The organism is Ethanoligenens harbinense YUAN-3, from assembly GCF_000178115.2.
In the GTDB taxonomy this organism is placed as follows: Bacteria; Bacillota; Clostridia; order Oscillospirales; family Ethanoligenentaceae; genus Ethanoligenens; species Ethanoligenens harbinense.
The window spans coordinates 799,013-856,683 of the sequence record NC_014828.1; the positions used below are offsets into that span (position 1 = coordinate 799,013).

The 57,671-nt window shown below is 56.5% G+C and carries 46 protein-coding genes, 1 tRNA gene and 1 riboswitch (1 of these 48 cut by a window edge); of the genes, 30 read left to right on the plus strand and 17 right to left on the minus strand.

Going from position 1 to position 57,671, the window contains the following annotated elements; all coding sequences use genetic code 11:
* Nucleotides 1–420 precede the first annotated feature (420 nt).
* The 4 genes from ETHHA_RS03745 to ETHHA_RS15785 all read left to right on the plus strand — a co-directional run bounded on the left by ETHHA_RS03745 (nt 421) and on the right by ETHHA_RS15785 (nt 3,358).
* A complete protein-coding gene (locus ETHHA_RS03745) occupies nt 421–1,266 on the plus strand; it encodes a fumarate hydratase (protein WP_013484676.1) in 846 nt (281 codons plus the stop codon).
* A gap of 15 nt (nt 1,267–1,281) precedes the next feature.
* Nucleotides 1,282–1,845, plus strand: coding sequence for a Fe-S-containing hydro-lyase (locus ETHHA_RS03750; protein WP_013484677.1), 564 nt, complete (start codon nt 1,282–1,284; stop codon nt 1,843–1,845).
* A 17-nt stretch (nt 1,846–1,862) separates the two neighbouring features.
* Entirely contained in the window at nt 1,863–3,035 is a 1,173-nt protein-coding gene (locus ETHHA_RS03755; protein WP_013484678.1) for an NAD(P)-dependent malic enzyme, read from the plus strand.
* A gap of 170 nt (nt 3,036–3,205) precedes the next feature.
* On the plus strand, nt 3,206–3,358 hold the full coding sequence (locus ETHHA_RS15785; protein ID WP_013484679.1) for a hypothetical protein: 153 nt from the start codon (nt 3,206–3,208) through the stop codon (nt 3,356–3,358).
* Between the two features lie 319 nt (nt 3,359–3,677).
* On the opposite strand, the gene ETHHA_RS03765 is transcribed toward ETHHA_RS15785, so the two are convergent.
* From ETHHA_RS03765 to ETHHA_RS03790, 6 genes are all read right to left on the minus strand, one after another.
* A complete protein-coding gene (locus tag ETHHA_RS03765; protein WP_041686637.1) occupies nt 3,678–5,072 on the minus strand; it encodes a hypothetical protein in 1,395 nt (464 codons plus the stop codon).
* A 575-nt stretch (nt 5,073–5,647) separates the two neighbouring features.
* Complete coding sequence (locus ETHHA_RS03770) at nt 5,648–6,583, minus strand: ROK family protein (protein ID WP_013484681.1); 936 nt, start codon at nt 6,581–6,583, stop codon at nt 5,648–5,650.
* A gap of 95 nt (nt 6,584–6,678) precedes the next feature.
* A complete protein-coding gene (locus tag ETHHA_RS03775) occupies nt 6,679–9,063 on the minus strand; it encodes a glycoside hydrolase family 31 protein (protein WP_013484682.1) in 2,385 nt (794 codons plus the stop codon).
* Nucleotides 9,064–9,247: 184 nt separating this feature from the next.
* Nucleotides 9,248–10,138, minus strand: a complete 891-nt coding sequence (locus ETHHA_RS03780) for a carbohydrate ABC transporter permease (RefSeq protein ID WP_013484683.1) — start codon at nt 10,136–10,138, stop codon at nt 9,248–9,250.
* Nucleotides 10,138–11,001 (minus strand): carbohydrate ABC transporter permease, encoded by an 864-nt coding sequence (locus ETHHA_RS03785; protein ID WP_013484684.1) that lies wholly within the window; start codon nt 10,999–11,001, stop codon nt 10,138–10,140. Before ETHHA_RS03785 ends, ETHHA_RS03780 begins: the two co-directional genes overlap by 1 nt.
* A 50-nt stretch (nt 11,002–11,051) precedes the next feature.
* Complete coding sequence (locus tag ETHHA_RS03790; RefSeq protein ID WP_013484685.1) at nt 11,052–12,356, minus strand: ABC transporter substrate-binding protein; 1,305 nt, start codon at nt 12,354–12,356, stop codon at nt 11,052–11,054.
* Nucleotides 12,357–12,828: 472 nt separating this feature from the next.
* Between ETHHA_RS03790 and ETHHA_RS03795 the strand changes: the two genes are divergently transcribed.
* From ETHHA_RS03795 to ETHHA_RS03815, 4 genes are all read left to right on the plus strand, one after another.
* Nucleotides 12,829–13,884 (plus strand): substrate-binding domain-containing protein, encoded by a 1,056-nt coding sequence (locus ETHHA_RS03795; RefSeq protein WP_013484686.1) that lies wholly within the window; start codon nt 12,829–12,831, stop codon nt 13,882–13,884.
* A gap of 54 nt (nt 13,885–13,938) precedes the next feature.
* Nucleotides 13,939–15,609, plus strand: a complete 1,671-nt coding sequence (locus ETHHA_RS03800) for a glycoside hydrolase family 13 protein (protein ID WP_013484687.1) — start codon at nt 13,939–13,941, stop codon at nt 15,607–15,609.
* Between the two features lie 11 nt (nt 15,610–15,620).
* Complete coding sequence (locus tag ETHHA_RS03805; protein WP_013484688.1) at nt 15,621–17,294, plus strand: glycoside hydrolase family 13 protein; 1,674 nt, start codon at nt 15,621–15,623, stop codon at nt 17,292–17,294.
* A gap of 284 nt (nt 17,295–17,578) precedes the next feature.
* Nucleotides 17,579–18,400: a DUF624 domain-containing protein gene (locus ETHHA_RS03815; RefSeq protein ID WP_013484689.1), complete on the plus strand. Its 822-nt coding sequence runs from the start codon at nt 17,579–17,581 to the stop codon at nt 18,398–18,400.
* A 341-nt stretch (nt 18,401–18,741) separates the two neighbouring features.
* On the opposite strand, the gene ETHHA_RS03820 is transcribed toward ETHHA_RS03815, so the two are convergent.
* Nucleotides 18,742–19,740, minus strand: coding sequence for a LacI family DNA-binding transcriptional regulator (locus ETHHA_RS03820; RefSeq protein ID WP_013484690.1), 999 nt, complete (start codon nt 19,738–19,740; stop codon nt 18,742–18,744).
* Between the two features lie 467 nt (nt 19,741–20,207).
* Between ETHHA_RS03820 and ETHHA_RS03825 the strand changes: the two genes are divergently transcribed.
* From ETHHA_RS03825 to galE, 9 genes are all read left to right on the plus strand, one after another.
* The gene (locus ETHHA_RS03825) at nt 20,208–21,527 is read left to right on the plus strand and encodes an ABC transporter substrate-binding protein (protein WP_013484691.1); all 1,320 of its coding nucleotides are present in this window, start codon (nt 20,208–20,210) and stop codon (nt 21,525–21,527) included.
* A 56-nt stretch (nt 21,528–21,583) separates the two neighbouring features.
* Nucleotides 21,584–22,447 carry a carbohydrate ABC transporter permease gene (locus ETHHA_RS03830; RefSeq protein ID WP_013484692.1) on the plus strand — a complete coding sequence of 288 codons (864 nt, stop codon included), beginning with the start codon at nt 21,584–21,586 and terminating at the stop codon, nt 22,445–22,447.
* Between the two features lie 2 nt (nt 22,448–22,449).
* Nucleotides 22,450–23,274 (plus strand): carbohydrate ABC transporter permease, encoded by an 825-nt coding sequence (locus ETHHA_RS03835; RefSeq protein ID WP_013484693.1) that lies wholly within the window; start codon nt 22,450–22,452, stop codon nt 23,272–23,274.
* A 16-nt stretch (nt 23,275–23,290) separates the two neighbouring features.
* A complete protein-coding gene (locus tag ETHHA_RS03840) occupies nt 23,291–26,293 on the plus strand; it encodes a glycoside hydrolase family 2 TIM barrel-domain containing protein (protein WP_013484694.1) in 3,003 nt (1,000 codons plus the stop codon).
* A 73-nt stretch (nt 26,294–26,366) separates the two neighbouring features.
* On the plus strand, nt 26,367–28,691 hold the full coding sequence (locus ETHHA_RS14385) for a beta-galactosidase (protein WP_013484695.1): 2,325 nt from the start codon (nt 26,367–26,369) through the stop codon (nt 28,689–28,691).
* 12 nt (nt 28,692–28,703) lie between these two features.
* Complete coding sequence (locus ETHHA_RS03850) at nt 28,704–29,750, plus strand: aldose epimerase family protein (protein WP_013484696.1); 1,047 nt, start codon at nt 28,704–28,706, stop codon at nt 29,748–29,750.
* Nucleotides 29,751–29,791: 41 nt separating this feature from the next.
* Nucleotides 29,792–31,066 carry a galactokinase gene (locus tag ETHHA_RS03855; protein WP_013484697.1) on the plus strand — a complete coding sequence of 425 codons (1,275 nt, stop codon included), beginning with the start codon at nt 29,792–29,794 and terminating at the stop codon, nt 31,064–31,066.
* 69 nt (nt 31,067–31,135) lie between these two features.
* Entirely contained in the window at nt 31,136–32,128 is a 993-nt protein-coding gene (gene galT, locus ETHHA_RS03860) for a galactose-1-phosphate uridylyltransferase (protein ID WP_013484698.1), read from the plus strand.
* Between the two features lie 27 nt (nt 32,129–32,155).
* Nucleotides 32,156–33,187: a UDP-glucose 4-epimerase GalE gene (gene galE, locus ETHHA_RS03865; protein ID WP_013484699.1), complete on the plus strand. Its 1,032-nt coding sequence runs from the start codon at nt 32,156–32,158 to the stop codon at nt 33,185–33,187.
* 182 nt (nt 33,188–33,369) lie between these two features.
* Here the strand turns inward: galE and ETHHA_RS03870 are convergent.
* Nucleotides 33,370–33,456 (minus strand) — tRNA-Leu (locus tag ETHHA_RS03870).
* A gap of 254 nt (nt 33,457–33,710) precedes the next feature.
* Between ETHHA_RS03870 and ETHHA_RS03875 the strand changes: the two genes are divergently transcribed.
* From ETHHA_RS03875 to metA, 6 genes are all read left to right on the plus strand, one after another.
* Entirely contained in the window at nt 33,711–34,775 is a 1,065-nt protein-coding gene (locus ETHHA_RS03875; protein WP_013484700.1) for a D-alanine--D-alanine ligase family protein, read from the plus strand.
* A gap of 9 nt (nt 34,776–34,784) precedes the next feature.
* On the plus strand, nt 34,785–35,600 hold the full coding sequence (gene murI, locus ETHHA_RS03880; protein WP_013484701.1) for a glutamate racemase: 816 nt from the start codon (nt 34,785–34,787) through the stop codon (nt 35,598–35,600).
* An 11-nt stretch (nt 35,601–35,611) separates the two neighbouring features.
* Entirely contained in the window at nt 35,612–36,070 is a 459-nt protein-coding gene (locus tag ETHHA_RS03885; RefSeq protein ID WP_013484702.1) for a YwiB family protein, read from the plus strand.
* Nucleotides 36,042–37,736: an arginine--tRNA ligase gene (gene argS / locus ETHHA_RS03890; RefSeq protein WP_013484703.1), complete on the plus strand. Its 1,695-nt coding sequence runs from the start codon at nt 36,042–36,044 to the stop codon at nt 37,734–37,736. The genes ETHHA_RS03885 and argS overlap by 29 nt, the downstream gene beginning before the upstream one ends.
* Before the next feature lie 282 nt (nt 37,737–38,018).
* Nucleotides 38,019–38,846, plus strand: a complete 828-nt coding sequence (locus ETHHA_RS03895) for a metallophosphoesterase (RefSeq protein ID WP_159033351.1) — start codon at nt 38,019–38,021, stop codon at nt 38,844–38,846.
* Nucleotides 38,847–39,089: 243 nt separating this feature from the next.
* Nucleotides 39,090–40,007 (plus strand): homoserine O-acetyltransferase MetA, encoded by a 918-nt coding sequence (metA, locus tag ETHHA_RS03900; RefSeq protein WP_013484705.1) that lies wholly within the window; start codon nt 39,090–39,092, stop codon nt 40,005–40,007.
* 105 nt (nt 40,008–40,112) lie between these two features.
* On the opposite strand, the gene mreB is transcribed toward metA, so the two are convergent.
* The 6 genes from mreB to ETHHA_RS03930 all read right to left on the minus strand — a co-directional run bounded on the left by mreB (nt 40,113) and on the right by ETHHA_RS03930 (nt 46,289).
* Nucleotides 40,113–41,135, minus strand: a complete 1,023-nt coding sequence (gene mreB, locus ETHHA_RS03905; protein WP_013484706.1) for a rod shape-determining protein — start codon at nt 41,133–41,135, stop codon at nt 40,113–40,115.
* Nucleotides 41,136–41,331: 196 nt separating this feature from the next.
* Complete coding sequence (locus tag ETHHA_RS03910; RefSeq protein WP_013484707.1) at nt 41,332–42,009, minus strand: ComF family protein; 678 nt, start codon at nt 42,007–42,009, stop codon at nt 41,332–41,334.
* Nucleotides 42,006–44,213: an SF1B family DNA helicase RecD2 gene (gene recD2, locus ETHHA_RS03915; protein WP_013484708.1), complete on the minus strand. Its 2,208-nt coding sequence runs from the start codon at nt 44,211–44,213 to the stop codon at nt 42,006–42,008. Before recD2 ends, ETHHA_RS03910 begins: the two co-directional genes overlap by 4 nt.
* Before the next feature lie 123 nt (nt 44,214–44,336).
* Nucleotides 44,337–44,846 (minus strand): GNAT family N-acetyltransferase, encoded by a 510-nt coding sequence (locus ETHHA_RS03920; RefSeq protein WP_013484709.1) that lies wholly within the window; start codon nt 44,844–44,846, stop codon nt 44,337–44,339.
* A 133-nt stretch (nt 44,847–44,979) separates the two neighbouring features.
* Nucleotides 44,980–45,756 carry a M23 family metallopeptidase gene (locus ETHHA_RS14390; protein WP_013484710.1) on the minus strand — a complete coding sequence of 259 codons (777 nt, stop codon included), beginning with the start codon at nt 45,754–45,756 and terminating at the stop codon, nt 44,980–44,982.
* A gap of 86 nt (nt 45,757–45,842) precedes the next feature.
* Entirely contained in the window at nt 45,843–46,289 is a 447-nt protein-coding gene (locus tag ETHHA_RS03930) for a MerR family transcriptional regulator (RefSeq protein ID WP_013484711.1), read from the minus strand.
* Between the two features lie 174 nt (nt 46,290–46,463).
* Here ETHHA_RS03930 and ETHHA_RS03935 point away from each other — a divergent pair, with 174 nt between their 5' ends.
* On the plus strand, nt 46,464–47,090 hold the full coding sequence (locus ETHHA_RS03935) for a flavodoxin family protein (RefSeq protein ID WP_013484712.1): 627 nt from the start codon (nt 46,464–46,466) through the stop codon (nt 47,088–47,090).
* 6 nt (nt 47,091–47,096) lie between these two features.
* Here ETHHA_RS03935 and spoIID read toward each other — a convergent pair whose 3' ends face one another.
* Nucleotides 47,097–48,128 (minus strand): stage II sporulation protein D, encoded by a 1,032-nt coding sequence (spoIID, locus tag ETHHA_RS03940; RefSeq protein ID WP_013484713.1) that lies wholly within the window; start codon nt 48,126–48,128, stop codon nt 47,097–47,099.
* 129 nt (nt 48,129–48,257) lie between these two features.
* Between spoIID and ETHHA_RS03945 the strand changes: the two genes are divergently transcribed.
* The 5 genes from ETHHA_RS03945 (at nt 48,258) to ETHHA_RS03965 (ending at nt 54,056) form a co-directional block, all read left to right on the plus strand.
* The gene (locus ETHHA_RS03945; RefSeq protein ID WP_013484714.1) at nt 48,258–49,658 is read left to right on the plus strand and encodes a citrate/2-methylcitrate synthase; all 1,401 of its coding nucleotides are present in this window, start codon (nt 48,258–48,260) and stop codon (nt 49,656–49,658) included.
* A 108-nt stretch (nt 49,659–49,766) separates the two neighbouring features.
* On the plus strand, nt 49,767–50,600 hold the full coding sequence (locus ETHHA_RS03950) for a hypothetical protein (protein ID WP_013484715.1): 834 nt from the start codon (nt 49,767–49,769) through the stop codon (nt 50,598–50,600).
* A gap of 484 nt (nt 50,601–51,084) precedes the next feature.
* On the plus strand, nt 51,085–51,747 hold the full coding sequence (gene epsC, locus ETHHA_RS03955) for a serine O-acetyltransferase EpsC (RefSeq protein WP_013484716.1): 663 nt from the start codon (nt 51,085–51,087) through the stop codon (nt 51,745–51,747).
* Nucleotides 51,734–53,125 carry a cysteine--tRNA ligase gene (cysS, locus tag ETHHA_RS03960; protein ID WP_041687136.1) on the plus strand — a complete coding sequence of 464 codons (1,392 nt, stop codon included), beginning with the start codon at nt 51,734–51,736 and terminating at the stop codon, nt 53,123–53,125. Before epsC ends, cysS begins: the two co-directional genes overlap by 14 nt.
* Nucleotides 53,126–53,138: 13 nt before the next feature.
* Nucleotides 53,139–54,056, plus strand: a complete 918-nt coding sequence (locus ETHHA_RS03965; protein WP_013484718.1) for a LysR family transcriptional regulator — start codon at nt 53,139–53,141, stop codon at nt 54,054–54,056.
* 193 nt (nt 54,057–54,249) lie between these two features.
* On the opposite strand, the gene ETHHA_RS03970 is transcribed toward ETHHA_RS03965, so the two are convergent.
* Together ETHHA_RS03970 and rpiA are read right to left on the minus strand one after the other, a co-directional pair.
* Entirely contained in the window at nt 54,250–55,233 is a 984-nt protein-coding gene (locus ETHHA_RS03970) for a Gfo/Idh/MocA family protein (RefSeq protein ID WP_106919190.1), read from the minus strand.
* A gap of 50 nt (nt 55,234–55,283) precedes the next feature.
* Nucleotides 55,284–55,946, minus strand: coding sequence for a ribose 5-phosphate isomerase A (gene rpiA / locus ETHHA_RS03975; RefSeq protein ID WP_013484720.1), 663 nt, complete (start codon nt 55,944–55,946; stop codon nt 55,284–55,286).
* Nucleotides 55,947–56,159: 213 nt separating this feature from the next.
* A riboswitch (NiCo riboswitch) is annotated at nt 56,160–56,261 on the plus strand.
* 109 nt (nt 56,262–56,370) lie between these two features.
* On the opposite strand from rpiA, the gene ETHHA_RS03980 reads away from it, so the two are divergent.
* On the plus strand, nt 56,371–57,671 hold the 5' portion of the coding sequence (locus ETHHA_RS03980) for a cation-translocating P-type ATPase (RefSeq protein ID WP_013484721.1). 1,222 nt of this gene lie beyond the right edge of the window; 1,301 of the gene's 2,523 nt are visible here — the first part of the coding sequence; the start codon lies at nt 56,371–56,373; the stop codon falls past the right edge of the window.

Here is a 57,671-nt window from a genome sequence, read left to right on the forward strand (position 1 = left end):
CGTTTCACAAGTTGAGCGCGCGATCGCACCGGTTATAAGTAACCAACTTATAAAATCTGAGCGTTTTGCTCAATCAATAAGGCAACGAAAGTTGCCGGACGGCAATTGACCCGGCTGCCATAGCCCTGCCTTTCTTTTGGAAAGTGGTCAAAAAATTTTTGCTCATAATCTTTTGAAAAAACAGATATTCAAAAAATTACAGCTCTCATTATATGGGCTTGTCCCGCAAAAGTCAAGGTTTTAGCCGCCGCGTACAATAATTTTACAATGCGGGGAGCCGTTTGAAATATCCCTGTCCATGTGCTATCATAGCGTGGATATGTGTGTGCCGGGAAAGGGCGCGGTTGCCACTTTTTTCCGGCGCAGCGGAACGATATTGCGCCGCGCGGCTGCGCGGCCGGACGGGAAGGTGAGCAGCCTATGCGGGAAATCAGCGCAGAAACCATCCGTGCAACGGTAAAAGACCTCTTTCTGCGGGCCAATTACAACATCAGCCCGGAGATTCTCGCCGCTCTGAAAACGGGATTGAAAACGGAAGAATCCCCCACGGGCCGGGCGGTTTTGCGGCAGATCGTTGAAAACGACGAGATTGCGGCGGCGGAGCGGGTGGCCATTTGCCAGGATACGGGGATGTCCGTCGTGTTCATCCGGCTGGGCCAGGAGGTCCATGTCGTGGGCGGCGGGTTCAACGAGGCCATCGAACAGGGTGTGCGCGAGGCATACGCCGACGGCTATCTGCGCAAATCCATCGTGACCGACCCGGTCTTCGACCGGAAAAACACCGGCGACAACACGCCCGCCGTGGTCCATGTGGACATCGTGCCGGGGGATACTTTGGAAATCGAGGTGTCGCCCAAGGGCTTTGGAAGCGAGAACATGAGCGCGCTGAAGATGCTCTCGCCGTCCGACGGCGAACAGGGCGTGCGCAGTTTCATCCTCGAAACCGCCCGCAAAGCGGGGCCGAACCCCTGCCCGCCCGTCATCATCGGGGTGGGTATCGGCGGCACCATCGAACTGGCGGCCAAAACAGCCAAAAAGGCCACGCTCCGGGAACCGGGGCGACACAACGCCGACCCCCGCTACGCCAAAATGGAGCGGGAACTGCTTGATGAAATCAACCGCATGGGCTTTGGCCCCGCGGGGCTGGGCGGCAGCACCACGGCGCTGGCTGTCCACATCGACTGGCTGCCCGCGCATATCGCCTCTCTGCCGGTGGTCGTCAACGTGTGCTGCCATGCCGCCCGCCACGCCCGAGCGGAGCTGTGACGGAGAGGGTATATAATGAACATGGACACAGTAAAAAAAATCCAAACACCCCTGACGGACGAAGCGGTGGACGGGCTGAAAGCAGGGGACAGCGTACTGATCTCCGGCACGGTGTTCACCGCGCGCGACGCCGCGCATAAACGCCTGTTTCAGCTTTTGCAGGAGAACAGAAAACTGCCCGTGGACCTCAAAGGCCAGATCGTGTATTATGTAGGCCCTGCGCCTGCCAGCCCGGGACATGCCTGTGGCTCCGCCGGCCCAACCAGCAGCTACCGCATGGACGCCTACACGCCCGCCCTGTTGGACATCGGTCTCAAAGGGATGATTGGCAAGGGGCTGCGCTCGCAGGTGGTGATCGACTCCATGCGGAAGAACCACTGCGTGTATTTCGCAGCCACGGGCGGCGCGGCGGCGCTGATTGCCAAAAGCATCCGCGCGGTTGAACCCATCGCATATGAGGACCTGGGAACAGAGGCCCTGCAAAAAATGATGGTGGTGGATTTCCCGGCCATCGTGGTCATTGATGCGCAGGGGAACAACCTCTATGAGACCGGTGCGGCGGCATACCGGAAGCTGTAAAAAGAAAGGCGGAAACGATGGACATTCGACAGGAATCGCTGAAAAAGCATTACGAGTGGAAAGGGAAGATCGAGGTGACTTCCCGCGTATCCGTGCATTCCCGGGAGGAGCTGTCTCTGGCGTATACGCCGGGAGTGGCCGAGCCGTGCATGGAGATCCACAAAAATATTGATAAATCTTTTGAGCTTACCCGGCGCAGCAACCTGGTCGCCGTGGTGACGGACGGAACGGCCGTGCTGGGGCTGGGGGATATCGGGCCCGAGGCGGGCATGCCGGTCATGGAGGGCAAGGCGGCGCTGTTCAAGGAATTCGCGGATGTGGACGCGTTCCCCATCTGCGTGCGCAGCAAGGATGTAGAAGAAATTGTGCGCACGGTCTACCTGATTTCCGGCAGTTTCGGGGGCATCAACCTCGAAGATATTTCCGCCCCGCGCTGCTTCGAAATCGAACGGCGGCTGAAAGAGCTTTGCGATATTCCGGTCTTCCACGACGACCAGCACGGCACGGCGATTGTGGTGGCGGCGGCTGTGCTCAATGCGCTGAAAGTGGTGCGCAAAGAGATCGAAAGCGTGCGGATCGTGGTTAACGGTGCCGGTTCGGCGGGCATCGCCATCGCCCGGCATTTGCTCAATCTGGGGGCGGCGGACCTGACGATGGTGGATCGCTGCGGCATCCTCTGCGAGGGCATGGAGGAACTCAACCCCGCGCAGGCGGACATGGCGCGGCTGACCAACCGGGCGCATAAGCGGGGCCTGCTGGCCGACGCCATGCAGGGAGCCGACCTGTTTATCGGCGTTTCCGCGCCGGGTATCGTGACGGAAGACATGGTGCGCTCCATGGCGGCGGAACCGGTCGTGTTCGCCATGGCCAATCCCACGCCTGAGATCATGCCCGACCTTGCCAAAGCGGCGGGCGCGAAGGTGGTCGGCACCGGACGGTCGGATTTTCCAAACCAGATCAACAACGTGCTCGCATTCCCAGGCATCTTCCGCGGGGCGCTGGACTGTAGGGCGAAAGAGATCAATGAGCCGATGAAAGCCGCCGCGTCCCATGCCATCGCCGGGCTGGTGAGCGACAGCGAGCTGTCGGAAGAGTATATCCTGCCCAGCGCGTTTGACCGGCGGGTCGGAGAGGCCGTTGCAAACGCGATCGTGCAGGCCGCCCGCGACGCCGGCGTGGCACAAATCTGAATACACCGGGTATTATAGGTGCAAAACCCGCCTTATGGTTTATTCATAAGGCGGGTTTTTATGTGAAAAGGCATCGGGTATTTTGTAAGCGGGCCGGTGGTATGAACCCGGCCGGGCAGGCCACACTATGAAAGGCAACCAGAATCATATGGGCCGCAGGAGGAATGCATATGGCAAAAGCGGGCATGCGCCGCCCCGATCCGGAAGACCCGCACGGGACGGAAAGCCGGGGAAAAAGACAGAAATTCCCAAAAAACGAGCAACCCCCGGTTCCGGAATTGCAGGGGGCTGCCAAAACCGGGAAAAAGCATGCGAAGAAGTGATTGTGGCATGCAGTTCGCCGCCCGTTCGGGCGGCTTTTTCTGTTGTGCGTCACGGTTCTTTTTCAAACGTATCAGGCGCGGCCGCATGCGTCAAGGTCCGGTTGCTTGTCCTGTTTTGCCGGCGGGGGATTGGGCCGTAGGGAGACGATCTGATTTTGCAGCAGTGTGGCGGCCGTGCCGATGGTGAAAAGCGTGCAGAACATCATCTGAAAATAGGCCGGGGACATATACTGCGGTGAGAAGGGAACATCGGATCCGACGGTCCCGTACGCAAAAATCGACACCCGCAGCAAAAAGGTGAGAAATACAACTGTGCTGATCAGCCAGGAGGGACAATGATCCCGTTCTGTTTCCGGCGTAGCGTGAGGATAAGGCGGATGGTGAGGTATGCGTAACACAAAACGGCCAGTGCAAACAGCACGGGAAAACAAACCTGGTAGAGTTCTGTAAAGCGATGCAATATTCCGATCCGTTTTCCGGTGAGGCTGGAAGCCTTTTGGTAGAGGGAAGGACCGTTTTCCATCGTGACGCCCTCTCCGCCCGTGGTGGGTGGAAGCTTGCCGGGGTCGGTGAAATACGGCGTACTATCCAGATTTGCGATGTCGTAGGTCATGGCCTGATAGAGCGCGATGCCGGCGGGAAACGGATCGCTCGGTTCCGGATACGGGCTGCAGTCTCTGAATGTGATGTTGTAGCGAATCCCGGCCAGAGTCGCGTTCAGCGTAGGCAGCAGATATTGGCTGCGCCAGGGTGAAAGCATCCCCAGACTGATGGAGTTCGGATAACTCTTGAGTTCGCCTTTTGCAAATGCATCGTTCAGTTCCGTTGCCAGGCGCTTATAGTATGCACTGGCGGCGGCCGGGCTTTTATAATACCCTGCGGCTGCCACGGCGTTGCGCAGGTTCCAGGTGAAAAGCGTGCCGGGCGTTTCGCCGTCCAGATACGGCTGGAGCTCCCGGAAAGCCGGGCTGACAGCATAGGCCTGCATCCGCGCGGCTTTGGTCACCGTTACTCGGGGGATCGTTTTCCCGGTGTCGATGCGGCCAAGGGCGCTGTATGCGTTAAGGAAATTAGGCTCCGCATATTCGTTGGTGATGAAGATGCCGTATGCAAAAGCGTTTGCGCCCGCGACCAGCGCATTGCACGCACCGAAAATGAGAAACGGCAGAACCAGCACGGCAATGGTCTGCGGCGCCGCCGCTTCTTTCCGGCGGAGGATGACCAGAACCAGACACAGAACCGTGACCACGACAAGAAAAGGCAGGACCCAGGCGGAGTCCTCGCGTGTCAGCCAGGCACCTGCAAAAGACAGGCCCATCAGGACGGGCCATACCATCCGAATGCTTTTTTGGGCAAAAAGCCGGATATACATCGCCGCCATGCAGGAAACAGCGAGAAGCGTGCAGGAGCCGCAAACAAAATCACGGATGACGCGGGTGGTCGCCATGGATGTGTATCTGCCGGGGTTGAACAGAAAGACCACGTAGCAAACGGCCAGTATGAGGGGATTTCTGACGAAAGGGGCAATGGCGCGTATGGATACCGCACAGGCGAAAACAAACAGCAGTTGCTGGGTGAGCAGAAGCGGCAGCCCGATGTAGTGGTTGGCGGCGATGAACAGGGGGTAAAACACGCCTTTTACCAGGGTGTTCTGGTCATAGGCACCCAGCCAGTGCCCATGGGCGATATTGACCGCATGCACCAGAAACAGCATGTCGTCGTATCCCATCAATGGAATACAGCGCATTGTCTGCGCAGATGAAAGCCAAAGCCTGAAAAGTGTGAGAATGAGCAGCCCTGCAAAAAGCGCTCTCTTTCTTTTATTCGGACAGCTTCTCCCGCATACGTCTAATAGATAGCCTATGTTCTTTCCCTTCGATTATCTTCCCGCGTGAAACCGCCAAATCTGGATTTTTCTATTTTTATAACGGGCCGCAGTTCCAAATGGGTATGGAACGGTTCCGTTCCAGATCGTTTTTCAGAAACGGATGCGGTGTCGGTGCACAAAGGCACGAAAGCCGGCGGCGGAGGGATTTTTCTCTTTCCCGCGGGCATGCCGGCTTGTCCGGTCAGGCAACACACGCCTGACACATACCTTTTCTTATATCACATCGAATCCCATGTGCCCATGGGGCCTGGAACGGAGCGGCACGATGCGATCGGAAAATGCGTATCCGCGCGTCCTTGTGTTATAAAATATTTTCAGCCACAAGGCAGATCCGAACACTTTCCAACTGCAGAAAAGTTCGCATCTGTCTTGTGGCTGAAGAAGCTTCTGTTCAGATCCGGTCAGGCAAGGCACAGCGCCGCGGCGCCGACGATTCCCGCTTTATTGCCCAGCGCGGCAATTTTGACGGTTGTGACAAAAGCATATGGGGCGGCGTAACAGTTCTTCCGTACATATGCGTTCAGGCGGTCGACCAGAGGCTGCCCCTCTCCGGAAATGCCGCCGCCAATCAGCAGAACCTCAGGGCGGAAGATATTCACCATATTCACGGCCGTCTCATCCAGATAGTGCTTATACTGCTCAACAACATGGGTGGCCGTCGGATCGCCCCGATGCATGGCATCGAAAATGCTGCGGCCGTTCAGGGCCTTGCCTGCCAGGATACTGTCGGGGTGTGAAGCAACCGCTTCGCCCGCCTGGCGGACGAGCGCCGTGGCAGAGGCATAAACCTCGATGCACCCCTTGCGCCCGCAGGTGCAAGGCAGGCCATCCATTATCAACGTGCAGTGGCCCAACTCTGCGCCGGCACCCTGCGTTCCCTCATAAATCTTTCCGTCGATGATGACGCCGCCGCCTACGCCTGTGCCCAAGGTGAGCAGCACAACGTTTTTCCGCCCTTTTGCCGCGCCGGCGACCACTTCTCCCAGTGCGGCGCAGTTGGCGTCATTGCTCAGCCGAACGGGAAATCCCGTTGCTACGGCGAGTGCGTGCCCCAGCGGCACATGTTCCCAGCGCAGGTTGTTGCTGAACAGCACGGTCCCTGCGGAGCTGTAGATAACGCCCGGTACGCCTGCTCCCAGTCCGATACAAGAGGATGGGTCGAGGGCGTTGTTGGCAAGCAGTGTGTGTACGCAGCGTGCCATATCTGCGACGACCTGCTTCCAGGGACGGTTTGCCTGCGTGGGGACACTGAGGGTATCCACCAACTGAAACTGCTCATCCACGATGCCGACGGCGATGTTTGTGCCGCCGAGATCAATGCCGATCGAATAGCGCATGTAAATTCCTCTTTATCGTTGTTTTTTCGATGGGGTCCGGAACGTTTTGGACCGGCCGAAACCAATAACGGCCGGTAAACGGGGCATCCGGGGTGTCAGTAACGCAAGAGCAGTTCCACTGTGTCCGTCTCAAATGGGCAGGCCACAGCTTCTCCGGGTGAGGCGGCCTTGCCGGCCGAGGTCAGGATAGCGGCCGGTTTGCCCACACACCGGATATGGAGCGTGCGATATCCGTTCCCGTATCCTGCGTGTGTTTTTTTCACGCGCAGCACAGCGGCGCCGGGGCCGTCCGGTCGAACGATGGCCTCATAGCGGTTGTATCCGCCTTCGCGATACGCGAAGGTTTCGCCGTCGTCGGTAAAGTGCGTGCAGGATGCCTCCTCACCGGGTGCCGGCAGACAGACATCGAGTATCAGCGTATCGGCGGCCTGCTCGCCAACATACTGCCGGACCGGCCAGCGCGGCAGGATCGAGCCCTCTTTCACATAGATGGGGCAGAGGTCGAGCGGCGCGTCACGCAGGATGTTCTGCCCGCCGGCAAATGTCTCGTTTGTCCAGAAATCGATCCAGTTGGCGCCTTTCGGCAGATATACGGAACGCGCGCGTTGCCCCTGCTGTACTACCGGCGCCACCAGCAAAGCACTCCCGCAAAGGAATTCGTCGTTGATGTCGGTTACGGCCGGGTCGTCCTGAAACTCCAGTACCAGCGGACGCATCACCGGCAGCCCGGTCTGCTCCCCTTCGCGCAGCGCGTCGTAAAGATAGGGCAACAGCGTATAGCACAGCTCAATGTATTTCTGGTTGATGGCCTTGGTCTGCTCATCGAATGCCCAGGGCTCCTGGCTGCGCGTTTCATAACTGGAATGGTTACGGAACAGCGGGGTGAAACAGCCCACCTGCACCCAGCGCGAAAGCAGTTCAGGCGTGCAGTCAAACCCGAAGCCGCCCACGTCGCATCCCGCGTAAGCGAAACCGCTCAAGCCAAGGTTCAGCAACTGTGGGATCGACATACGAAGGTGCTCCCACAGGCTCTGGTTGTCGCCCGTCCAGATCGTCGAATATTTCTGCGTGCCTGCATAGCAGGCGCGTGTGATGACAAAGGGCCTTTTGTCGCTGTGCTTCCGGAACCCTTCGAACGCAGACCGCGCCATGTAGTGGCCGTAGACATTATGCATTTCGGCGTGGTCGGTGCGGTACCCGTCGTTATGGAACTGCACGTCATCCGGCAGAGGTCCGTGGAACGATGCCGGCTCGTTCATATCGTTCCAAACGCCGGCCACCCCGTTTTCAATCAGAAATTGCTGCTTGTCGGCCCACCATGCGCGCACCTTCGCGTTGGAAAAATCGGGGAACAGCGCATCACCGGGCCACACGGCATTGACGTAGGGAATCCCATCCGGATCGGTGATGAAGTAACCGTTTTTCAGTCCTTCCTCATATACGGCGTATCCCGCGTCTTTTTTCACGCCCGGGTCGATGATGGTGACGACCTTAAAGCCGTCGTCTTTCAGTTTCCGGATCATGCCCTTGAAATCGGAGAAGCGTTCCCGGTCGTAGGTGAACACACGGTAGCCGTCCATATAATCAATATCAAGATACAGCACATCACAGGGGATATGCTCTTTACGGAATCGTTCGGCCACTTCAAGCAGGCGCTCTTTCGGCGCGTAGCTCCAGCGGCACTGCTGATAACCCAGCGCCCAAAGCTGCGGCAGCGGCGTGCGCCCGGTCAGGGACGTATAGCCGCTCACCACGGATTTGAGGGACGGGCCATAGATGAAGTAATAATCAAGGTTGCCGTCTTTCGCCCCGAAATAATAATAGGCGCTGTTGTCACGACCCATATCGAAATAGCTTTCGTATGTATTGTCAAAAAAGATGCCGTAGGCCGTTTCCCCGTGCAGGGCGATCAAAAACGGGATGGACTTGTACAGCGTATCGAAATTTTCGGTATGCGGCAGCGGATTGTCGGTGTTCCACATGCGGTAGTGGTAGCCCTTTTTGTTCAGCGGCCCGGTTTTTTCGCCCAATCCGTAAAAATGCGTGTCGCCGTCCAGTTGTTTGTAGACCGATACCTTCATAGGCGCGTTTTTGCCGGCCTCCTCGTGCCCTTCCGCGCTCACAAACGACTTGCCGGTGGCGCTGCCGCCATAGCGGATAAACGGTTCCGGCTCACCCTGGTAATCCCTGCAGACCGCGCGGCCCTGTGTGTCGAAGATGTCGATATGAAAATCCCTGGATATTTCGACGCGCAGTTTGGAGGTGGTAATCACGACGAGTCCGTCCGCATCCTCAACATGGAAGTCCGTGTTGGACGCAGGCGGGTTCTCCACCGCTTTGGAAAGGCGGTGCTCGTCTTTTTGAGGAGCGAAAAAGTGGACGATATCGGGCGCGATGACATCGACCTCAGCCCGGTTCTGTTCAAATGTCAGCCGGACGGTGTGGCCCGTTTGTTCAAATTTTTGCAAGTTGCCAAACATTTCGATTCCTCCAAACATATAAAAATGCATTCTGTTTTTTGTTTTGCGAAAGATGTGAAGCCTGCCGGCAGGACGGAGGGCATCTTGTTCAAAAAAGAAAACGGCATAGCCGTAACTATGCCGTTTTCAAGAAAAGGAAGGTGCCGGTTTCAAACAAAAAATCGCTGGACACTGCGGTTTTCAGTTATTTGATGCTGCCGGCCGTGACTGCTTTGATGATGTATTTCTGGGCGAAGAGATAGAACACGATGACGGGGATGATGCACATGACCAGCGCCGCCAGCGCCATATCCCACTGCTTGGTGAACTGGCCGAAAAAGAAGAAGGTCTGCAGGGGGATGGTCATGGTGCCCGGATTGTTGATGGTCAAAGACGGCAGCAGGTAGTCGTTCCAGATCCATACCACGTCGAGCACGGCGATGGTAAAGGTGGCGGGCTTGAGCAATGGGAAGATGATGTACCAGAAAGTCTGGAGGGTATTGCAGCCGTCCATCATCGCGGCCTCGTCCAGTTCCTTGGGAATGCTCTTGACAAAGCCCGAAAAGATGAACACGCCCATGGAAGCGCCGAACCCGAGGTAAACAAAGATCAGGCCGGGGATGTTGAGCAGGTTCAGCTGCCCCATCTCGCGCATCAGCGGAAGCATGATGGCCTGAAACGGGATGATCATGGAAGCAACGAACACCAGATAGAGCACCTGACTGACTTTGGTCTTGGTACGCGTAATCATCCATGCGGCCATCGAGGTGAACACGATGATAATGCCAACGCTGCAAAGCGTGATAACCAGTGAGTTGCGCAGCGCCGACAGAAAATTCATGGCGTCGAGTGCGCGGGAGTAGTTGTTCCACTGGGGGATGGCGGGGAGTGCCAGTGTGTTTGTGAAAATCTCCTTGCGGGTCTTGAATGAGTTGACTATGAGGATGTAGAACGGGGACAGGAACAGGATCGCCAGAAAAATCTTGACTACGAGAGAGATGACTTTGAGGAAAGCGCTTCCTGCCTGGCTCGAGCCGGATGAGCGTGCAACGGGCGCGGGTTTCAGGGGTATTTTATTTGCTTCAATCGTTTGCATCACGCCTCAATCTCCTTCCTCGATGTCAGATAAACCTGCGTGATGCCAATCAGGGCCACCACAATGAAGAAGATGACCGCTTTGGCCTGCGCCTGCCCCATCTGATTGTAAGAAAATGCTGTTTTGTAAATGTTCATGGCGAGCATGGTGGTGGAGTTGGACGGCCCGCCGTTGGTGAGCGAAAGGTTCTGGTCATAGAGCTTGAACGAGTTGGAGAGGGTTAAAAACAGGCAGATGGTGAACGCGGGCCGGATGAGCGGCATGGTGATGAACCAGGTGCGCTGGAACGAGTTGGCGCCGTCGATTTTGGCGGCTTCGATGATCTCGGGCGACACGCTCTGGATGGAGGAGATGTAGATGAGCATGTAATACCCTGCCATCTGCCAGATGGTGAGGATGATGAGACCTGCCATGCCGGTTTTCTGATCCGAGAGCCATCCGGTCAGCCACGCCTGATGTGTGAATGTGCCCACGTTTTGGAACACCTGCATGAAGATGAACAGCCAGATAAAGCCGAGGATCAGTCCGCCGATGAGATTGGGCATGAAGAAAATAGTGCGCAGAAACCGGCTGATGCGGGATTCTCTTGTGGACAGCATCGCCAGAAGGAAACCGAATACATTGAGGAGAATAACGGCCACAATTGTGTATTCGATGGTGAAGATGAAGGCGTTCCCGAAATCTTTGTCCTTGAAAATGGCCAGATAGTTTGTCAAGCCATTAAAGGAAACATTTGCCGACACGCCGTTCCAGTTGGTGAATGAGTAGAGAATACCCATGATGAACGGGATGATCTGGGCAATTGCGAACGTGATGAGTACGGGCGCCAGGAACGCCCAATAGGTTATGCGTTTTTTGACCATGACGTTTCCCCCTCTTTTTGAGCCGTCAGTGCGCTGCCACGGGCACGCGGTTACTGGCGCAGGCTCGACCAGTTGTTTTTGGTATTGGTCACGAACTGATCCCAAGAGAGTTGACCGGCGATGTATTTACTGATGTCGGCGCCGACTTTATCCGTGTAACCGCTGGGATAATCGTTGAAGACCCACGAAATGGTATTGCCGGCGCTCGCGTATTTCTCGATATCCTGGCTGAGCGGGTCGAGATTGCTCACGAGGCTGGCGGAATAGTTCTTGAAGGGCGGGATGAATCCGAAGTTGTTCACGATCATCTTTTTGCCTTCATCGGACTGATAGAGCCAGTTGAGGAACTTCTTGCAGGCTGCGATGGTATCCGCATCTTTGTCTTTGTTGATGGCCCAGTAAGCCGCGACGCCCACTGGAATTTTGCCGGTGATGGTGCCTGCACTGCTTTCCACCGGGATGGGGATGATGCCGACGTTTTTGGCCAGGTCGGGATCAATGCCTTTGATCGTCGGGATGACCCAGTTGCCCTGCTGGATAACGGCCACTTTGCCCAGTGCAAAGAGCTGTTCCACCTGTGTCGTGTAATCGATGCTGTTGATGGAAGAAGCGCTGCCGTTGGGCTTGTAGGAATATTTGATGTTCAGATCTACATATTTTTTGAAGCCGTCGCTATAATTGAAGGCCAATGTTTTGGAATTGTATGCCGCCTCGTCGTCTTTGAATTCCGGCGCGACGAACGGGTTCATGCCGTGGTTGGCCGTCACCCAGGTTTCCTTGGCCGCCCAGGCGGTCACGGCGGTCAGGCCGAGTTTGGATTTCTGGGAATCCAGCGTGGCGTATGCCTGCTCGATCGCGTCCATCGTGGTGAGCTTGCTGGCGTCGATGCCCGCTTTCTGGAAAACGGTCTTATTGTAAAGCAGGCCGTAGCCTTCCAGATCGAACGGCATGCCATAGACTTTTCCGTCCAGTGTCGCGCCGCCTAAGGTTCCGGACACAGCCTGCGACACCCAGGACTCATTGGAAAGATCAACGTCTTTGTCTTTCCAGGTGTGTGTATCTGTCTGCCCGAAGATATTATAGATGGCCGGTTCCTGCCCGGATGAGAACTTGGTTTTCAGAGTGCCGGCATAGTCGCCGCCGCCGCCGACGGTCTGTTCGTTGATGGTCACGTTCGGATTTTCTTTCTCATACTGGGCGATGGCTTTGTCCAGCGCGCTCTTCGTTTCCACCTTGAACTGATAGATGTCGATGGTCACTTTTTTACCGCTTGTGGTGCCGCTGCTGCACCCGGCAAATGTGCCCACCATCAGGGCTGCCGCAAGACCGAGAGCTGCCAATTTGCTTTTTTTCATAGAAACCCTTCTCCTTTCGAGTCGGCAAAGCGTATGTAAACGTTTACTTAACGCATACAGCTTATTTACCGATCGTTCCAAAAACTACTTTTGCGTGAGTAAGACGGGGAACCATATCCCATGAAGCAAATTTAATAAAAACCGCCGTATGTAAACGTTTACTGTAAACGATTATACTTGCTATTTTGTGAAATGTCAATAACAAATTTTAAAATATTGCGAATAATATATTTATTTTGTGCGTTTTGTATGGCGGATATATAGTGGAAAGGGCTTTGGCAAGGGAAAAAACCACGCGGAAATCGCTGCTGAACAAGGAAGGCAAGCGATTCGTGCTCATTAAACAAAAAAATAATAGATATGCAAACGAAAATGTAAAAGTGGCTGAAAAACAGAGTTGACTTCCCAAACAAACAGTGTATAATTGCAAATGTAAACGTTTACTTTTGACTGGATTGTGGGTGAGACAAAGATGACAGAGAACGCAACGATCAGAGATGTGGCCAGAGAGGCTGGCGTTTCCATTGCAACGGTTTCCCGCGTACTCAACAATCTGGGCGGCTACACAGAGGCCACCGAAAAAGCGGTATTGCAAGCGATTCAAACGTTGAACTATCATCAGAACACCCTTGCGCGCAGTTTAAAGACACAGCGCTCCAACCTTTTAGGATTCCTGCTGCCGGTGGCGGTGACCACCTCGCTCGACCGCATCCTGTATGCATTTGAAAAAGAGGCGGCCGAGTCGGGTTATCAGGTGCTTGTCTGCCACTCCGCAGAAACCGTTGAGGATATCGTCAAACACATCAATATGCTCGCCCGTTTCCAGATTGACGGATTTGTTTTTTGCGGGCACCAGCCCCGGGAAGCTTTGGGGGAGACGCTTCACAACAAAAGCGCTCCTTGTGTGCTCATCAACAGCTATCAGAACGACGACAGTATCCCGTGCATCCGTGTGGATGATTACGCTGCTGCCTATGCTTCGGTCGAATATCTCTATCGCAAAGGACACCGGCGCTTTGCTTTGCTGGTTGGCCCGGCCGATGATGCCACCGCCGGGCATGCGCGGCTTTGCGGCTATCGGCAGGCGATTGCCGACCACGGTCTGACACTGGATGACGACCTGGTTTTTTACGGTGATTTCAGTTATCACGGCACACTGGAAACAGCGGGCAGGCTTGTGCGGCAGGCGGACCGGTTCACGGCGGTGGCGGCCGCATCCGACGATATGGCACTGGCGGTGCTGTCGCAGGCGCATGTGCAAGGAATTGCGGTGCCGGGCAACTTCTCGATCATCGGGTATGACAACGTGGTCACATCCGAAATGGGCATTCCCCCGCTGACCACGCTCGCGCAGTCTTTTGAGGAGATGGGGCGGCAGGCGGTGGAGATGCTGCTTGAGCAGATACGCACCAGCCAAAAGCCGCCGAGCCGCCTGATCCCGTTTGACATCGTTGAGCGAGGCTCGGTCCGGGAACTGTTGGAACAGGGCGGGGGAGCCATTGCTTTGGGCGGCCCGATCACGGGATAATGCGGCAGCATCGCTTTTCGGCAATTTGTCTTTTATGAAAACGAGGTGTAAACAATGGAAAAAGCATGGTGGAAAGAAGCCGTTGTCTATCAAATTTATCCGCGCAGCTTTCAGGATTCCAACGGAGATGGTATCGGTGATCTGCCGGGCATCACCAGCCATTTGGGTTATATCCGGGAACTGGGTGCGGATGTGGTGTGGCTTTGCCCCATCTACCAGTCCCCAAACGACGACAACGGGTATGACATCAGCGATTACCGTTCCATTATGAGTGAATTTGGCACCATGGCCGATTTTGACGAGCTGTTGAAAGCAGCGCACAACCTCGGTTTGAAGATCGTGATGGATCTGGTGGTCAACCATACTTCGGATGAGCATGCCTGGTTTGCGGAAAGCCGCAAGTCCAAAGACAACACCTACAGTGATTATTACATCTGGCGAGACGGAAAAGATGGCAAAGAGCCCAACAACTGGGGCAGCTATTTTTCCGGTTCCGCCTGGCAGTATGACGAGGGACGCGGACAGTATTACCTGCACTTTTTTTCCCCAAAGCAACCGGATCTCAACTGGGATAATCCGGCGGTGCGCGGCTCCGTTTTTGATATGATGACGTGGTGGCTCCAAAAGGGAATCGACGGATTCCGCATGGATGTCATCAGCATGATCTCCAAGCAGCCGGGCCTGCTGGACGGCGAGGTCGCGCCGGGCGCTTTGTATGGGGACGGCAACGTCTTCACCAACAACGGTCCGCATGTGCACGAATACCTGCGCGAAATGAACCGGAAGGTTCTCTCGCAGTTTGATATCATGACCGTCGGGGAGACCCCGGGCGTGACGGTGGAGGAAGCCAAAAAATACGCCGGGCTGCACACCGGAGAACTGAATATGGTGTTCCAGTTCGAACATGTGGATCATCAAGGCCCGTACGGCAAATGGAACGATGATCCGCTGGACCTGCCCAAGCTCAAGGATATCCTGTTCCGGTGGCAGACCGGGTTGGACGGCGTGGCCTGGAACAGCCTGTTTTGGGATAACCATGACCAACCCCGCGCGGTTTCCCGTTTCGGCAACGACAGCAAAGAGTGGCGGGAACGCTCGGCCAAAATGATCGCAACCGCTCTCCACATGCTGCAGGGCACGCCGTATGTTTATCAGGGAGAGGAACTGGGCATGACCAACGTGCCGTTCCGGACGCTGGAGGAATACCGCGATATCGAAACACGGAATGCCTACGACGAGTTGGTGCATAAGCGTGGGCTGTCCCACGAGCAGATGATGCGTTTTCTGCACCGCATCAGCCGCGATAACGCCCGCACTCCCATGCAGTGGGACGACGGTGCGAATGCCGGTTTCACCTCCGGAACGCCGTGGATCGGCGTCAACCCGAATTACACCGAGATCAACGCCAAGGCGCAGGTGGGCGACCCGGATTCCGTCTTTTCGTATTATCAGGAACTGATTGCGCTGCGGCACAGCCATGAGATCATTGTCTATGGCTCGGTTGAGCCGTGGCTGGAACAGGATGAACATATTTTTGCCTATCGGCGCATCCTGCGTGATGAAACTCTGCTGGTTCTTTGCAACTTTTCCGACCAGATGCTCACCGTGCCGCTGCCGGATGGCTGTGCCGACACGCCCGCGCAGCTTATCGGCAACTATGACGACGCGGCTCCGACCGCCGCGTTGCGCCCGTATGAAGCAAGAGTCTACTTATACAAACAATGAGGGATATCGCTATGCAGAGCAAATGGTGGCAAGGTTTGATCGCTTATCAGATCTATCCCAAAAGTTTTCTGGACACCAACGGCGACGGGGTGGGCGACCTCCCCGGCATTTTGCAGAAGCTGGACTATATTGCCTCGCTGGGCGTGAATGTCCTCTGGCTCAGTCCGGTCTTTCAGTCTCCCATGGTGGACAACGGGTATGACATCTCCGACTACCGTAAGACCGATCCGCTTTTTGGAACGAACGAGGATATGGACCGCCTGATCGCGGAGGCGGACAAACGGGGCATCAAAATCCTGATGGATCTTGTGGTCAACCATACCTCGGATCAGCACCCATGGTTCCAGGAAGCGATCCGCGATCCGGGCAGCAAATACGCCGATTATTACATTTTTGAGGAAACAGAGGACGGAAACCCGCCCAACAATTTGCGCGCGTATTTTTCCACTCCGGCCTGGACGCGCGTGCCCGGCACGAACCGCTGGTATTTCCATGCCTTTGCCGCCGAACAGCCCGACCTTAACTGGGAAAACCCCGCTTTGCGCGCGGAGATCGCCGATATGGTCAACTGGTGGCTGGACAAAGGCCTTGGCGGGTTTCGTATTGATGCTATCAGCAACATTAAAAAATCCCCGCTGGTGCGTGCTCATCGGCTGTTTGAAGCGGATGCTCCCGACGGCACGGCGTTTATAAGGGACTGGGTCGTCAACCAGCCCGGCATCACGGACTTTTTGAGTGAACTGGCGGATCATACCTTTCGTCCGCACGACAGCATGACGGTGGCGGAAGCGGATGTCCCTCCCGATTTGCTCAAGGCGTTTATCGGGCCGGACGGATTTTTCTCCATGACGTTTGATTTTACCTATGCGGATATCGATGAACGTGGTCTGCCGCCGTTTTCCAAACCTGTTTTCACGCTGGATGACCTGCGCGCCGCTCTGTTCAAAAGCCAGATGCACACACAGGATGTCGGGGGATGGGCGGCGCCTTTTCTGGAGAACCACGACCAGCCGCGTTCACTGAACAAATACATCCCGGCGGAAGACATCGGTTATGCCAGTGCGACCATGCTGGCCACGCTGCTTCTGACATTGCGCGGCACGCCGTTTATCTATCAGGGAGAAGAACTGGGGATGACCAACTGCCCCATGGAGCTTGGGGAGTATGACGATCTGGCTGTCTCCAACCAATACGAGGATGGACTGCGGAGAGGGCATGCACATGAATGGATGCTCGAATATTTTAACCGCAGAAGCCGCGACAACAGCCGCACGCCCTTTCAGTGGAATGATGGGCCAAACGCGGGCTTCACCACCGGCAGCCCCTGGCTGAAAGTCAATCCCAATTATGTTGCGGTCAACGAAGAGCAACAGGCGGGCGACCCGCATTCGATCCTCAGCGATTATCAGCGACTGATCGGCCTGCGCAGGCGGTCTTCCGTATCCGACCTCCTCACCTACGGGACGTTTGAACCGGTGGAGTGCGGCGGAACCATCATTGCGTACCGCCGCGCGCTGAAAGGGCGTTCGGTGCTGGTTCTGCTCAACTTCGGCAGCTCCCGCACGGATTTCAATCTTTCAGGCTGTGAAGGGCTTGTATTTACCAATCTGGAGGGTACGGCCCGCAAAGGCCATATGCTGGAACTCCTGCCGTATCAGGCTGTCCTGCTCACGGAAACGGAATAAACGTATCCACATCCGGTATAAAAAACGCATGAGCCGCTTCCGGCGCCCACATAAGTGCATGATGTGAGGATTCACGTTTTCTGTGCCGGGCAATATGCATCCGCCAACACCGCCGGCAAAATGGAATCAATGTCCCTTGGCCGCATGGATAAAAAGGTGTCTTACAAAAAGCGTAGGGCACCTTTTGCTGACGAACCGGATCTGCCGCTGCCGGTGGTTTTGCTTTTTAAACTGGTATATAATAAAGTGGTGTGAAATCGCTTTCGGGACAGGAGGCAATCTCTTTGAGTTTTTTTAATATGCGCTATGACAGACCGGGCCCCGGCGTAAGCAAAGACGAAAAGCCCAAATCGGCGCCCGGCCGCTTTTTGGAAATCTACACGCGGAAATTTTGGTACCTGGTTAGGCTCAACCTGCTGTATGCGGTTTTCTGCATCCTTTTCTGCATTCCACTCGTTTTTGCTGTCTCGGCGCATATCGTCGGCAGTTGGCTCTTTTATCTTTGCACGCTTCCGATTATATTCACCGGACCGTTCACGGCAGGTTTTGTCTATGAACTGCGGGATTTTGCTCGCGAAAGGCCCTCTTTTATCTGGGGGGATTTCAAAGACGCTGCGCGGCAAAACTGGAAACAGGCACTGGCGGCATCAGCGATCGCTGTAGTCGGATTCGACTGCTTGGGGGTGCTGCTTCAATTTTATTCCGCTCTTTTGGGTACACAGCGTATCGCTTATTTTCTGTTGGCATTCCTGTGTTTTGGCGGCCTGTTGTTCCTGTTCATGCAATATTATGTTTTCCTGATCATCGTTACGTTTGAGATGAGGCTCAAAGACGTTTACCGCAATGCCCTGATTTTTGCATTTGCCGGCATCGGGCGGAATGTTCTGGTTACCGTTCTAAGCGCGGTTATCCTGTTTGTAACCTGCATCCTGGTGCCGCCGCTGCTGGTCTTGTTTCCGTTTATTACAGCCGGCACCATTGGTTTGCTGGTCAATTTTACGGTATGGCCGCTGGTGAAAAAACACATGATTGATCCGCACGCCGGACAACCGTCCGCTCCGGCCGCGGAAGAGCCCATTTTTAAAGACCCGGACCCAAAACGCTGAAGCGGACAGGCCGCCCGGCAACCGCTTTCCATTTGTTCGGCGGCATGAGATGCTGAAAATGAATGCGACGCGGCTTTTATGCTAAAGGGGGTTCTGAGAGCGGAGTAGGGATGCGGATAAGGCAAGCGGGTTCTCTTGAATATTGTTTTTTGCGGTTCCTTTCTGATTGATTGAACATGCGGTTTTCAGCATGCCAAAACGTCGCCATCCAAAATGGATGGCGACGTTTTGGCATCAAGAAGCTGAATGAGGAGCATCGGACGGACGCATCATTCAGCCCCCAGCCGTAGGTGTATAGAATTGCGGTTGGGGCGCTTTTGGATTTGGCGGGATGTTTTCCTTTATATGTTTTGTATGCTTTTGCGGTATACTGGCGTACCGTTGAGCAGAATGGTTTCCTGTGGCATATTAGGGTTTGCCAATCGTTCTTGAAGCAACTTCAGCGCCGTTTGGCACATAAACGGTATATCAATGTGGAATGTTGTCAGAGGCGGGGAAACATATTTACTTACGATTACATCGTCAATACTAAAAAAGCTGACCCTTTGGGGAATGGCAATCCCTTTTTCATGGAATGCCTGCAACGTTCCCACCGCCAGTGGATCGCTGGCCACACAGAAAGCGGTGGGCAGGTCGCCACTGCTTTCTTCGATGGCATTCAGGGCGCACTGATAGCCACCGGACACAGATCCCGTGGCCGAACGAAAAATATACTTTTCGTTTAGAATCCCCAGTTCTTCCATATATTCGCGGAAGGCATTTTCCCGGATATCCAAGGTTTCAACACGTTTTTGCTGTCCATAATCGTGCCCGCAGATCAGGCCGATTTTGCGATGCCCTTGTGCGAGAAAATGATCAATCATCTGGCGAATCATCAAAGATAAATTTGGGCGCACCGAATCAAAAAAAATATCGTTTGAAGCAGTATCTATGATAACGCCCAACCGCGAAATGGACGTTATTTTCTCAAACTCCTGTTTTTCAAACCGACCGACGATCAAAAAGGCATCTGTTTCGGGATCAATGGCGCCGATGCCCTCTTCTTTGTCGTAACGCCGCATGGAAATGTTGTAATCCTGGAATTTCGTTTCCAGCTCCATGCGTATCTGCTTATAGTATATGTCCTCCAGTTCTTCATTTTCCGTCAACCAATACAGCAGAGCGACGCGATGGGTCACGGAAGCGGGCGCTCTTTTTTTATAAGCCAATTTTTCAGCGGTCTGAAAAATATGCATACGTGTATTTGCACTCACGGTAAACTCGGGATCGTTATTAAGCACCCTTGAAACCGTTGTTGTGGAGACCCCTACGATTTTTGCTATGTCTTTTATAGTTGCCATGTGATTCAGTCCCATCTGTTGGTATATGTCACGTAATACGTAAGAAATAATCAAAAATAAGGTTTCTATTATTATAATACATTGTGATGAATTTAACTATACATTTTCCTGATATTTTATTAATCATTGTGATAAAAATTACGCATGAATCATAAAAAGATAAGTAACACGCCAAGCCTATGGCCTGAAGAAAATATACTATATGTCTATTTTTTTATTATAATACAAAACGATCATCTGCATAATAAGACAACTACGCTAAATTAGTTAAAATATTTTTAAAAAAACTATTGAAAAAAGATAAATATCTGGTATACTCTAGTTGCACAGAACCAGCAATACATTAACTAAATTTAGTAAAACTCAAGCCGCCATACCAAGAACACTCTGGAAACGCTCCAGCATTACAACAAAGTGCACGAGATTCAAGAGAAGTATTTTTAAACGACTGACTGGAGGAAAATATCATGGTAAAAAGTGGATTAAAAAGAATTTGTGGGTCGGCGGTGGCGCTGTCAATCCTGTGCGGGGTTGTGCTGAGCGGCTGCTCCAACAGCACGGCGGGCAGCACCTCGGGCGCGAGTTCTTCGGGCAAACTTTCGGGCACCATTTCCGTTGCGGGATGGAATGACGCGGCTGATGCGCTGTCGGCCGAGGCAAAGGCGTTTATGGCCGAAAATCCGGGTACGACGGTCAATGTTCAGAAGGTGGACGGCAACTACACCAAACTGTATACCGAGCTGGCCGCCGGTTCCGGCGTTCCGGATGTCGTGCAGATGCAGAACCGCGACGTGCAGAGCTTCGTCAACAAATACCCCGACGCATGGGCGGACGTGAGCGATATGATGAAGTCGGAAGAGAGCAACTTTGATTCTTATGTGCTCAATTTGACCAAAATAAAAGGGAAATACTACGCGGTGCCGTGGGATCTGGGACCGTGTGCGCTTTATTACCGCAAAGACATTTTCCAGCAGGCGGGTGTGGACCCAAGCAGCATCAAAACCTATGACGATTACATCGCTGCGGGCAAAAAGATTGTGCAGGCGACCGACGGCAAAACCAAACTGCTCGGCTTTGACTACAGCGGCTCCACCTCAAACGATATGCTTCTCCTCCTTTTGAATCAGTTGGGCGGCCAGTTTTATGACAGCAAAGGCAAAGTCAAGCTGGATTCGGACGAAATGGTGAAAGCAATGAACCTCTGCAAGCAGTTTATTTCGGAAGGCGTGTCCATCAACCTTTCCAATGAGTGGAACGACCGCATCACGGCTACGGAAAACAATCAGATCGCCACAATCCCCTATGCGGTTTGGTATGCGGGCACACTGGAAAGCTCCAATAGCGACCAGAGCGGCAAGTGGGGCATCATCCCGCTGCCGGCGTTCACTGCGGGCGGCAACACGCAGGCCAACGAAGGCGGATCGGCGCTGGCAATTTCGTCTAAAACGAGCAACGCTGCCCTGGCAAAAGCGTTCGTTAAGTTTTCGCTGATGAGCAGCGAAGGAAACAAGATCAACCTTGACGCGGGTAAACTCTTTACCTCGTACAAAAAATCATATAGCGACCCCGAATATAAGGAAGTTGATTCGTACTTCGGTGTTTCCGTGGGCGCGACTTTTGCCGGCCTTTCCGATAAGATTCCGAGCGTGACCTATGGCCCGTATTTTACAGATGTGAACAATGCCCTCAAAACGGCGGTCGGTTCGATCCTTCTGAAAAGCGGAGATGTCTCCAAGACACTGAGCGATGCTACTGCTTCCGCGCAAAAAGCCGTCGATAACGAATAAGCTAACGCTTCATATTCTTTTGAATCGCCAAAACATAGTGTAAGGAGGTGCTCCGCATGGGTTATACACTAAGGAAGAAACTATCACCTCTTATTTTCGTCGGGCCGTTTCTTGCTCTGTTCGCTATCTTTATGTTGTACCCGATTATATACTCTGTCGTACTGAGCTTCAGCAAATACCGTGCAGGAGACATTGTTTTTGTAGGGCTCAAAAATTATACGTATCTGTTGACCGAGCCGTTGTTTTATAAGTCCCTGCTCAACAATTTTATTATTCTGCTGATACAAGTGCCGATTATGATCCTGCTTGCGCTGGTGTTTGGCAACCTGCTGAATTCCGCGCTGATTCGCGGCAAAGGGTTCTTCCGCATGTTCACCTTTATGCCGGTTTTAATCGACGCCGTAAGCTACTCCATCATTTTTTCTCTGTTTTTTAATGAAAACAATGGCCTTGTCAACAATGTCCTCGGCGTATTCGGTGTCAGCCCGCACCACTGGTTTTCCAACGGCCCTCTTGCCATGATGGTCATTATTCTGGCGCTTACCTGGCGGTGGACCGGCTATAACAGCATCATTATTCTTTCCGGCCTGCAAAACATCTCAGCCGATCTTTACGAAGCGGCGGACATCGACGGGGCGAACTCGGTCGTGAAATTTTTCCGGATCACCATTCCGCAGCTCAAGCCGGTGATCATGTTCTGTGTCTTCAACTCCATCAACGGTACGCTTCAGCTTTTCACAGAGCCGCAACTGCTGACGCAGGGCGGCCCGGCAAATGCCACCCTTACCTCGGTCCTTTATCTGTATCAGATCGGGTTTAAAAACTTCAACTTTGGCGTTGCATCGGCCGGCTCCTACATCCTTGCTATTATCATAGCAATCATGACGCTCATCCAATTCCGTGTAACGAAGGAGGATTAAAGATGAAACGCACCGGTACAAAAGCTGCTATTTACATCATCCTCACGGCAGCCTCCATTATCGCTATTTTCCCTTTTATCTGGACATTCATCGCTTCCACCCACAACAACACGGAAATTTTCAATTTAAGCAATACGCTTATTCCAAAAGGTAATTTTCTAAGCAACCTTACCAAGCTCCAGCAGGCGGTGCCTATTTGGAACAACCTGCTCAACAGCCTGTTTATTACCATTGTCTTCACGGTTCTGACCCTGTTGATTGATTCCATGGCCGGCTATGGGTTTGCCAAGTATCGCTTTAAAGGAAAAAACGTCATCTTTTTTGCCTGCCTGATCACCATGATGATTCCGCCGCAGGTCACGATGGTGCCGTTGTTTATCCAGATGACCAAGATGAACTGGGTGAACACGCCCTGGGCCATCATCATTCCAAACCTGGCCGCGATGTTCGGCGTGTTTTTGATGCGGCAGAGTTTTGAGCAGTTCCCCAACGATCTGATCGAATCTTCGCGGATTGACGGGGCAGGGGAAATAAGCACCTTTTTCCGCATCGTTTTGCCTACCATGAAACCGGCATTGGCCTCCTTGGGAATCCTGACGTTTGTCAGCCAGTGGGGCAACTATATGTGGCCGTTGATCGTGCTCAACAAAGCGGACAGCTATACGCTGCCGCTGGCGCTGGCCATGCTGGTCGCACCGGGCAATGTCATCAACTACGGCGCCATTATGGTGGGTGCGGTCATCGCGTTGATTCCGGTATTGGTGTTCTTCCTCGTCTTCCAGAAGAACTTCATTCAAGGGATGCTCAGCGGGGCTGTGAAGGGTTAGAGAAGAGGTCTGCATAATGAATCTGCCAAACTATTACGAAAATCCTGAAATCACCAGCATTGGGACCATGCCGGATCGGGCCTATTACATCCCGGTCCCGGAGGGAACGGCAGACGCGGGCGGCCGGCTGGCCGATTCCGGCTGCGTGACCCCGTTGGATGGAACATGGCTTTTCCGGTTGTTCCCCAATGTGCTGGAAGTGCCGGAATGCTTCCCGCAGCCATCCTATGATGAGTCTGACATGGAACCGATCACGGTGCCGTCTGTCTGGCAATGCGGCGGGTACGATGCGCACCAGTATACCAACACGCGGTATCCCATCCCGTATGACCCGCCGTATGTGCCTTTCCAAAACCCCTGCGGCGCCTATGCCACTTGGTTTGACTACGCCGACCAGCGGGATGGCTCGCATATGTTCTTGAATTTTGAAGGGATTGATTCCTGTGCGTATGTCTACATAAACGGACAATTTGCCGGTTTTCATAAAATCTCGCATGCGCATGTGGAATACGACATTACCCGTTTTCTGCGGGAAGGCCGTAACAAACTGGCTGTTTTGGTATTGAAATGGTGTGATGGCACCTATTTGGAGGATCAGGACAAATTGCGTATGTCCGGTATTTTCCGAAGTGTTTATCTCCTGCGGCGTGCGCAGAACCATTTGCGGGATTTTACGGTTTCCCAACAGTTTTCAGAAGATCTGAAAACCGCATGGCTGCACGTAAGCGCCCGGTTTTTAGAGGGTATCGGATCGATCGCATACCGATTTTGGGACGGCAATACGCTCTTGGCGCAGGGAGAATCCGCCGACGGAATCTTTTCTCTGCAAGTGGACGCACCAAAACTCTGGAATGCGGAACAGCCTTATCTCTATAACCTGGAGCTGTCGTCCTGCGGAGAAACGATCCGGGAACCGGTGGGGCTGCGCAAAATCGAGATGCGAAAAGGCGTGGCGCTCCTGAACGGCAAATCGTTTAAAATCAAAGGCGTCAACCGGCACGACAGCGATCCGGTGACCGGTTATACACAATCTGCGGAACAGCTTCTGCGTGACTTGACATTGATGAAAAACCACAACATCAATGCCGTTCGCACCAGCCACTACCCTCCTTGCCCCGAACTGCTGTACCTGTGCGACCGGCTGGGATTTTATGTGATCGACGAGGCGGACATCGAAGCGCACGGCGGCATTGATCTCTATGGCGCGGATGAACGGGAGATCGGCAGGCTGGCGGCGGACAGCCGTTTTGCAAACGCCATCCTCCGCCGGGTGCAGCACCTGGTCGCACGGGACAAAAACCGCCCCAGTGTCATCATGTGGTCGCTTGGGAATGAGTCCGGATATGGGGACAATTTTGTAAAAGCCGCCGAATGGGTTCACGCAGCCGATGCTTCCCGCCCGGTCCATTACGAAAGCAGCGTGCATCCTTATCCGGGCACGAACACCGATCTGTCGGTGTTGGATGTCTACAGCCGCATGTATGCGTCCACCCAGTTTGTGGATACCTATTTCAGCCAACCGCAGCAAAAACCGTTTATCCAGTGTGAGTTCTGCCACGCGATGGGCAACGGCCCGGGGGATCTGGAAGATTATTTCAAACAGATCTATCGTTATGACGGCTTTTGGGGAGGGTGTGTTTGGGAATGGTGTGACCACGCCGTCTATGCCGGGGAAACGCCGGATGGGAAGCCCAGGTATCTGTATGGCGGTGATTTCGGTGATTTTCCAAACGACGGAAATTTTTGTGTGGATGGTCTGGTCTTTCCGGACCGCACACCGTCCACGGGGCTTCTGGAATATAAAAACGTTCTGCGGCCGGTGCGCGCAGAGGCTGCGGATACGCGGCAAGGTATTTTCATTCTGAAAAACTGCCAGGATTTTTCCGACACGGGCAATACGGTGGACATTGTTTACGAACTCACGCGCAACGGCAAAACGGTGCAATCCGGCTCGTTGCCGACTCTGTCCATTGCGCCCCACACGGCAGAGACCGTCAGCATTCCCTACGTGCTGCCGGAAGACGGACGCTGCTTTTTGCGCCTGCGCTATCTGAAAAAGGGCGGCGCCGATTGTGTCCCCACGGGGACAGAGCTGGGTTTCGACCAGTTTGAACTCCCGGTCAGTGGCGGGTTCCAACTGCCGGAGCTTGTGGTGACCGCTCCGGTCTCTTTTGAGGAAGGGGAACGGTACATCTCTATCTTCGGCCGGGACTTCCGCTATGGCTTTGACCGTTATGAGGGGACGTTCACCAGTTTGACTTCTAAAGGCAAAGAACTGCTCACAGGGCCCATGAGCCTGAATATCTGGCGCGCGCCTACCGATAACGACCGAAACATCAAACACGAATGGTATGCGGCCGGATATGACCGGGCGCTTCCCAAGGTGTATGAGACGGATGTGAAACGAGACAGGGACTGTGTGGTATTGCATTGTCGGTCATCACTGGCGCCCCTTTTCATCCAGCCCGTCCTGCACATCGACGCTGCCTACCGCGTACACGCGAGCGGTAGGGTGGACGTTTCTTTTGAGGTCCGCAAAAACCCCGTTATGCCCGTTCTTCCACGGTTCGGTGTCCGGCTGTTTTTAGATCGCGCATTTTCGCATGTGCGCTATTTTGCCTACGGGCCGATCGAAAGCTATGCCGACAAACATCAGGCGTCTTACCGCGGCTTGTTTGAAAGCACAGTGGAAGAGCAGCATGTGCCGTATATCCGTCCGCAGGAAAACGGCTCCCACTTCGGCAGCGAATATCTGGAGCTGGCCGGGGGCGGTACGGCTCTGGCATTCACCTCGAATCGGCCATTCAGTTTTCAGGCATCGCCGTACACCCAGGAAGAACTCACGCAAAAAGAGCATGAATTTGAACTGGAACCGGCCGGGGGCACGATTTTGTGCGTGGACTATAAACAGAACGGCATCGGCTCCAACAGCTGCGGCCCGGAATTGCTGCCAGACTATCGTTTTGATGAAAATGCGTTCACTTTTGCATTTTCCTTTCTGCCCTATGCATTGGATTGATGTAAGGAAACCGGGGCATCCGGCTGTACGACAGCATGTTTAGCCCGGTCGGAGGCCTTTGGAGGATTGATATATGATACAGAAATATATGGATTTATCGCATATCCAAACAGAAAGCCCGGTTTCGCTGGGCGCTTTCGGAGGCAGCAACGGGCAGGAATCTCTTGCCGTGAACAGCCGCTATTTTACGCGAAACGGCCGCCCGGTTTTTCCTATCATGGGTGAGTTCCATTTTTCCAGATATCCCGCGGCGTATTGGGAAGAATCCCTGCAAAAAATACGCGCCGGCGGTATCCAGGTCGTCGCCAGTTATGTGATCTGGATCCATCACGAGGAGGAACAGAACGTTTTTGAATGGTCGGGCAGTAAAGATCTGAACAAGTTTGTCCGGCTCTGCCAAAAAACCGGCCTGCGCGTCCTGCTGCGCATTGGTCCGTGGTCCCACGGGGAATGCCGCAACGGCGGCTTCCCCGACTGGCTGGTGCATGCGGGTGTTCCACTGCGGGAAAGCAACCCGCAATATCTGGCACATGTCAAACGGTTTTACGCGCAGATCTACGAGCAGGTCAAAGGCCTGTTTTTCGCCGAGGGCGGACCGATTGTCGGTGTTCAGATAGAAAATGAATACGGACATTGCGGTGGATTGCAGGGTGAGCCGGGCATCGCGCATATCAAAACGCTCAAGCAGATGGCAGTGGAGATTGGATTTGTCACACCGTTCTATACGAGCACCGGCTGGGGCAACGGTGTGGTGGTGGAGGATGAAACCCTGCCTGTTCTTGGCGGATACGCGGAGGCCCCCTGGGATCAGCATACCGACGAACGGAAAGCCGCGCGGGAATATCTGTTCACCCCCATCCACCGAGAAACGGATATCGGAACGGATCTTTCCGACGGGATGAGCGGCGAATACGCATACGACATCAGCCGATATCCCTATCTGACGGCGGAGCTGGGCGGCGGGCTGGAACCGACCCATCACCGCAGGCCCATCGTCAGCGCGGATGACACCGGGGCGCTTGTGCACGCTTTTCTGGGCTCCGGCGCCAACCTGCTGGGATATTATATGTACCACGGCGGGACCAACCCGGCGGGCAAATTTTCCACATTGCAGGAGTCGCGCGCAACAGGCTATCTTAATGATGTTCCCGAGTATTCCTATGATTTTCAGGCGCCCATCGGGGAGTACGGCCAACTCCACGAATCCTATAGCCGTTTAAAGGCGTACCACCTGTTTTTACAGGATTTTGGTGAAGAAATGGCCTTGTCTTCCTGCTGCCTGCCGGAAGATAACGCGGCAGATGCCGAAGATATGGACAGCCTGCGTTATTGCGCGCGGTATGGCGCCAAAGGTGGGTTCCTGTTTTTGAGCAATTACCAGCGCCGCCGCCATATGGCGGAGAAGCAGGATGTCAATATCACGGTAAACACGGCCAATGGCACCTATGCGTTTGAGCACATCGCTCTTCCGGATGGAAGATATGTGTTCTATCCATTTGAGATGGATCTGGACGGGATCACGCTTGCATCGGCGACCGCACAGCCGCTCTGCCGAATACGCAACAGCGGCCAGACCACCTTTGTGTTTTTCGCCGACGAAGATACCCCCGCCATTTTCCGGTTCCGCGCCGAAACGGTGCGGCCGGATTCCGTTGGCGGCGGGATGTGTTTCACGGAGAAAGATATTTTGGGACTGCGCGTGGTTCCGGAAGCGTTTGCGAAGGCGCTTGAACTCACGGGGGTCGACGGCATATCCGTCCGCCTGTTGGTTATCCGCCGGGCCGACGCTTACCGCGCGTGGAAAGTGGGGGAGCGGGGGGAACAATACCTCATTCTTACGGACGCTGCTGTCCGGCAGGAAAACGACCGCCTGGTTCTGAGCAGTACCCGTCAGCGGACCGACTTGTTTTCCTATCCGGCTTTTCCGGAAAAGGCATCTGCCGTATTCCAGGCGGCCGGCACATATGGAGATTTTGCGGGCGGCGTTCTGCATTTTCCGGATGCGATGTGTTCCCCGTTTGTGTCCGTTCAGGCTGCCGAAAAAACGGCGGACGGAGCAATGGAATACACCCTGTCGGTCAAGCGGTCGTGCGGCGCGGCAGTGGACGACGACTTTCTGACCATCCGCTTTGCGGGCGACCGCGCCAAGCTGTTTATCGACGGCGCCGTGGCGGCCGACTGGTTTTATACAGGCACGGGCTGGGTGGTCGGGCTGAAGCGTTTCAGCACATTGGAGGGCCGCTCGTTGCACCTGCGCATCGAACCCCTGAAAGACACCGACAAGGTGTTTCTTGAGAAAAAGCCGGCATTTGAAAACGGTGTGGCCTGCATGCTGCGCGATATCCGCATCACCCCGGAATATGTCTGCCGTCTCCCGATCGCGCATACCAAACCATGAGAGGGTGAGAAGATGCCCGAACCAAAACGATTCGGCACGACCAAAGACGGGCGGGAAGTCCGGTGCTTTTTGCTGCGGAACGTTTCCGGCATGTGTGTGGAAATTCTGGACTATGGCGGAACCGTGCGTTCCTGCAAGGTGCCGGATAAAACGGGCGCAATCCGGGATGTCGTGCTGGGCTACGATACGGTGGAAGCCTATGAAGCCGGTTCCTGCTATTTCGGGGCGCTCATTGGGCGATGCGCCAATCGTATCGCCGGAGGGCGGCTCCGGGTGGATGGCCAAAACTATCAGTTGACGCGGAACGACGGTCCCAATCATTTACATGGGGGCAAAAACGGCTTGAACCGTCACCTTTGGGAGGCACGGCAGATTTCCGATTCCACGCTGGTGCTGCACGCCGAATGTCCGGATGGAGAAGATGGGTATCCCGGCAACCTGTCCGTTACCGTGATCTACGATCTGTCGGACGATGGAGAGCTGTCCATCGATTACCACGCCGTTTGCGACCGGGACACGGTCTGCAATCTTACCAATCATATGTATTTCAATCTGGCGGGACATGACAGCGGCGCCAGCATTCACGGGGAGAGCATCCGTATCGACGCCGATTCCTATACGGAGACCGACGCTGCGAGCATCCCGACCGGTGCGGTCCTGCCGGTGGAGAATACCCCCATGGACCTGCGTGCCCCGGTTGCCATCGGGGCGCATATCGAGGATGATTTCCCGCAGTTGCGTCAGGCCGGCGGATACGACCACAACTGGATCGTGCGCGGATATGACGGGCGCTTAAAGGAAATGGCGTTCGCCTGCGATGAATCCTCCGGCATTGTGCTCCGTGTGTCTACCACATTGCCGGGCGTGCAGTTTTACACCGGAAATTTCATTCCGCGTCACCAGGGGAAAGACGGTGCGTGGTACGGCAGGCGCTCCGCGTTCTGTTTGGAAAGCCAGTATTTTCCCGGGTTGTTGGAAATTCCGCCTTATCCGTCTCCGTTTTTGTCGAAAGGCCGGGAGTATCACCAGACGACGGTCTATCGCTTTAGCTTACGATAATCATTTCAGCAAACAACCAAACAGAGCGAGGAGGAATTTACATGCATACATCCGAAGCAGCGGAAAAGATCCGATCCGGCGCGCTGGATAACACATTCATTACCTTGTACGGAGCCGATGCCGTTACGGCGCAGCGCGCGCGCTACGACAAAGCCATCACGTCATTCGTTAACCAATTCGGCGACGGCGATGTGCAGATTTTGAGCGTGCCGGGGCGCAGTGAGGTAGGGGGCAACCACACCGACCATAACCATGGACGCGTGTTGGCATGCGCGGTCGACCTGGATATCATCGCGGTCGCCGGAAAAACGGATGCGCCAACGATTCGCATCCTGTCGGAAGGCTTCGCACTGGATGAAGTGGACACGGGGGCCCTTTCCCCATCCGCAGACGAACAGTACACGTCCAAAGCGCTGATACGCGGGGTGACCGCCAGGGCCAAAGCATTGGGATATGCGGTGGGCGGGCTGAAAGCCTACACGACTTCCAGCGTGCTGAAAGGAAGCGGCCTGTCTTCTTCCGCGGCTTTTGAGGTCATGTGCTCGAACCTGCTCAGCCATCTGTACAATGAGGGAACGATTGACGCCGTCACCATGGCAAAAGTGGGCCAATATGCCGAGCGCGAGTTTTTCGGAAAGCCCTGCGGGCTGATGGATCAGACCGCCTGCGCCGTCGGCGGCCTGATCTGCATTGATTTTGCCGACCCGGAAAATCCGGTGATTGAAAAAGTGGACGTTGATTTCCGGCAAAGCGGTTACACGCTTTGTATTGTGGACACGGCAGGAAACCATGCCGATCTCAACGATGATTATGCCTCCATCCAGTCTGAAATGAAAGCGGTGGCTGCGCTGCTGGGTCACACCGTCCTGCGGGAATGCGCAGAGCGCGATTTTTACGACCGGCTGCCGGAGATCCGTAAAAAATTGGGCGACCGCGCCGCTTTGCGCGCCGTTCACTTCTTCGGCGACGACCAGCGTGTTTTGAAAGAGGTGGACGCCCTGCGGACACAGAATTTTGCATCGTTTTTGGATTTGGTGGCAAAGTCGGGACGCTCGTCTTTCCAGTGTCTGCAAAACGCTTACTCCATCCAGGAACCCAGGCAACAGGGCTTGCCGCTGGCGCTTGCCCTTTCGGAAAAACTGCTGGACGGAAAAGGCGCATGGCGTGTGCACGGCGGCGGATTTGCCGGTACGATCCAGGCGTTTGTGCCGAATGCGCTGGTGGATGCGTATGCTTTGGAAATGAACCGCGTGTTTGGGGCGCGCGCGTGCTACCGGTTGCTGGTGCGGCCGACGGGAGCGACCCGCGTCTTATAAAAAATTCACCCGACTGCCCTTGCATGGGACGGCCGCTTCAACAAACAACTGCCGATTTGGGGGATTATTATGGCTGAACTTCGCTGGCATCCGTTTATCCGCGACTGGGTGATGATCGCGTCATCCCGTCAGAACCGCCCGCAAATGCCGAAGGACTGGTGCCCGTTTTGCCCGGGTTCCGGAAAAGTACCCGATCATTACGACGTTCTAAAATACGACAACGATTTTCCTGCGCTTTCGCAGACGCCGCCGGAGCCGGATGATGTCGCCACCGATTTCTTTAAGGTGCGCCCGGCCTACGGCAAGTGTGAAGTCATCCTGTATTCGCCGGAGCACACCATCACGCTGCCGGAACTGCCGGTGCCGCATATCCGCAAACTGGTGGACCTCTGGGCGGAGCGGTATGACGCGCTGCGCCGGGATGAGAAGATCAAATATGTTTTCATTTTTGAAAACCGCGGCGATGTGGTGGGTGTGACCATGCCGCATCCGCACGGGCAAATCTACGGGTACTCGGTCATTCCCAAAAAACTGCGGTTGGAGCTGGAGGCGAGCGAAGCCTACTACAACGAAAATGACCGCTGCCTGTTCTGTGACAGCCTGAAAGCAGAGCAGGATTTTCAAAAGCGCGTCATTTTTCAAAACGACCATTTTGTCTGCTTGCTGCCGTTTTATACGGAGTATCCATATGGCGTGTATGTCTACAGCAAACGCCACATCGGCGCCATCGCGGATTTCACGGGTGAGGAGCGTGACGCGCTGGCGGCTATGCTGAAAGAAACCACCGGAACGCTCGACAGCCTGTTTGGCTATAAGTTTCCATATATGATGTGCATGCACAACGCGCCGGTCAATTCCGGCAATACCAGTGCGTATTACCATTTTCATATCGAATTTTTCCCGCCGATGCGCTCGGAAAAAAAGCAGAAGTTCAACGCTTCCAGCGAAACCGGCGCATGGGCGCACTGTAACCCGACTTGTCCCGAGGAAAAAGCGGAAGAACTGCGGCAGGCGCATGCGCGTTTTCTTGCATCCGCAGCCGGGCAGGCGGACAACCATTGATCCGACCATAGAAGGAGGAACCGTGACATGCGTATATTGGTGACCGGAGGCGCGGGCTTCATCGGCAGCCATACCTGTGTTGAACTGTTGCAGGGCGGGCACGAAGTCATCGTGCTGGACAATCTCTACAATAGCGCTGTGACTGCCCTGCGCCGCGTGGAAAAGATCACGGGCCGCAGTCTGACGTTTTGCAAAGGGGACGTGCGGGACGGTGCGCTTCTGAAAACCATTTTTGCCAGGCATGCCGTTGATGTGGTGATCCATTTTGCGGCGCTCAAGGCTGTGGGCGAATCCGTACAGAAGCCTCTGGAGTATTATGACAACAACATCGGCGGCGTGGTGACGCTTTGCAAAGCCATGCGCGAAGCGGGCGTGCACAGTATCATTTTCAGCTCGTCCGCCACGGTGTACGGCGTGCCGGAAACGGTGCCTGTAAAAGAGGATTTCCCCTTATCCGCCACCAGCCCTTATGGACGCACCAAACTGATGACGGAAGAAATACTGCGGGATGTTTTTGTGGCGGATAATCGCTTCAGCGTGGTTCTGCTGCGGTATTTCAATCCCATCGGCGCGCATGAGAGCGGGCTCATCGGCGAATACCCCAAGGGCATTCCCAACAATCTTACGCCGTATATCGCACAGGTGGCCACCGGTAAACTAAAAGAATTGAAAGTGTTTGGAAATGACTATCCCACGCCGGACGGCACCGGAGTCCGAGACTATATCCATGTGGTGGATCTGGCGAAAGGACATGTCTGTGCGCTGAAAAAGGCATCGGAACCTGGCGTGCATATCTATAATCTCGGCACCGGTGTTGGATATAGCGTCCTGCAGGTCATTGCAGCGTTTGAAAAAGCGTGCGGCAAAACGATTCCCTATGTGTTTGCGCCCCGGCGGGCGGGCGACGTGGCGGAAAACTACGCCGACCCGTCCAAGGCCCTGCGCGAACTGGGCTGGAAGACGACGAAAGGAATCGACGATATGTGCCGTGATTTGTGGAACTGGCAGTCCAAAAACCCGGATGGGTATCCGGTTGAAGACAAAACCGGCACGGAATAGATAAAATTGGATTTTCAAAGCAAAGCGGCGTGGGTGTGCCGATGGTTTGCAATGGACGAAAGAAATGGCAAAAGCGCACGTAATCCGAGCCCCTTTCCAACAGGAAAAGGGTTCGGATTACGTGCGCTCGGCAGGTCTGGCCCCAAAAGATGCGCGGTACAGACGCAGGCACAAAGCAAAACTGGTGCCGCTGACGAGACTTGAACTCGTACGATGTTGCCATCGAGGGATTTTAAGTCCCTTGTGTCTACCGGTTCCACCACAGCGGCTTATCGAAAAGCAGAATCCATGATAGCATATTTGAGACAAAACCGCAAGCGTTTCAGCCGGTCCGCATGGCAAAAGCCTTATTGCTTTACGAAACGGTAACAAAATTCCATATTGTGGTAATCGACGTTGTAAAGCCGCCGAAAATGTGGTAATATAATACGACGGGGGTTCCGGCTGCCGGACAAAATCTTCGGCGGCGTTTCCTTTAGAATGAACGATTTGATTTGAATATTGTTATGCGGAGATGAGCATTTTGAAAAAACCGCGTGTAGCCGTCCTGTTTGGCGGCATGTCCTCGGAGCATGCAGTTTCTCTTGTTTCGGCCACTTCGGTCATTGCCAATATTCCGCGTGATCGGTTTGATGTAGTAATGATCGGCATCACGCGCGACGGCGAATGGCGGCTGTTTGAAGGCGATGTTGAAAAACTGGCCGGTTCCGGCTGGGAAAGCGACCCGTCCAACCGGCCGGCGTTCATCGCGCCCGATTCGCGCGTGCATGGGATCGTGGCGCTTTCACCGGATGGTCGGATCGAAACCATCCGTCTGGACGTCGTGTTCCCGGTGCTCCATGGTCTGAACGGCGAGGACGGCACGGTGCAGGGGCTGCTGACCCTGGCGCGCATTCCGTTTGTCGGCTGCGGTGTAACGGCTTCCGCAGTCTGTATGGACAAAGCGATCACCAAAGCGCTGTGCGATACGTACCAGATCCCGCAGGCCAAATGGGAAACGGTGCGGGTCTCCGATCTGAAAGACAACGGCAAAGCGGTTGTGGAACGCCTGGAAGCGCATCTGGGCTACCCGTTGTTTGTAAAACCCGCGAATGCGGGCTCTTCGGTGGGGATTAGCAAAGCGGCCGACCGTGAAACACTCTACAAGGCCATCGAAACCGCTGCGACGCATGACCGTAAGCTGGTGTTTGAAGAGGCCGTGAACGGCAGAGAAATTGAGTGCGCCGTGCTGGGCAATGAGGAACCGGTCGTGTCCTGCTGCGGAGAAATCAAACCCTGCAACGAATTTTATGATTATAACGCCAAATATCTGGCCGGCCGCACGGAACTGGTTATCCCGGCGAGTCTGCCGAAAGATGTATCCGAACGCGTACGTCAGACCGCAATGCGCGTGTTTCGGCTTTTGGGCTGCCGGGGTCTGACGCGCATGGACTTCTTTGCCTTGGAAGACGGGACGGTGCTCCTCAACGAGCCGAATACCATCCCCGGGTTTACGTCCATCAGCATGTACCCCAAACTGTTCGAAGCCGGTGGCATCTCTTATGGCGAACTGTTGGAAACCCTGCTGCGGCTGGCGATGGAAGGGTGAGAGACTGTTTTGGATAATCGGCCTATCGGCGTTTTTGATTCAGGGCTGGGCGGTTTGACGGTGATTCGGGCGCTGGAGCGTACTCTCCCGCATGAGGACCTGATCTATTTCGGAGATACTGGCCGCGTGCCCTATGGCACCAAAGGGAATGACACCATCGTCAAATATTCCGAGCAGATCGTGCGCTTCCTTCGTGGCTTCGATGTCAAAGCGATCCTGATCGCCTGCAATACGGTCAGTTCGGTCGCATTTGAAGAGGTGTGCGCGCAGGCGGGCGTGCCGGTTTTCGGCGTGGTGGAGCCGGCTGTGGAGGCGGCTGTGCGCACGACCAGGGGCGGGGAAATCCTCGTTTTGGGTACCAGCGCCACGGTGCGCAGCGGTGCGTATGAACAGGCGATCCACCGGTATCTTCCCGATGCGGGAGTGCGCAGTCGGGCTTGCCCTCTGTTCGTGCCGCTGGTGGAAAACGGTCACTTCGCGGCGGGCGACCAGTTGGCCGAACTGGCAGCGCATGAGTATTTGGATTCATTCATCGGGCAGGGCGTGGATACCGTCATCCTCGGCTGCACGCATTATCCCATTCTGCGTTCGCTCATCGCGAAGATTATGGGCGGGCAGGTAGAACTGGTGGACTCCGGCTGTGAAATGGCCGTGCGGGCTGCGGTGGCAATGGATGAGCGCGGCCTGCTCACCGACAGGGAAGAACCCGGCAGGCAGAATTTTTATGTTAGCGACTATTCTGAAGATTTCACCCGGCTGGCGGGCGTACTGCTGGAACACTCGCTGGCGGGGTATGTGGAAAAGACCAATATTGAGAAATATTGACGGAGGAAACCATGCAAAAGGATGTGCTCATCAGCATCACCGGTACGGTCATTTCGGAAGAAGGTGTGCCGGACGTGATCGAACTGGTGACAGCCGGGCGTTATTACAGGCGTGACGGCAAATATTATATCCGGTATCTGGAGAGCGAGGCCACGGGCTTTGCCGGAGTGACTACCACGGTGAAAGTGGAGGGCGAGCGCTCGGTCACGCTCACCCGCAGCGGCCCTGCCGCGTCCCGGTTGATCCTTGAACACGGCAAACGCCATCTCTGCCAATACAACACGGGCTTGGGACAGATGATGGTCGGTATTTCCGGCTGCCAGATCCACAGTGATCTGGGGGAGCTCGGCGGCGAGCTGGAGTTCCACTATATGCTGGACGTCAATTCCAATCTGGTCAGCCGCAACGAAGTGCGGATCAGTGTCAAGGAGGCAAACGGGCATGCAGAACCTGATGTATACAGCAACTGATGAGATCCGCCATGTTGTGATGCAGGCAATGGGGCGCCTGGTGGCGAGCGGGAAGCTGCCGGCCGAGCCGCTGCCGCCGTTCGGGGTGGAAGTGCCGGCCGACCGCGCCCACGGTGATTTTTCCGCCAATGTGGCCATGGTGAGCGCCCGTGCGCTCAAAATGCCACCGCGCAAGATCGCCGAAGCTGTTTTGGGAGAACTGTGCCTAAAGGGCACCTATTTCACGCACGCCGAGGTGGCGGGACCGGGATTCCTGAATTTTTTCCTCGCGCCGGCATGGTATACGGCCATTCTGAACGCCGTGCAGACCGAGGGGGAAGGGTATACCCACACCGCGCAGGGCGGCGGTAAAAAGATCATGGTTGAATATGTGTCGGCCAACCCCACCGGACCCATGCATATGGGCAATGCGCGCGGCGGCGCACTGGGCGACTGCCTGGCAGCGGTGCTGGAGCACGCCGGCTATGATGTGACGCGGGAATTCTATGTCAACGACGCGGGCAACCAGATCGCCAAATTCGCCGTTTCACTGGAGGCGCGTTATTTCCAGATATTCAGGGGTGAAGACGCGGTGCCTTTCCCGGAGGATGGTTACCACGGCGACGACGTTCGTGAGCGCGCGAAAGAGTTTGCAGCGCAGTACGGCAAGCAATATCTGGACGCGCCGGAGGATGAACGCCGCAAGGTACTGGCGGCGTTCGGCATCGAGCGCAACGTAAAGAAGCTGCACGACGATCTGCTCAAGTATCGCATTGAGTACGATGTGTGGTTCCGTGAGAGCGTGCTGCACGAGGACGGTGAGCTGGCCGACGTCATCGCGCTGCTCAAGGAGCGGGGCGCAGCTTACGAAAAGGACGGCGCGCTGTGGTATGCGGCCACCCGTTTTGGTGCGGAAAAGGACGAGGTGCTGGTGCGTGCCAACGGTATTCCGACCTATTTCGCGGCGGATATCGCCTACCACCGCAACAAGTTTGAAAAGCGCGGGTTTGCCAAAGTGGTGGATGTCTGGGGCGCGGATCATCACGGCCATGTGGCGCGTCTGAAAGGCGCAATGGACGCCATCGGCGTCGGCGGTGACAAGCTTGATGTGGTGCTCACCCAACTGGTGCGGCTCATGCGCGGCGGGGAAGTGGTGCGTATGTCCAAGCGCACCGGCAAGGCCATCTCGCTGGACGACCTGTTGGAGGAAGTGCCGGTGGACGCGGCGCGTTTCTTCTTTAACCTGCGTGAAGCCAACAGCCATCTGGATTTTGATCTGGACCTTGCGGTGGAACAATCCTCGCAGAACCCGGTCTATTATGTCCAATACGCCCACGCGCGTATCTGGAGCATCCTCAAGAACCTGGCGGCGGAAAATATTCACCCGCGCGCCTGCACGCCGGAGGAATTCGGCCTGCTTTCCGCCAGCGAGGAGCGGGAATTGATCCGGCATCTTGGGCTCCTGCCAAACGAGATCGACGAGGCCGCGAAAGCCTACGATCCGGCACGTATCACCCGTTATGTGCTCGACCTGGCCACCAAGTTCCATAAGTTCTACAATGCGCATTATGTACGTGGGGAGGACGAGCCGCTGATGCAGGCTCGGCTGAACCTCTGCCTGTGCGTACGCGACGTACTCAAATATGTGTTGGATATGCTGAAGATCACCGCACCGCAGACCATGTGATCCATATGCCGCGTTTCACGCCCGCCCGTTTGGGCGGGCGTTGCCTTTGATCGGTCGCGTTTTGGGGACAAATGGTATAGCGGGTGGGACAGCTTCATATCATGCCAACAGGCGGGCTGTTCATGATTTTGCAAAAACTGTATGCTATTCTGAACGCAAGAAGCCCGGGGGACGCGTGCACCGAGATGCGGCGCCGGTAAACGAGATCATGGTGAAAAATGCAGGATGTTTGGACCCGCGCGGCACAAAGGGGTTCTGAACCGACGGCACGGGGGTGCTTTTTTGCTTACAGTTACATCTTTGGAAATCCGTTTGAGCTGCTTGCCCGCTGCGTTTGACGGATTTCGTATCATCCATTTGTCCGACCTGCACGGGCGACGCTTTGGCAAGGCAAACAGCCTCCTGTTGCAGGCGGTGCTGGAACAATCGCCGGATCTTGTGGTCGCCACGGGAGACATGCTCGACCGCAAACACGAGGGCGGCGCCGCATTTTTGGAACTTGTGCATCCGCTGGCGGTCCATGTGCCGGTTTATGCGATCCGGGGCAATCATGAACAGTATATGGCCGACCATATGGATGAAGCGCCGTTTTTGGCGCAGTATGAAAAAGAGCTGCGTGACGCGGGCGTGACCCTGCTGGACGACCGTGCGGCGCTGTTTTTCCGTGACGGTGCACACATCCTGTTTTATGGCATCACGCTTCCGCGATTCTGCTATAAACCGCAGGCGGCGAAAGCCCCCTATGCTTGCCTGCCGCCGGATGCAGTGGCCCGGCATGTGGGCCTGGCCGATGAAAGCCACTGCGGCATTCTTCTTGCGCATTCGCCGTTGTTTTTTCATTCCTATGCCGACTGGGGCGCCGACTTGGTTCTTTCCGGTCATATGCACGGCGGTCTGATTCGCGTGCCGGGGGTGGGCGGTCTGCTTTCCCCCTATCACCATTTTTTTCCCCGATATGACGCCGGGCTGCATGTGCTGGGAGATGCCAAACTGGTGGTTTCCCGCGGGCTGGGGGACAGCCCGTTGCGTGTGCGTATCTGCAATCCTCCGGAAATCGTCGTCGTCACGTTGCGCGCGGAGCATGCGCAGGCGGCGGATGAACCTGTTTGAAGGCTTTTCGATATTATGCGAAAAACCTGGGTGGCTGTCCTTTCAACGGGCAGTTGCCCGCTTTTTTGTGTGAAAAACCAGTGCAAGAGATGGCGGAAACGGTTTACAAAAAATTACATAGTATTTTTATATTGAAGGTATGGAATGGGTTTGTTATAATGAGTGGTAATAGACAAATGGCTGCAAATTTGCAGGATATCCTGCAAATACATATGCTCAGGTGCGCAAAGGGGAGAAGCATTCATGCCCATCAAAGTGCCGGACGGTTTGCCGGCGATCGGAGTGCTGGAAAAAGAGAATATCTTTTTGATGACCGAAGACCGCGCCGTGCATCAGGATATCCGCCCCATCAAATTGATTATCCTGAATCTGATGCCTACCAAGGTGGTGACCGAAACACAGCTTTTGCGGTTGCTGAGCAATACGCCGCTGCAGTTGCAGGTGGATCTGCTACAGACCGCGACGCATGAAGCCAAGCATGTTTCAGGCGAACATCTGGTGGAGTTTTATAAAACGTTTGACGATATACGGAAAGAGCGATACGATGGCATGATCATCACGGGTGCGCCGGTGGAGCAGATGCCCTTCGAGCAGGTGGACTATTGGCAGGAGCTTTGTAAGATCATGCGCTGGTCCAAAACCAACGTCTACTCCACCCTGCATATCTGCTGGGGTGCGCAGGCGGGTCTGTATTACCATTTCGGCGTCCCCAAATATCCCTTGCCGCAAAAGCTGTTCGGTGTCTACCCGCACCGGCCTCTCCGGCGTAACCATCCGCTTCTGCGCGGGTTTGACGACGAATTTTATGTTCCGCATTCCCGGCACAGCGAGGTCCACGCGGAGGATATCGAGAAAGTGCCCGAGCTGGTGATTTTGGCCGACTCCCCGGAAGCCGGCGTGAACATCGTGGCCAATAAAAACGGGCGCCAGTTTTTTGCCACCGGCCATCTGGAATATGACCGTTACACGCTTGCGCGCGAATATGACCGGGATGTGAAAAAGGGCCTGCCCATTGCGGTTCCGACGAACTATTTTCCGGGCGACGACCCGTCGAAGAAGCCGCTGGTCAAATGGCGCGGACATGCCGCTTTGTTTTACACCAACTGGCTCAACTACTATGTCTATCAGGAAACGCCGTATGATCTTGCGGATCTGAAATGATCCTGCGGTAAGCGGCCGAACAGAAAAGCGGACCGGCAGGGCACAGTATCTGTGCAGCTTCCGGTCCGCTTTTTATGCGAGGGTACGCGGCGGTGGGCGCTTCGGTCACCGATCGCGGTTCAGGCGCGAAAGATGGATGAGTCCATCTTCCAGGATGTTCAGATGTTCCAGCGCGAGGCCGGTGCCGCGCGCTACACAGGTAACGGGGTCGTCTGCCACGCGGGTGCTGATGCCGGTGTGCGCCTCGATGCGCTTGTCCAGCCCGTAGAGCAGGCTGCCGCCGCCGGTGAGTACGATGCCGTTGGTGACGATGTCGCCCACCAGTTCGGGCGGTGTGCGCTCCAGCACCGAATGGATCGCGTCCAGAATACTGCGCAGCGGCGGTTCCAGCACCTCGCGGATCTCTTCCGAATCGGTTTCCACCATTTTGGGCAAGCCGGTGACCAGGCTGCGGCCTTTTACGTTCATCTGCTCCTTGGTTTCGCGCGGCGCTACGCAGCCGATGGCGATTTTTACATCTTCTGCCGTGCGCTCGCCGATGAGTACGTTGTATTTGCGGCGGATGAATTTGACGATCATCTCATTGAACACATCGCCCGCCACTTTGATAGAGGCGGCGACCGCCGCGTCCTTGAGCGAAATGACCGCAATATCGGTGGTGCCGCCGCCGATGTCGACGATCATGTTGCCGTTTGGCTCGGTGATGTTCAGCCCGGCACCAATGGCGGCGGCGATGGGCTCCTCCACCAGATAGACCTTGCGCGCACCCGCCTGCATGGCGGCGTCGTATACCGCGCGCTCCTCCACTTCGGTGATCATGCTGGGCACGCAGATCATGATGCGCGGCTTGAACAGGCGGTAATTGCAGACACGCTTGATGAAATAGCGCAGCATCTCGCCTGTCAGGTCGAAATTGGAAATCACCCCGCCGCGCAGCGGGCGCACCGCTACGATGTCCGCCGGCGTGCGGCCAATCATCTTCTGTGCCTGTGTGCCGGTGGCTACCACCCGGTCGTTCGTTTTGTCCACCGCTACCACGGATGGTTCCTGCAACACGATCCCTTTGCCTTTTATGTTGATGAGTACGGTTGCCGTACCCAGATCGATTCCGATGTCGCTTCCCGCCATTGTTCTCTCCTCTGTGATCATGAGCGGCGGGACCCGTAGGCCCCGTCCGCGCGGTTCCTTTGTGTCGATGCCGGCCTCCGGCCGCCGTTCTGGCCATTTGCCCGCAGGCACCATCGCGGTATGTAGTAGGTCGGCCTTTTTTATTATAGCGCATTTGCGCGTGGTTTCCAATGCCTTTTGTGCCGGTTTCCAGCACTTACCGCACGCAGGCGACGGCGATGCAGCGCACGTCCGCCGCGCCGGCGAGCATTAAAATGCGCGCGCATTCGTGCAATGTGGCGCCGGTGGTGAGGATGTCGTCCGCCAGTAGGATGCGCTTGCCCTGCACATCGGTGCAGACGGCGAACGCCCCGAACACGTTGCCCCAGCGCTCCGTGCCGCCGCAGGTGTGCTGGGGTTTGGTGTCGAACGGCTTTTGCAGTGTTTCGGCGTAGGGAAGTGTCAAATGCCCGGCCAGCGCGCGGGCAAACAGTGTGGACTGGTTGTAGCCGCGCGCGCGCAGCCCCTTTCGGCTGAGTGGCACGGCGGTAACCAGATCAACCGCCGCGTCCGCCGTGACGCGCCGCGCCGCCGGGAGCGCGAGGGCGGCAAAGCCCGCCGCCACACCCGGATGCCCGTGGAATTTCAGCCGGGCAATGCCCCGTTTGACGGCGTCTTCATAATAATAAGCCGCCGCGCAGGCCGAAAAAGCAAAGCTTCGGCGGCAGGCACAAAAGGCCTTGCCGCGCCCGCAGCCGGAGCAGACAGGTTCTTCCACGCGGGGCGCTTTGCCTGCGCAGGCAGGGCAGGCGAACGTGCCCTGCGGCACCACCGCGCCGCAGAAAACACACCGCGCGGGAAAGAGCACGCCTGCGACCCGCTCGAGCAGGCTCATGGTTCCTCACCCGCCTGCAAAAACGCGCAAAGCCCGGTGTATCGCTTGGAGCGGCGGTCGTTCTGCACCATCTGCTCGATGGTCTCTTTTCGCCCCACGAGGATGGTGATTTCTTTGGCGCGGGTGACCGCCGTATAGAGCAGGTTGCGGTAGAACAGCATGGGCGCGCCCGAAAACAGCGGCAATACCACGGCCTTGAACTCGCTGCCCTGACTTTTGTGCACCGTTACCGCATAGGCCAGTTCCAGTTCCTCCGCATGGTCGGGGCCGTATTCCGCCAGACGGTCGTCAAAGCGCACCCACAGCGTGCCGGTGCGGCGGTCGATCCGTTCAAGCAGGCCCACGTCGCCGTTGTAGACGCCCGCGCCCTGCTCGCCGTTGTCGCGCTGCCACGCGAGATCGTAATTGTTTTTCACCTGCATGACCTTGTCGCCCTCGCGTAGCACCCCGAACACCGTCGGGCGTTCTGCCTTACCGCCGCCCGCGGGGTTGAGCACGTCCTGAAGCAGTTTGTTGAACGCGCCGGAGCCCAGTTCACCTTTTCGTCCCGGTGTGAGCACCTGCATATCCCACAGCGGGGAATAGCCGTAGGCGGCGGGCAGGCGGGTGTGCATCAGTTCCACTACGGTGGTGCTTACCTGCGCGGCGGTGTAGCGCGGCATGAAGAAAAAGTTGCCGTCGCGTCGGGCGAGTTCGGGCATTTTGCCGCGGACGATGCGGTGGGCGTTGGTGACGATGAGGCTTTTGGCGGCCTGACGGAAAATCTCGTCCAGCACCACGGTGGGCACCTTGCCGGAGTCGATCATATCCCGCAGGGCGTTCCCCGGGCCCACCGGCGGCAACTGGTCGGCGTCGCCCACCATCACAAGGCGGCAGTTTAGTTTCAGCGCGCGCAGCAGCGATTCAAGCAGCATCACATCCACCATCGAAAGCTCGTCCACGATGACGGTGTCGCAGTCAAGCGGGTTTTTCTCGTTGCGGGTGAAACGCGCGGTATCCTCGCTTTCAAACGACATTTCCAGCAGGCGGTGGATGGTTTTGGCTTCCCGCCCCGAAACCTCCGACATCCGCTTGGCCGCCCGGCCGGTGGGCGCGGCCAGCGCCACTTTCAGCCCCATGCCCTCGTAAACATGGATGATGGCGTTGAGGGTGGTGGTTTTGCCGGTGCCCGGCCCGCCGGTGAGAATCATCACGCTGTTGCGGCAGGCGGTCTCGATGGCTTCCCGCTGCTTGCGGGCATAGGTGATGCCCATGCGTTCCTCCGCTTCGCGGATGCGGGTGCCGGAGTCGCCCATTTCCGGCAGCCTGATGCCGCGCATGAGCAGCAGCCGCCCGGCGATGTAGCTTTCGGCGCGGTGTGATTCCGGCAGGAACAGCACTTGCCGCCCGCCGATCTCCTCGTCTTCCAGTTCTCCCTCGGCCGCCATATCGTCGATGGTGGAGGCGGCCGTGTCTGCGTCGATGCCGAGCAGAGCCTGCGCCAGCCCGGCGAGTTTTTCCCGCGGGATGTAGGTGTGGCCGCCGCTGTAAAGGTTGTGGCGCAGAATGTGCGCGATGCCCGCGTGGATGCGAAAGGCGTCGCCCTTGTCCATGCCCATCTGCATGGCGATGGCGTCCGCGCGCTCAAACCCGATGTACAGTCCGGATTCACAGAGGGCGTAGGGGTTGCGCTTGATGATGTCCACGGCATTGGCGCCGAAGCGCTTCCAGACACGGATAGCCTGCGCTGCCGTGACGTTGTATTGCTGTAGAAACAGCATGCAGGTGCGCACGCCGAACTGGCTTTTGTAGGCTTCGCTCATCTCCTGCGCCTTTTTTTCGGAGATGCCCCGGACCTCCGTGAGCCGTTCGGGGTGGTTTTCAAGAATGTCCAGCGTGTCCACGCCGAACACGTCCACGATGCGTTTGGCGGTGGCGGGGCCGACCCCTTTGACTGCGCCGGAGGAGAGATAACGCAGCATGGCGGACTCGGTGGCGGGCAGCTCGCGCTCGAAGGTTTCCGCCTTGAATTGCCGGCCGTAGGAGGGGTGCTTGCCCCATTCGCCCTTGACGGTGAGCGTTTCGCCTTCGGCGATCTCGAACACATGCCCCACCACGGTGCAGAGTTCCTCGCCGCAGGCCAGTTCAAAAACCGTCCAGCCGTTTTCCCTGTTGCGGAATACCACCGATTCCACGGTGCCGCGCAGCGTTTCCTGTTCTTCCATGCCGCTCCCTGTTTCTGTGCCCGACGGCGGGCGTCGCCGGGCCGTTTCCACAAATTGATTCTGCAATATTATACACCGGGGGCATGGAATTGTAAAACAAAACGCGGCGGCGCGGCAAACGGTTCAGGGTTGACGGCACAGCACTTTTTCAAATGCAAAGCAGTGGAAATGGCCGGGCTCCAGACAGACGGTTCCACGGTTTTCATATCCGTTTCGTTCATAAAGGCGGCAAGCGTCCGCGTTTTGTGCGAACACGTCCAGCCGGATGGACGTGCAGCCCTGTTCCGCCGTGATTTGCTCGGCAAAACGCAGAAAACCGGACGCGATTCCCTGCCGCCGGTATGCCGGATGCACACACAGCCGGTGGAGCACCCATGCGTTGCCGTTTTTGTCGCGCCAGTTCCGTGCATCGCATTCCGCTTCCTGTTCCCGGTTCAGGACAAAGCAGCCGACGATGCGCCCTTTGTCCGTTTGGACATAAAGCGTGCCCTCCGCGAGATCGTCCCCCAGGACCGGTCCGGGGTAGTCGGCGTCCCATTGGTGAATCTGCCGCGCTTCCAGATCGGCAATGGCGGCTTCTACAAGTTCCAGCAGCCGCGGCAGTTCTGCCGGTCGGCCTTTGCGAATCTTCATTGGTATCTGTCCTTCTCGTTTTTCAAAAACAGTATAGCATACCTGTTGAAAGAGAAAAACGGCAGTTTTGCAAAAAAACAACGCCGCCTTCCTGCGGCAGACCACAGGGAAGCGGCGCAAAAGCGTTTTTCCGTTATTTGGACTGAACGGTGACCAGCGGATCGATCGGCTGTCCGTTTTTCATCATGGCAAAGTGCAGATGCGGTACGAGCGAAATCTCGCTCTGTGCGGACTGGCCCACCGCGCCGATTACGGTGCCGGCCTGCACCTGCTGCCCTTTTTTCACCGCCACCTGGTCGCTCAGGTTGGCATAGATGGACTGCAGGCCGCCGCTGTGCTGGATGATGACCTCCTGCCCGAGCATGCTGTCTACCTTCACGTCGAGCACCGTGCCGTCCGCGCAGGCTTTCACCGGTGTGCCCTCGTCCGCGGCAATGTTCACGCAATCGCTTACCCGCCAGTCGTCCATGGTTTTGTCATAGATCGGGGTGTTGGGGCTGTAGGCGGTGATGACATCGCCGGTAACGGGCATGACGTAATAATTGGGCGCGGCAGTCTGGGCGGCGGAAGAAGCGGCGGAAGAAGCGGAGGACGACGGGGCGGAAGACGCGGCCTGCGAAGACGACGCGGAGTCCGCGCCCGACGAAGACCGGCTGCCCGTCACGCCGCTGACCGTGTTGACGGTCTGTTCCGCGCCGTCCCAACCTGCGGCGTCGTCCGAACCGGCGGACGATGCCGATGCGGCGCCGGATGACGAAACGACGCCGACGCCCAGGTTCTTGAACGTCCCGTTGGCAGCGATATATGCGGCGGAACCAATCGCCACGAGGCAGAGAGCAAGGGCTATGTAGAAGCCCTTACCGCTCATGAACTGGGAAAAACGCGATGGTCTCATTTTGAATTTACTCATTTTTTGCACCTCCGGTAGTATTCTGGCCGGAAATGCAGGAGCTTATGCAAAATGAGACGTTTTTCTCGCCGGAAACCGGCTGGAAATCATTGACGGGATTCGGCGGCCAGATGGACCTGTTTTTTATGCAGCGCGCACAGGCCGCACGGTGGGATCGGTTCGCCGCTGTCGGCCGCGGCGGCGGCCTGCCGATAATAGGAAAGCTTTTCGTCTATGGTCGCAAGATTTTCCTCGAACGCGGCGATTCTTTTCAGCACGTCCCGCCTGTGCTGCTCCAGTATCGCGACGCGCCCGTGCAGACCGGCGCTTTCGTCCTTGCGGGAATCCATGAACACACGGATCGCCTGGATGGACATGCCGGTCTTTTTCAGGCAGCAGATGAACAGCAGGGTTTCCAGGGCGTTCTCGTCGAACAGGCGGTTTCCGGTAGAGTCGCGCCGCAGGCGGGGCAGCAGCCCCTCTCTTTCATAATAACGCAGGGTGTGTGCGGCAAGACCGGTGATCTTTGCCGCCTGCGCGATGCTGAAATCCATTGTCTCCTCCTGGTACGGGTGTGAGCGCGTGTCTGCAAACAGTATACCATGTGCGGCCGAAAAAAGTCTGAAAAAAGGCTTGACTTCAAGTGGACTTTAAGCGCTATACTGTGCTCGGACGAAGGAAACCGGCTGTTTCGGACGGAAACGGCGTGCCGGAAAGGAGCATGCATCATGCGCGTAGTATTAATCAACGGGAGCCCCCGCGCGACGGGGAACACCCGCCTGGCGCTGGACACCATGGCGGAGGAACTCAAAAAGGAAAGCATCGAAACCGATATCGTGCACGTGGGCAGCCAGCCCATCCACGGCTGCATCGCCTGCGGCTACTGTGAAACCTCTCCGGAGCACCGCTGTGTCTTTAAGGATGACCCGGTGAACGAAACGGTGGAAAAGATGCGGCAGGCCGACGGATTCATCCTCGGCGCGCCCACCTATTACGGCGGCATTGCGGGCGCGATGAAATGCTTCCTCGACCGTGCGTTCTACACCAGCTCCGGCTATTTCCGCTACAAGGTGGCCTCGGCAGTGGCGGTGGTGCGGCGCACCGGCGGGCTGGACACGCTGCACCAGCTTCAGAACTATCTGGCGCTGGGCGAGACCATCACCCCGCCTTCACAGTACTGGACGGTGGGCTACGGCACCGATAAGGGGGAGCTTGCGGAAGATCCCGAAGGCATGCAGACCATCCGCAAACACGCGCGGGCGTTTGCATGGCTTCTCAAGGTGGTGGACGCCGGCAAAAAATCCGTGCCGCTGCCGCCCGAGGAAGCGCATATCTACACCAATTTCATTCGCTGAACAGCATTACCATGGAAAAGGCGTGACGGCGACGCCGGTGTAATAGTATTTCACGATATCCTGCCAGCTTTTGCCCTGTTTGGCCAGCGCGCAGGCGCCGTATTGCGAAAGCCCCACGCCGTGGCCGTCACCCAGCACAGTGAACGTGAAGGTCCCGTTTGCAAACTGCACGTCAAAATGGGTGGAATGCAGCCCGAACAGGGATTGGATGTTCGTCCCGCTCACCGTCTTGCCGCCCAGACGCACGGTGAGCACGCCGCCCGCGTCTGAGTGGGAAACAATGCCGATCCACCCGGAAGGGTCGGGTCCGAACGCCGCGCCGGAGACATCCGACGCGGCTGCTTTTTGGAACGCGGCCTGTGAAACGCGCACGGTGCTGTGGTAATCCGGGGCGGCACTGTCCCAGGTGCTGCTCACTTCCACCAGATAGGGCACGTCGTCGCCCCAGATGTCGTGGCTGCTTTCCGTTTTGCCTGCCGAACAGGAAAAATAGAGCGCGTTGATGAGCTGGCCGTTCTGGGTGAGGGCGAATCCGTGCACGGCCTGCACCGCCTGGGTGATTTTGGCCCACTGCCAGTCGAAGTCGCTGCCGAAACGTCTGCGTGCGGTCTCCTCGGAAATATACGATTGGTAGTGCGAGGGGTCGTCCGACACATCCGCTCCGCCAATGGACGCGGCCGCGGCCGGGTGAGTCCGGTGGTAGGCGCGCTGCACGGCGGCGTAGGTGAAAGCCGCCGCCGCCTGCGCCTTGAGTGCCTCGCCGGGATATTCCGCCGGCATCTCCGCCGCCACTACGCCGCGGACATAATCATCGGCGGAGAGGGTTTCTGCCGATTTTGTCCGCGTGTGGTAGACGGTGAAGCCGCCGTCCGTTTCGGCCGCAGAGACGGGAACCGGCTGCACGGGGGGGGCCTGCGTGACCGAAGATGCATTTTTTGCTGTATTATATTGCACGTTTGTATTCAAAGCCAGCGCAGCGAGGGGAATTATCAATAAAAAAATCGTAAAAGCTGCAATGGGGAGAATGTAGTCTTTCATTTTTGCTCCCGTCCTCTTGACGCAACCTCTTGTTTTAGGGTAGAATAAACGTATATACACCAAACAATACAGGCGTTGAGCGGCTTACATCGTCGGCATGCGTGCGTCTACACAAAGGAGTGCAGAACAATGCAGGAAACGATTTCGCAGAATCAGACCGATATAGAACATGGCATTTCCGAAGCATCTTTTAAGAAGTTATGCGACGAATTCCGTAAATATAACCACATTGATCCAAAGCTGTTCGAGACCTACCATGTCAAACGCGGCCTGCGCAACGAAGATGGAACCGGCGTGCTGACGGGCCTGACATTGATTTGCAATGTGCACGGCTATATGATCGACGACAATGAGAAGGTGCCCGTGGAGGGCGACCTGATCTACCGCGGCATCAGCATCAAGGATCTGGTGGCCGGCTGCGAGACGGAAAACCGCTTCGGGTTTGAGGAAGTCATATGGCTGTTGCTGTTCGGCCACCTGCCGGATGCCACCACGCTGGAAAATTTCACGAAAATCCTGGCAAATTGCCGGGAGCTGCCCAACTATTTCACCGAGGATGTATTGATGAAGGCTCCTTCGGCCAATATCATGAACCAGCTTGGGCAGGCGGTGCTGGCGCTGTATGCTTATGACAGGAACCCGGATGAAAACACGGTGGTAAACGTGCTGCGGCAGTCTATCTGGCTGATCGCCCGCATGCCCACCATCATGGTCAACGCTTACCAGGTCAAGCGGCGTCATTTCGATCACGAGACCATGTTCATCCATCCGCTGGAATCCGGCCACTCCACGGCTGAAAGCATTCTGGCCACCATGCGCTCGGATAAGAAATTCACCGACCAGGAAGCGAAGCTGCTCGATCTCTGCCTGATGCTCCACGCCGAGCACGGCGGCGGCAACAACTCCAGCTTTACCTGCCGGGTCTTGTCGTCTACGGGGTCGGATACCTATGCGGCCATTTCCGGCGCCATCGGCAGCCTCAAGGGCCCGCGGCACGGCGGCGCCAATATCAAGGTGATGCAGATGATGGACTACATCAAAGAAGGCGTCGAGGATTGGAACGACGACGACGAGATTGCCGACTTTCTTGCCAAGATATTAAGAAAAGAAGCGGGCGACGGCGCGGGCCTGATCTATGGCATGGGCCATGCGGTCTATACCCTTTCCGACCCGCGCGCGGTCATCCTGAAAAAATATGCCAAAAAGCTTGCCGACCAGACCGAGCATGCGGAAGAATTCCATCTGCTGGAATCCGTGGAGCGCCTGGCGCCTGCGGTGTTCGCACAGGTCAAGGGCAGCGATAAGAACATTTGTGCCAACGTGGACCTGTATTCCGGGATGGTGTACAAGGTGCTGGGGGTGCCGCCCGAGCTGTATACTCCGCTGTTTGCAGTGGCGCGCATCGCGGGCTGGTGTGCGCACCGCATTGAGGAGATGACGACCAGCAACCGCATCATGCGTCCGGCCTACAAAGCCGTTTCCACCATGCAGGCCTATGTACCGCTGGCGGAGCGCGAACCCCTCTTGTAAATTGCACCCGGACGGCTTATACTTAGAAAGACACATGGACCGCCGCGGCCCGTTACCGGTCGCGGCGGCGTCTTTCTGCCCCGGAAAGGCTTTTTTGGAGGTGCATGTATGCATAGAAAACTGCCCCTGATCTTTTCAATCGTTTTTCTTGTCGGCCTGTGCGTTACGTTCGCGTTGCGGCTCACGCTGGTGCGTTCGTTCATGGATCCTTCCACCGGGTTTTATAAGGGTGGGTATACCGCGCTTGCCCAGGCGCTGAATGTGGCGACAGGCGTGTGCGCCGTGCTGCTGCTGGTGCCTCTGGCGCTCCCGAAAAAAGCTGCGGTCTTTTCGCCGCTTCCGGTCCGGAACCCGCTGCTGGGCACACTGGCCGCGCTGGGTGCGCTGGCGCTGCTGGCGGATGCTCTGAGCCTGTTTGTGTCTTTGGTGACCAACAGCACCAGCGGCGGCCTGTTTCTGGACGCGCTGTTCACCCTTGCGGCGGCGGTGTATTTCGGCTTGCAGGCAAAGACCTTTCTGCTGGGCGGGCAGCCTCCCCATGCGGTTGTGGCGCTGCTGCCGGTGCTGTGGGCCACGGTGCATCTCATCGTGTCCTGGATGCATTTTACCGTGGTGACCAGTATGCCCAACGATCTGTTCGACCTGTTCAAGATGGTTGCGTTTATGCTGTTTTTCTATTATCACGCGCGGCTGGCCGGCGGGGTGCCCAACGGGCGCGAGGGCCGCGGCCTGCTGTCGTTCGGTTTGCTGGCGGCGTGGCTTGGGCTGCTTTCTGTTCTGCCGTCGCTTCTTGTGCGGCTGGGCGGCGGGCAGACGGCGGCTTTCAGCCTGTCGGACGGCGTCGTGACGCTGGTGCTGTCGGTCTACGCGCTGGTACTGTTTGCCCGGTTGTTTTTCCGGCGCGGCACAGCGGGAGAACCGGCCGTGCGGTCCGCCGCCTGAGCGCATGACGGCACGGGCATTGCGGCCAGGATGGGTTTGTGCTATAATAAACAGGTATCGGCGCATGTTTTGACCGGTTTGGACGGAATGAACCGGACAAGTTGCAATTTTCGACCAGTCTGCTATACTGCAAAAAGAAGAAATGCGTGGATCGGGAAAAGTATCCGCCGTTTTTCCGGGCAGAGAGGGGGAGCCGTCGGCTGTGAGCGCCCCTGCGGAAACGGCGGGGAAATGCCCCCGTGAGCAGGCGGCGGGAACGGGCGGACAGAACCGCCCCAGTATCGCCGTCCGGCAGGGCGCCGTTATCGCCGTCTGGAGAGAAAAATCGAAGTGGAACCGCGGCGTAAGCCGCCTTCGGGTAAGACGGAGGCGGCTGGAGTTCGCGGTTTTTTGTGTATACAGCCTGTTTTTAAGATAGCCGGCCGGAGACATTGCGGCGCAGGCCGACGGCAGGCGGGAATTTGCAGGCGGAGGGAGAACGACGATGTTTCGCAGCGTTCGTGAAGATTTGCACTCGATACGGAAGCGCGATCCCGCTGCACGTTCCAACGCGGAGGTGTTTTTCCTGTATGCGGGTTTCCACGCGGTGCTGTATTACCGGATTTCGCACTGGTTTTACCGGCACAAATGCTTTGGATTCGCGCGGTGGGTCTCCCAACTGGGGCGCTTTTTCACCGGCATCGAGATTCATCCAGGCGCCACCATCGGCAAGGGATTGTTCATCGACCACGGGATGGGCGTGGTCATCGGGGAAACGGCGGAGATCGGGGATTACTGCACACTCTATCAGGGCGTGACATTGGGCGGCACCGGCAAAGACAAAGGCAAGCGGCACCCCACGCTCGGTTCCCATGTGATGGTGGGGTCGGGGGCAAAAGTGCTCGGCCCGGTGACGATTGGCGACCACAGCAAGGTGGGTGCGAACGCGCTGGTTCTCATCAATGTGCCGCCCCATTCCACCGCCGTGGGCGTGCCCGCCCGGGTGGTGCGCATCGGTGGGCGGCGGGTGGAGGAAGACAACGAACTCGACCAGATCCACATGCCGGACCCCGTTTCACAGGAACTGTGCCAGCTGCATATGCAGATTCATGCGCTGCAGGAAAAGCTCGGACGGCAGAAGGGAAACGATGACCATGAAAATTTATAATACCCTTACCAGGGAAAAGGACGAATTTGTACCGATCAAGCCGGGGGAGGCGCGCATTTATGCCTGCGGCCCCACGGTTTATAACTATATCCATGTGGGCAACGCGCGCCCGATGGTGGTGTTCGATATTTTGCGGCGGTATCTCGAATACCGCGGATACAAGGTGCTGTTCGCGCAGAACTTCACCGACGTGGACGATAAGATGATTCGGCGGGCCAACGAAGAAGGCGTTGCCGTGGCGGAGGTGGCGGAAAAATACATCGCCGCCTACAGGGAAGACGCAGCGGGCCTGCATGTGCGCGAGGCTACGTTTCATCCCCGCGCCACCGAGAACATTGCCGATATCCTTGCGCTGATCCGCACGTTGGAGCAGAAGGGCTATGCGTATGCGTCCGACGGCGACGTGTATTTTCGTGCGCACGCGTTCAAGGAATATGGCAAGCTCTCGCACCAGCCGCTGGAGGACCTTGAGGCGGGGGCGCGGGTGGATGTGAGCGAGCGCAAAGAGGACCCGGTGGATTTCGCCCTTTGGAAAGCGGCAAAACCCGGTGAACCGAGCTGGGATTCGCCCTGGGGCCCGGGGCGGCCGGGCTGGCATATCGAGTGTTCCGCCATGGCCAGGCACTTTTTGGGCCAGACCATTGACATTCACTGCGGCGGGCAGGACCTGATCTTTCCGCACCATGAAAACGAGATTGCCCAGAGCGAATGCGCAAACGACGCGCCGTTCGCGCATTACTGGATGCACAACGGCTATATCAACATCGACAACCGTAAGATGTCAAAATCGCTGGGAAATTTCTTCACCGTGCGCGAGGTGGCGGCCAAATACGGCTATGAACCCATCCGGTTCCTCATGCTCTCGGCGCAGTACCGTACGCCTATCAATTTCAGCGACGAAATCATGGAGCAGTCCGTAGCGGCGCTCGACCGTCTTTACCGCTGCAGGGAGGCGCTGAAGGACGCGTTGCGGCAGGCGGGCGAGACCCCGGCGGACAGCGCCGCCGTTTCCGCATGGCAAGAGAAATTCGACGCGGCGATGGACGATGACCTCAACACCGCCGACGCGCTGGCTGTGCTGTTTGAACTGGTCAAGGAGATCAACACCCGCGTGGCGGAGGGAACGGCCGGCGCGGACTGGCTGAAAGGCGCGGCCGGGCTGTTCGGCACCTTCTGCGATGTGCTGGGTTTGCTGTATGAGCGTAAGGAGCGGACGCTGGATGCCGAGGTGGAAGTGCTGATCGAAAAACGCCGGCAGGCGCGCAAGGCGAAGGATTTCAAGACGGCCGACGCCATCCGCGACGAGCTGAGCGCAAAGGGCATCGTGCTCAAGGATACGCCGCAGGGCGTGAAGTGGGAATACAAAAAGAGCGAATGAGGCTGCGCGGGCGATGACACTGCAACAACTGAAATACGCGATTGAGATCGCGCACTGCGGTTCCATCAACGAAGCCGCCAAGCGGCTGTTCATCACACAGCCGAGCCTGTCGAGCGCCATCAAGGAACTGGAGACCGAGTTGGGCGTGACGATTTTTATCCGCACCAACCGCGGCATTGTCCTTTCAACGGAGGGCACGGAGTTTCTGGGGTATGCGAGACAGGTGACCGAGCAGATGAACCTGCTGGAGGAACGCTATCTCAAAAACAAACCGGCAAGGCGGCAGTTTTCCGTTTCCACGCAGCACTATGCGTTCGCGGTGAGCGCGTTTGTGGCGCTTCTGCGGCATCAGGGGCTGACGGCCTATGACTGCATGCTCAGTGAGACCCGCACCTATGAGATCATCGCGGATGTCAAAAACCTGCGCAGCGAGATTGGCATCCTGTATCTCAACCCGTTTAACGCCAAAGTGCTGCACAAGCTGTTTAATGAGAACGATCTGGCATTTCATCCGTTGTTCGACGCCAGCCCGCACGTTTTCCTCAGTGCGCAGAACCCGCTGGCAAACAAGCCGTTTGTGACGCTGGAGGACCTGGAAGACCTGCCTTGCCTGTCATTCGAGCAAGGAGAGTACAATTCTTTCCATTTTTCGGAGGAGATTCTCAGTACGCTCTCCCATCGCAAGAACATCCGCGTGAGCGATCGCGCCACCATTTTCAACTGCCTGATCGGGCTGGACGGATACACCATTTCCACCGGCATCCTGAGTGCGGAACTCAACGGCACCGATATCGTCTCCGTGCCGTTGCAGGTGGACGAACACATGACGGTGGGATGGATCGCCCACCGGAAACTGACGCTGAGTCCCCTGGCTTCCTGCTACCTCGAAGAGCTGAAGGCCATTCTGGACAGAGAACATCCGTCCCGCTGATGAGGTTTATACGGCAGACAGCACGCTTCCGGAACGACCCGGGGGCGGTTTCTGTTTTGGGCCTGGACAAGAAAAGGCCGCCGGAGATGCCGGTGGCCTTTCAAATCAGTCTCTATCCCATCTGGAATGGGGAAGCAGCAACAAAACGGGCGGTGCTTGCGGGGCCCCATGTCCGGGCGGCTGCTGGCCGCAGTCATGCCGGGGAACGTTCAAAAGGATAAATCATGCCCCACTGGTTGCGAATCTCGCTGAGCAGGCTGGTCACGTCCCGCGTCCAGCCGAGGGTTTCGCCCTCGGTGCGGTCGGCGACGTATGCCTGCATGTCCGCCACCTCATATTCCAACGCTTTGGCGGTCTCGCCCAGAGCAATCTCTTCGGTGTGTCCGTCGGCGGTGTAGGTGATGGCGGCTTTGTCCGCCCGCGGATAGTTGGAGACTTCGATGAAGCCTTTTTCACCGGCCACCACGCCGCGCTTGGGCTGCTTGGCGCGCATGGTCAGCGCGGTGACGGCCATCTGTCCACAGTCGTTCTTCATGAGAATGCCGGACTGTTCATCCACACCGGTCTCGAAATACTGCGGCGTGGTCAGCACGACGTTCGGTTTCTTTTCCAGAAAGAAGCGTGCGAACGAGACGGCATAGACCCCGATGTCGAGCAGCGCGCCGCCGGCCAGTTCCTTGCTGAAGAAGCGGTTGTTTACATCATATTCCTTGCAGCTGCCGAAATTGACCTGCACCATCTTGACCTTGCCGATGGTGCCGGACACCACGATTTCCCGCAGCTTTTTGTAGAGTGGCATGTGGTAGAGCGTCATGCCTTCCATGACCGCCACGTTCTTTTCCCGCGCCAACGCGACGACTTCCTCAAGCTGTTTTTCATTGACGGTGATGGCTTTTTCGCAGAATACGTGCTTGCCGCTGCGGATAGCCTTGAGCAGGAGCTCGTAATGCAGGTTGTGCGGCGTGGCGATGTAGGCAATGTCCAGCTTTGGGTCGGCGAGCAGTTCGTCCGCGTCGGTGAACACGTGGGATACGCCGTGGGTCTCGGCGAATGTTTTGGCGGAGTTCGGCCTGCCGCTGCACACGCCGTAGATTTCCCCGTTGACGGCGCGCAGCGCGGCCGCCATTTCTTTGGCGATGACGCCGGTTCCGATCAGGCCCCAGTTGTAGCCCATAATGCAATTCCTCCTTGCAGGTCGGCTTGTTGAAACGAAAGGTGCGCAGATGTTCAGCCCCGCGTGAGCTGCCGCACGCCGCCCGGCCCGGCCACCAGCGCCCGGGCCGCCACCCGATAAAACAGAGAGGTGTCCACTACGCCGGGGATGTGCAGCAGCGCCTCGTGGAAAGCCGCCAAATCGTCCGGCGGGGCGATTTGCATATCCAGCAGGTAGTTGCCGTGGTCGGTGACGGTGAAGCCGTCTTTGGCGCCGCTTACGCGGTAGGCTGCCGCGCCGCCGAAAGCCTGCACCCGTTTTTCCACGAGTGCTTTCGCTTCGGGAATGACCTCCAGTACCACCGGGTGCGTAAACGGCAGCGCGGCGAACACCTTGCTTTCGTCCGCCAGCAGGACATATTCGTTTGCCAGAGAGGCAACGATTTTTTCATTGGTGTGGATGCCGCCGCAGCTCTTGAGCGCGTTGAGTGAGCCGTCCAACTCGTCACAGCCGTCGAACGCGATGTCGATGGCGTCCACCGTCCAGGTGGGAAGCACGGGCAGGCCGTGTTCCGCGCAGAGCGCGGCGGTGCGGGTGGAGGGTGTGACCACCCGGACGGACAGGCCCGCCTGCGCGATCAGGCCGACGAGGATGGACACCGTGCCGCCGCCGCCCAGGCCGATGACGGTTCCGTCTTTGACAAGTTTGAACGCTTCTTCCGCACATTTCTGCTTCAAAACAAATCACTACTTTCCACTGTTGCCGGCGGGGCGTTCCAGACGTCCCGGCGTCGGTTTTGAAAATGGAGAATGGGGCACTGCCGATTTCTCCCGTTCATTATACAAAATTTCGGTTTGCTGTTCAATGTATGAGGACACCGCCCGGCACGCTTGACATCCGCCCGGAATATGTTATCATATGAATGATCTCTTTGCACTGCATATGAATCTACAGTACAAACTGAGCAGGCGATGGATCCTTTTGGGGTCTGTGGGGCTGGGCCGCTTTGGCGGCAGCGGGTTTGCATCTTTGATCACACCTGCGGGACAGTGGTATGTTCCGCGGGTGTGATTTTTTATACCCTTTGGGGAACATACAACTGAGACTGGAGTGCCAGGGAGCTATCTTACAAGCCGGAAACGGTAAATGGAGGTAACTTTTATGACAGGCAGCAAGTACACTGCGGCGGGACTGACTTCTGCGGAAGCCAGATCGTTACAGGAGCGGTTTGGCAAAAACGAACTCGTCCCCCAAAAGAACCAGGATTTTTTTCATAAGGCGCTGCATATTCTCAGCGAGCCGATGTTCCTGCTGCTGATTGCGGCCGCCGCGATCTATTTCATTCTGGGCGAACAGCGGGACGGGGCGGTCATGCTCCTGTTTGTCGTCGGCATGATCGGCATCGACATGACGCAGGAATGGAAGACGGACCGTACCCTTCGTGCGCTCCGGAACCTGTCCGCTCCGCGCGTCACCGTCCTGCGCGACGGCAAAGAAACGGAAATCGCCAGCGTCGATCTGGTGCCGGGCGACGTCATGCTGGTGCATGAAGGCGTGAAAATCCCGGCGGACGGCAGCATCATCCGGTGCAGCGACCTGTGCGTGGACGAATCCACGCTGACGGGCGAAGCCGAGGGCGTGTGGAAGGTGGACCGCGCACACGCCGAACCGCCTTCCGGGTATTGGCGCAAAGATTATTGCTATGCAGGCACGCTCGTTACGCAGGGCATGGCGGAGATACTGGTGAAGGAGATCGGCGCCGCCACCGAATACGGAAAGATCAGCGCGGACGTTGCGTCCGCTCCTCCCACTGCCTCGCCGCTGCAAAAGCAGACCGGCAGCCTTGTCAAGCTCTGCGCGGGTATCGCCGCCGTGCTGTTTGCGCTTGTCTGCGTTGTCACCTATTTCAGCATACCGGCGCGTGCGGTTGGCAGCAGGCTCATCGACAGCATCCTCGCGGGTGTCACGCTGGCCATGGCGATGATCCCGGAGGAATTTCCCGTGATTCTGACGGTCTTCCTTTCCATGGGCGCGTGGCGGCTTGCCCAAAAGAGCTCCCTTGTGCGCAAACTGCCTGCGGTGGAGACGCTCGGGGCTGTTTCCGTGCTGTGCGTGGATAAAACGGGTACCATCACGATGAACCGGATGACGGTGCAGGAGACCTGGTCGGCGAATGGCGATGAACACGCTTTGTGTGAAGTGATGGGACTAGGCTGTGAAACCGATGCCTACGACCCGATGGAAAAGGCCATGCTTGCTCACTGTGAAAAGCTGGGTATCACAAAAGAACAGCTTTTTGGCGGCGAGCTGATTACCGAATATGCCTTTACCAACGAGCAGAAGATGATGGGGCATGTCTGGCGGCGCGGCAGGGAAATCGTCATCGCCGCGAAAGGTTCGCCGGAACGCCTGATTACCCTCTGCGCGCTTTCCGATGACGCCCGGCAGGCTGCGGAGCAAAA

Bases quoted from the DNA above. Each gene is read 5' to 3' on its own strand.
- ETHHA_RS03745 (WP_013484676.1), top strand. From the start codon at position 421: ATGCGGGAAATCAGCGCAGAAACCATCCGTGCAACGGTAAAAGACCTC.
- ETHHA_RS03750 (WP_013484677.1), top strand. From the start codon at position 1,282: ATGAACATGGACACAGTAAAAAAAATCCAAACACCCCTGACGGACGAA.
- ETHHA_RS03755 (WP_013484678.1), top strand. From the start codon at position 1,863: ATGGACATTCGACAGGAATCGCTGAAAAAGCATTACGAGTGGAAAGGG.
- ETHHA_RS15785 (WP_013484679.1), top strand. From the start codon at position 3,206: ATGGCAAAAGCGGGCATGCGCCGCCCCGATCCGGAAGACCCGCACGGG.
- ETHHA_RS03765 (WP_041686637.1), bottom strand. From the start codon at position 5,072: ATGCTGTTTCTGGTGCATGCGGTCAATATCGCCCATGGGCACTGGCTG.
- ETHHA_RS03770 (WP_013484681.1), bottom strand. From the start codon at position 6,583: ATGCGCTATTCGATCGGCATTGATCTCGGCGGCACAAACATCGCCGTC.
- ETHHA_RS03775 (WP_013484682.1), bottom strand. From the start codon at position 9,063: ATGTTTGGCAACTTGCAAAAATTTGAACAAACGGGCCACACCGTCCGG.
- ETHHA_RS03780 (WP_013484683.1), bottom strand. From the start codon at position 10,138: ATGCAAACGATTGAAGCAAATAAAATACCCCTGAAACCCGCGCCCGTT.
- ETHHA_RS03785 (WP_013484684.1), bottom strand. From the start codon at position 11,001: ATGGTCAAAAAACGCATAACCTATTGGGCGTTCCTGGCGCCCGTACTC.
- ETHHA_RS03790 (WP_013484685.1), bottom strand. From the start codon at position 12,356: ATGAAAAAAAGCAAATTGGCAGCTCTCGGTCTTGCGGCAGCCCTGATG.
- ETHHA_RS03795 (WP_013484686.1), top strand. From the start codon at position 12,829: ATGACAGAGAACGCAACGATCAGAGATGTGGCCAGAGAGGCTGGCGTT.
- ETHHA_RS03800 (WP_013484687.1), top strand. From the start codon at position 13,939: ATGGAAAAAGCATGGTGGAAAGAAGCCGTTGTCTATCAAATTTATCCG.
- ETHHA_RS03805 (WP_013484688.1), top strand. From the start codon at position 15,621: ATGCAGAGCAAATGGTGGCAAGGTTTGATCGCTTATCAGATCTATCCC.
- ETHHA_RS03820 (WP_013484690.1), bottom strand. From the start codon at position 19,740: ATGGCAACTATAAAAGACATAGCAAAAATCGTAGGGGTCTCCACAACA.
- ETHHA_RS03825 (WP_013484691.1), top strand. From the start codon at position 20,208: ATGGTAAAAAGTGGATTAAAAAGAATTTGTGGGTCGGCGGTGGCGCTG.
- ETHHA_RS03830 (WP_013484692.1), top strand. From the start codon at position 21,584: ATGGGTTATACACTAAGGAAGAAACTATCACCTCTTATTTTCGTCGGG.
- ETHHA_RS03835 (WP_013484693.1), top strand. From the start codon at position 22,450: ATGAAACGCACCGGTACAAAAGCTGCTATTTACATCATCCTCACGGCA.
- ETHHA_RS03840 (WP_013484694.1), top strand. From the start codon at position 23,291: ATGAATCTGCCAAACTATTACGAAAATCCTGAAATCACCAGCATTGGG.
- ETHHA_RS14385 (WP_013484695.1), top strand. From the start codon at position 26,367: ATGATACAGAAATATATGGATTTATCGCATATCCAAACAGAAAGCCCG.
- ETHHA_RS03850 (WP_013484696.1), top strand. From the start codon at position 28,704: ATGCCCGAACCAAAACGATTCGGCACGACCAAAGACGGGCGGGAAGTC.
- ETHHA_RS03855 (WP_013484697.1), top strand. From the start codon at position 29,792: ATGCATACATCCGAAGCAGCGGAAAAGATCCGATCCGGCGCGCTGGAT.
- galT (WP_013484698.1), top strand. From the start codon at position 31,136: ATGGCTGAACTTCGCTGGCATCCGTTTATCCGCGACTGGGTGATGATC.
- galE (WP_013484699.1), top strand. From the start codon at position 32,156: ATGCGTATATTGGTGACCGGAGGCGCGGGCTTCATCGGCAGCCATACC.
- ETHHA_RS03885 (WP_013484702.1), top strand. From the start codon at position 35,612: ATGCAAAAGGATGTGCTCATCAGCATCACCGGTACGGTCATTTCGGAA.
- argS (WP_013484703.1), top strand. From the start codon at position 36,042: ATGCAGAACCTGATGTATACAGCAACTGATGAGATCCGCCATGTTGTG.
- metA (WP_013484705.1), top strand. From the start codon at position 39,090: ATGCCCATCAAAGTGCCGGACGGTTTGCCGGCGATCGGAGTGCTGGAA.
- mreB (WP_013484706.1), bottom strand. From the start codon at position 41,135: ATGGCGGGAAGCGACATCGGAATCGATCTGGGTACGGCAACCGTACTC.
- ETHHA_RS03910 (WP_013484707.1), bottom strand. From the start codon at position 42,009: ATGAGCCTGCTCGAGCGGGTCGCAGGCGTGCTCTTTCCCGCGCGGTGT.
- recD2 (WP_013484708.1), bottom strand. From the start codon at position 44,213: ATGGAAGAACAGGAAACGCTGCGCGGCACCGTGGAATCGGTGGTATTC.
- ETHHA_RS03920 (WP_013484709.1), bottom strand. From the start codon at position 44,846: ATGAAGATTCGCAAAGGCCGACCGGCAGAACTGCCGCGGCTGCTGGAA.
- ETHHA_RS14390 (WP_013484710.1), bottom strand. From the start codon at position 45,756: ATGAGTAAATTCAAAATGAGACCATCGCGTTTTTCCCAGTTCATGAGC.
- ETHHA_RS03930 (WP_013484711.1), bottom strand. From the start codon at position 46,289: ATGGATTTCAGCATCGCGCAGGCGGCAAAGATCACCGGTCTTGCCGCA.
- ETHHA_RS03935 (WP_013484712.1), top strand. From the start codon at position 46,464: ATGCGCGTAGTATTAATCAACGGGAGCCCCCGCGCGACGGGGAACACC.
- spoIID (WP_013484713.1), bottom strand. From the start codon at position 48,128: ATGAAAGACTACATTCTCCCCATTGCAGCTTTTACGATTTTTTTATTG.
- ETHHA_RS03945 (WP_013484714.1), top strand. From the start codon at position 48,258: ATGCAGGAAACGATTTCGCAGAATCAGACCGATATAGAACATGGCATT.
- ETHHA_RS03950 (WP_013484715.1), top strand. From the start codon at position 49,767: ATGCATAGAAAACTGCCCCTGATCTTTTCAATCGTTTTTCTTGTCGGC.
- epsC (WP_013484716.1), top strand. From the start codon at position 51,085: ATGTTTCGCAGCGTTCGTGAAGATTTGCACTCGATACGGAAGCGCGAT.
- cysS (WP_041687136.1), top strand. From the start codon at position 51,734: ATGAAAATTTATAATACCCTTACCAGGGAAAAGGACGAATTTGTACCG.
- ETHHA_RS03965 (WP_013484718.1), top strand. From the start codon at position 53,139: ATGACACTGCAACAACTGAAATACGCGATTGAGATCGCGCACTGCGGT.